Below are 53,455 nucleotides of genomic sequence, written 5' to 3' on the forward strand. Positions count from 1 at the left end.
GCCGGTCATCCACCCGCGCGACACCGCGAGGCTTGTTCGGAAGAAGCGGCTGGATCAGTCCCCACTCGAAATCGGTCAGATCAAAGCGTGCCATCATTGCCTCCATCGCTGGTGGCAGTGAATCAGCAAGCAAGAAACGCGTGAACCCCCTTTATGGGTACGCATCCTAGCGGCTCAGGCGATGATGTCGGGGTTCAGCTCGTCCTCGATCTGGCGGATCCGGTCCTTCAGCGCCAGCTTCTGCTTCTTCAGGCGGCGGATCGTGAAGATGTCGCCCGTGCCCCGATCCTCGAGGGCGCGGATCGCCTCGTCGAGGTCGCGGTGCTCGCGCTCGAGCACCTGCAGCCGCACGCGCAGCACCTCGACATGGTCCATCTCGTGGGGGGCGTTCACCTGTCTACCTCCTCGCGGGCGTCCCCAGGCTGACGGGGCCCGCCGTCAGCTCCCCGTATAGCGGCGCATCTCTCCGCCGGCAAAGGCACATCTTGCGGACAGGCGAACCGCGCCCCATATCGCCATCAAGGGTCGCCGAACGGGGCCCGCACGATGCATGGTCGCTTGCCTCAGAGGACGTGCTGACGATGACGAAACTGACCCTCGGGTCCCACCCTTTCCTGCTCGGGTTCGACCAACTCGAACGCCTCGTGGAGCGGACGGCGAAGTCCGGCAACGACGGCTATCCTCCCTACAATATCGAGCAGGCCGCGGAGAACCGCTATCGCATCACGCTGGCCGTCGCCGGTTTTTCCGAGGCGGACCTGTCGATCACCGTGGAAGAGCGGCAGCTCGTGATCCGCGGGCGGCAGCGCGACGACGGGGGCGAGCGGGTGTTTCTGCACAGGGGCATCGCCGCGCGCCAGTTTCAGCGCAGCTTCGTGCTGGCCGACGGGGTCGAGGTGTCGGGGGCGCTGCTCGAGAACGGGCTGCTCCATGTCGACCTTGAACGGGCCACGCCCGACCGCATCGTGCAAACCATCAGGATCGATCGCGCCTGAAAGGAGGGCGATGAAATGGAAACGAAAGTCGACACCCCCGAGACCCGGGCGCCCGAGGAGCGCGCCATCGTCTATGTCCGCCCCGTGCCGGTGGCGGAGCTGCCCGAGGAGGTGCGCGCGCAGGTGAGCGGCATCGACAACCTCTATGCCGTGCATGCCGAGACCGGCGAGCGGCTGGCGCTGGTGAAGAACCGCGAACTGGCCTTCGTGCTGGCCCGGCAGAACGACATGGCCCCCGTCAACGTGCACTGACGCGCCCAGGGGGGAAAATCCCTCGACCTCGGCTGGAAGGACGCGCACGGGGTGCAAGAGCCTTCGAAGGCTCTTGCACGCTTGCGCTCCGAGCGTTCGATCGTGGTGCGCATGATCGGCGGACGATCGCGGCGGCCGGCGCAGCCGGCGGCGAAGGGCCTTCGAAGGCCCTTCCCGTACCCCGCTCAGCCGGCGGCGACGAGGCCCATCTGTTCGAGCTTCAGCAGAACCTGATGCGCACAATGATCGACATCGACCGTCTCGGTATCGAGACGCAACTCGGGTGTCTCCGGCACGTCGTAGGGGTCTGAAATGCCGGTGAACTCCTTGATCTTGCCCTCGCGCGCCAGCTTGTAGAGGCCCTTGCGGTCGCGCCGCTCGCATTCTTCGAGGCTGGTGGCGAGGTGAACCTCGACGAAGGCGCCATGCTCCTCGATCAACGCGCGCACCTGCCGCCGGGTCGCCGCGTAGGGGGCGATCGGGGCGCAGATGGCGATGCCGCCGTTCTTGGTGATCTCGGAGGCGACGAAGCCGATGCGCTGGATGTTCAGGTCGCGGTGCTCCTTGGAGAAGCCCAGCTCCGACGACAGGTTCTTTCGCACGATGTCGCCGTCGAGCAGCGTTACCGGGCGGCCGCCCATCTCCATCAGCTTGACCAGCAGTGCGTTGGCGATGGTCGACTTTCCCGAGCCCGAGAGCCCGGTAAAGAACACGGTAAAGCCCTGCCTGGCGCGCGGCGGCTTCGATCGACGAAGCTCGGCCACGACCGCGGGAAACGAGAACCAGTCGGGGATCTCGAGCCCCTCCTGCAGGCGGCGGCGCAGTTCGGTGCCCGAGATATTGAGAACGGTCGCGCCTTCTTCGACCTCGTCGGCCGGCTGATACTCGGCGCGCTCCTGCACGTAGACCATGTGCTTGAACGGCACCATCTCGACGCCGATCTCGTCCTGGTGCTCGCGGAAGAGTTCCTGCGCGGCATAGGGCCCGTAGAAATCCTCGCCCTCGCTGTTCTTGCCCGGGCCGGCATGGTCGCGCCCGACGATGAAGTGCGTGACCCCGTGGTTGCGGCGGATCAGGCCGTGCCAGACCGCCTCGCGCGGACCCGCCATGCGCATGGCGAGGTGCAGAAGGCTCATCGTGGTGGTCGACGAGGGGTATTGGTCGAGCACCGCCTCGTAGCAGCGCACCCGTGTGAAATGGTCGATATCGCCCGGCTTCGTCATGCCGACCACGGGATGGATCAGCAGGTTCGCCTGGCTCTCCTTCGCGGCGCGGAACGTCAGCTCCTGGTGCGCGCGGTGGAGGGGGTTGCGCGTCTGGAACGCAACGATCCGTCGCCAGCCGAGCTTGCGGAAGAGCGCGCGCAACTCGTTCGGCGTGTCGCGGCGGGCGCGGAAATCGTAATGCACGGGCGGCTGGAGACCCGTGATCGCGCCGCCCAGATAAACCGGCCCGGCGATGTTGTGCAGGTAGTTGACCGCCGGATGCGCCTGGTCGTCGGCGCCGAATACCTTCTGCGCCTCGCGCTTCTTGTCGGGCGCCCACTTGTCGGTGACCGAGAGGATGGCGAGGATCACCCCCTCGGCGTCGCGCAGGGCGATGTCCTGCCCCGGTTCGACCTGCGCGGCGAACCTCTCCGAGACGTCCAGCGTGATCGGCATGGGCCATAGCGTGCCGTCGGCCAGACGCATCCGCTCGACCACGCTGTCGTAGTCGTCGCGACCGAGAAAGCCCTTGAGCGGCGCGAAGCCACCGTTCATCAGCAGCTCGAGATCGCAGATCTGGCGCGGCGTCAGATCCCAGCTCGCGAGGTCACCGGCCTCGAGGCGGAGTTTCTGCGCGCTGTCCGGCGAGACGAAGAGCTCCGGGATCGGAGCGAGATTGGCAATCGACATGGGCGTGTCTCGGCTTTCTGCTGACGGCATTCTGCGTCGTCGGTGCGGTCACATCTGCCGCCCCCTCCCCTCGACGGGCTGACGCGCGCCTCTAATCCTCACATGCGGGCGGCTTCAAGGCGCGAACCCCGATCTGCCGCCCCGGATGCGGCATTGCCACACCCGGGGCGCGCCTAGCACGCGAAAGGTGAATGCTCCGTTAGGGCGGGCGCACCCAGACGGCAGAGAGAGCGGTGCGCGGCCCTCACTCCGCCGCCGGCGCTTCCGCGCCGTGGCCGAGCGGCGGTGTGGTGTCGCGGGGCTCGACTTCTTCCATCTCGGCGAGAAACTTCTCGGCCTCGAGCGCCGCCATGCAGCCCATGCCGGCCGACGTCACCGCCTGCCGGTAGATGTGGTCGGTCAGGTCACCGGCGGCAAAGACGCCGGGGATGGACGTGGCCGTCGAGTCCGGCTTCGTCACGACGTAACCGCCGTGATGCGTGTCGAGCTGGTCGGCCACCAGTTCCGAGGCGGGCGCATGACCGATGGCCACGAAGAAGCCGGCACAGGGTATCTCGGTAATCTCGCCGCTGGTCACGTGCTTCGCGCGCACCCCCTCGACGCCGAGCGGGCTCTCGGTGCCGACGACCGCATCGATCTCGTGATCCCACAGCACCTCGACCTTGGGATTCCTGAAGAGCCGGTGCTGCAGGATCTTTTCCGCGCGCAGGCTGTCGCGGCGATGCACCAGCGTTACCTTGCTGGCGAAGTTGGTGAGGAACAGCGCCTCCTCCACGGCAGTGTTCCCGCCGCCGACGACGACCACTTCCTTGCCGCGGTAGAAGAAGCCGTCGCAGGTGGCGCAGGCCGACACGCCGAAGCCCTTGAACTTCTCCTCCGAGGGGAGGCCCAGCCACTTGGCCTGCGCGCCGGTGGCGAGGATCACCGCGTCGGCGGTGTAGGTCGTGCCGCTGTCGCCCTTCGCGGTGAACGGCCGCCGCGACAGGTCGATCGACAGGATGTGGTCCTGCACGATCTCGGTGCCGACCTCGCGGGCATGCGCCTCCATCCGCACCATCAGGTCGGGCCCCTGCACCATCGTGTCGCCCGGCCAGTTCTCGACCTCGGTGGTGATCGTGAGCTGGCCGCCGGGCTGGATGCCCTGCACCAGAACGGGCTCGAGCATCGCGCGGGCGGCGTAGACCGCGGCGGTGTAGCCCGCCGGCCCGGAGCCGACGATCAGAACCTTGGAGTGGCGGGTCTCGCTCATGGGAACCTCCCGGTCAGACGGTAGACGGTGCTGCACCGCCCGCATATAGGCGCGGCAGAGACGGCGCGAAAGGCGGCAAAGCGCACTGAGCGAGGCCCTTCAAATCTTGCGCACGCGCGAAAGAAAGTTGCGCCCCCGCGCACGACGGCATACATAACCGCAAATACGAGGCCTTTCCGAAGGAGACGGGACGCATGCCGGCATCGAGGCTCGACGCGATCGACCGCCAGATCCTGGCGGAGCTTCAGGCCGACGGCCGGATGACCAATGTCGAACTCGCCCGGCGCGTCGGCATCTCGGCCCCGCCCTGCCTGCGGCGCGTCCGCACGCTAGAGGAGGCCGGCTTCATCCGCGGCTACCACGCCGACATCGACCCCCGCGCGCTGGGGTTCGAGGTGCAGGTCTTCGCCATGGTGGGGCTCGACAACCAGTCCGAGGCGGCGCTGTCGGGCTTCGAGGCGCGCTGCCGCGAGTGGCCGCTCGTGCGCGAATGCCACATGCTGAATGGCGAGATCGACTTCATCCTCAAGTGCGTGGCGCCAGACCTGTCGACCTTCCAGAGTTTCCTGACCGAGCAGTTGACGGCGGCCGAGCATGTGGCGAGCGTCAAGACATCGCTCGTGATCCGCGGCGCGAAGGACGACCCCTCGGTCCCCTTCGAGGTGCTGGAAGAGCGGCTGAGTCGCTCGGCCTGACCCGCATCGGTGCGAATCACGCACGCCTCCTTCGCCGCGTCCGTCGCGGTCTCCCGGTGCCGCGCCGCTCGACGGTGAAGGGCCGTGCCGACCGCGGGAGCGTGCATCCCGTACCTTGCGCCACTCGGGGGGGCGCATGTCGGTGCGAAGATCCGGGGCCGGCCAGCTGCCCAAACGATCGCCGCGCGCACCTGCACCCGCTCCGAGAGGTGCCCGCGCGCCGGGGGCCGGAACCATCGTGCATCGCTCGGTCACCTGCTCGCGTGATGGCTGGCCTCGGGGCTGACGATGGCCGAGACGACCGAGCGCCCGTTCGATGACCCGGTGCCGCGCGACGGGGCTGCGCACGGCCACGTGCGGCCCGGATGCTGCCGAGGGGGCGGGGCTGCCCTGCCGCTGCTCGCTGCCGCGATGCTGCGTCGCGGGCGGCTGATCCCTCAGCCGCGCACCCAGCGGAACAGGGCCGAGGCCCCCCACCCGGCCGCGATGGCGATGGCGAGCGAAACCAGCCCGTAGACCAGGGGGCGCTGGTGGGCCAGCGTGTAGATCCACCGCTCCAGCCCCACCTTGCGCACGTCGATCGTGCGGGTGAAGTCGGCCACGACTTCGCCTTCGCGTGTCAGGTAGACATTTGCAGTGTACTGTCCCTCCACGAGGTTTGCCGGCAGCGCGATATCGACCGAGAAAAGCGCCTGATCGGTCAGCCGCACCGCCCCCTCCTGCACGGCATAGAGGCCCTGCGCCTCGCGGATGCGGATCAGACCGTCGATGAAATCGTCGGTTGCCTCGCTGCCCGCCTCGCGCGCGTCGACCGCCCGGATCCTGCGCTCCGGCGTGATGGAGCGACGCAGATCCTCCACCGCCGTCAGCGCTTGCGAGAGCGGTGCCGACGTGGCCACCTTGTAGAGCGTGGGCGCCGCGTCGATTGCCACGCCTTCCGTGTTCACCCAGATTCCCGCCAAACGTGACTTGCGCCGCACCGTCACCGGGCGCAGGGGGCCCGAGACGGTGACGATCACCTCGACCGGCGCATGCGTGCGCCCCGGCTCGGGCTTGATCGCGCCGAAGACGACGATCTCCGATCCCTCGAAACGCGCGTCGATCGCCACCCGCTCCTGGCTGAGATCCGCGACGATGCGCTGCGCGGCCGCGTCCGTCGCCGGCAGCAGGAGCGCGAGTGAAAGCGCGAGGAGAACCGCGCGCATCAATGACCCCCCGGATCGGCGATGGAATAGAGTTCGGCCGGCTCCACCAGCAGGTCGAAGGCGAGCTTGCCGCAGACCGCCAGAACGATGAGCGCGAGCAGGATGCGCAGCTGCTCGGCCTTCAGCTTCGTGCCGAGCTGGGTGCCGATCTGCGCGCCGACCACCCCCCCGATCAGCAACAGCACGGCCAGCATCATGTCGACGGTGTAGTTCGTCGTGGCGTGCAGGAGCGTGGTGAACGCCGTGACGAAGATGATCTGGAAGAGCGAAGTGCCCACGACGACCTTGGTCGGCATGCCCAGCAGGTAGATCATCGCCGGCACCATGATGAAACCGCCGCCCACCCCCATGATCGCCGCCAGCACGCCGACCGAGACGCCCACCAGCAGCGGCGGGATCACCGAGATGTAGAGGCCGGAGGTGCGGAACCGCATCTTGAAGGGCAAGGCCGCCACCCAGCCCCGGCTGCGGCGCGGCCTGCGCGGCGGCGGCGGCGCGCCCCCCGCCGTGGCGGCGCGCGCCCGCCGGATCGCGCCCAGCGATTCGACGAACATCAGCGAGCCGATGACCCCCAGGAAGACCACGTAGCAGAGCCGCACCAGCAGATCGACCTGGCCCTGCGCCTTGAGGAAGTTGAACAGCAGGATGCCGAGGCCCGCGCCGATCAGCCCCCCCACCAGGAGCACCGTCCCCATCTTGAGGTCGACCGTCTTGCGCCGCAGGTGGGCGAGAACGCCGGAAAAGGACGAGGCCACGATCTGGTTCGCCTCGGTCGCCACGGCGACGGCCGGCGGGATGCCGATGAAGAACAGCAACGGCGTCATCAGGAAGCCGCCGCCCACCCCGAACATCCCCGACAACACGCCCACGGCCCCCCCGAGTCCGAGCAGCAGGAACGCGTTGACCGAGACCTCGGCGATGGGAAGATAGACGAGCATACCCCACATAATCGCGCACCCGCCCCGCGGGCAACGCGGTATCTGTCACGCTGCCGGGCGCTCTGCGGCTGTGGCCCCGCCGCTGCGCGCGTCGCCGCTTCTCCTTGACCGAAATAGCCCGGGGGCAGGTCGCCCCGGGCGGCCGGGGGCAGAGCCCCCACCGCCCGGAGGGCTCGAAACGAATGCGCCGGAGGCGCGCCGCTTCGTCGCTGGCAGGGCCTTCAGCGCTCCTTCACGTAGGGGGCGCCGCCGGCCTTGGGCGGGATCGCCCGCCCGACGAAGCCTGCGAGGATGATGACGGTCAGCACGTAGGGCAGCGAATCCATCACCTGCACCGGGATCGTGACCTCGCCCAGGCGCAGGCCCTGGTAGCGCAGGGCGACCGCCTGCAGCAGGCCGAAGAGCAAGCAGGCCCCCAGCGCGTACCACGGCCGCCACTTGGAAAAGATCAGCGCGGCGAGCGCGATGTAGCCGCGCCCCGCCGTCATGTCCTTGACGAAGCCCGCCTGCAGCGCCGTGGCGAGATAGGCGCCCGCGAGCCCGCACAGCACCCCGCAGATGACCACCGCCGCATAGCGCAGCCCGATCACGCTGATGCCGGCGGTGTCGACCGCCTCGGGGTTCTCGCCCACCGCCCGCAGGCGCAGGCCGAAGCGGGTGCGGTAGAGCACCCACCACGTCGCCGGCACCGCGAGCAGCGCCACGTAGACGAGGATCGAGTGCCCCGAGACCAGTTCCGACCAGACCTGCTGCACCGGCCCCGCCTGCGCGATCAGCTCCGACAGCGGCCGCCCCGCCGCCGCCGCGTCGGACGGGCCGATGGCGAAGGGCAGCTCCCACCCCGAAAAGCGCGCGTCGCCGGCCAGCGAGGGCGTGCGCCCGCCCTGCGCGAACCAGCTCTGCGCGATCACCACCGTCAGCCCCGCGGCGAGAAAGTTGATTGCCACCCCAGAGATCAGCTGGTTGCCGCGGAAGGTGATCGAGGCCAGGCCGTGCACCGCCGACAGCAGCATCGACGCGACGATCCCCGCCAGCAGCCCCACCCAGACCGAGCCCGAGACGAAGGCGAAGGCGGCCGAAGCGAAGGCCGCGATCAGCATCTTGCCCTCGAGCCCGATGTCGAAGATCCCCGACCGCTCGGAAAACAGCCCGGCGAGGCAGGCGAGCAGAAGCGGCGTGGCGAGGCGCAGCGTCGAGTCGAGGATCTGGACGAGCGTCAGGAAATCCATCTCACTCCCCCGGGCTCGGCTGGCGGGCCTGCATGGCCTCGCGCCGCTTGCGCCGCCGCCGCGCGGCCATGAAGGCGCTCTCGATCGGCATCCGCACCATGTTGTCGAGCGCCCCGGTGAACAGGATGACCAGCGCCTGGATCACCACCACCAGTTCCCGCGGGATCGACATCCACAGCGCGATCTCGGCGCCTCCCTGGTAGAGAAAGCCGAACAGGATCGCCGCGAGCGCCACGCCGAACGGGTGGTTGCGCCCCATCAGCGCCACCGCGATGCCGATGAAGCCCGCGCCCTCGACCGAGTTCAGCACCAGCCGCTCGGCCTCGCCCATCACGTTGTTGATCGCCATCAGGCCCGACAGGCCACCCGAGATGAGCATCGCCACCACGACGATCTTCACCGGCGAGATCCCGGCATAGAGGGCCGCCGATTCCGAATGCCCGAGCGCGCGGATCTCGTATCCGAGCCGCGTGCGCCACATCAGCACCCAGACGGCGACGCAGGCGAGAAGCGCGATGAACAGGGTGATGTTCACCGGCGCCGCGCTGGAAAACTCGATGCCGAACGGCGCCAGGATCTGGTGCAGCGTCGGCAGGTGCGCGCCCTCGGGGAAGGAGGCCGAGGCCGGCTCCATCTCGCCCACGGGCTTCAGCACGTTGACGAGCATGTAGTTGAGCAGCGCCGCGGCGATGAAGTTGAACATGATCGTGGTGATCACGATGTGGCTGCCGCGTTTCGCCTGCAGATACGCCGGGATCAGCGCCCAGAGCGCCCCGAAGAGCGCGCCGCCCAGCATCGCCACCGGCAGCGCCAGCGTCCAGTGCGGCCAGGGCAGCGACAGGCACACCAGCGCCACGCCCAGCCCCCCTACCGTCGCCTGCCCCTCGGCCCCGATGTTGAACAGCCGCGCGTGGAACGCCACGGCGAAGGCGAGGCCGGTGAACATGAAGTTGGTGGCATAGTAGAGCGTGTAGCCCCAGCCATAGGTCGAGCCGAACGCGCCCGACACCATGAGGCGCACGGCCTCCACCGGGTCCTGCCCGATCGCCCAGATGACGCCCGCCGAGATGGCGAATGCGATCATCACGCTGATCAGCGGCACGAGGAAGACGTCGGCCCAGCGCGGCATCCGCTCCATCTCAGCGCACCTCCCCGGCCTGCGCGGCGAGCCGCTCCTCGACCGCCTCGTGCAGCGGCTTGCCATCGTCGGGCGCGCTCTCGAGCCCCGCCATCAGCAGGCCCAGCTCCGCCTCCGTCGTCTCCGCCGGCAGGCGCTCGCCCATGATGCGGCCGTCGAACATCACGGCGATCCGGTCGCTGAGCCCCATGATCTCGTCGAGCTCCACCGACACGAGCAGGATCGCCTTGCCGCTGTCCCGCAGCTCGATGATGCGCTGGTGGATGAACTCGATCGCGCCGATATCCACCCCGCGCGTCGGCTGTCCCACCAGCAGCAGCTCCGGGTCCTGCTCGATCTCGCGGGCCAGCACGATCTTCTGCTGATTGCCCCCGGAAAAGCTCTTGGCGGTCAGCCGCGGGTTGGGCGGGCGCACGTCGAACCGCTCCATCCTGGCGGCCGTCTCGGCGATCAGGCCCGCATTGTCCATCAAGAGGCCCTCGCCCCCCGCGCCGCCCCGCTCGTAGCCGAGGGCCATGTTCTCCCACGCCATGAAGTCCATGATCAGGCCGAGGCGCTGCCGGTCCTCCGGCACGTGGGCGACGCCGCGCTCGCGCCGCGACCGCCCGTCGGACTGCCTGCCCGCGAGGGCGATCTCCTGCCCGTTCAGCCGGATCGTGCCGGTCGCCGTGCGGATGCCCCCCAGCACGTCGAGCAGTTCCGACTGGCCGTTCCCGGCCACGCCCGCCAGGCCGAGGATCTCGCCCGCCCGCACCTCGAACGACACGCCGCGCAGCCGCTCCACCCCCTGCTCGTCGACCACCCGCAGGTTCTCGACCTCGAGCACCGTGCGCCCGGGCCGTGCCGGCGTCTTGTTCACGCGCAGCAGAACCTTGCGCCCCACCATCAGTTCGGCCAGCTGCTCGGGGCCGGTGTCGGCGGTCGGGACGGTCGCCACCATCTCGCCGCGGCGCATCACCGACACCTCGTCGGTGATCTCAATGATCTCGCGCAGCTTGTGGGTGATCAGGATGATCGTCTTGCCCTCGTCGCGCAGCCCCTTGAGGATGCGGAACAGATGGTCGGCCTCGGCCGGCGTCAGCACGCCGGTGGGTTCGTCGAGGATCAGGATGTCGGCCTGCCGGTAGAGCGCCTTGAGGATCTCCACGCGCTGCTGCATCCCCACCCCGATCTCGCCGATCAGCGCGTCGGGGTCCACCTGCAGCTCGTAGTCGCGCGCGAGTTCGGTCAGGATCTTCCGCGCCTTGGCGAGCGAGGGCCTGAGCAGCCCCCCTTCCTCGGCGCCCAGCACCACGTTCTCCAGAACGGTAAAGGTCTCGACCAGCTTGAAATGCTGGAAGACCATGCCGATTCCCGCCGTGATCGCCGCCTGGCTGTCGGGGATCTCGGTCCGTTTCCCGCCGATGAAGATCTCGCCCGCATCCGCCTTGTAGAACCCGTAGAGGATCGACATCAGCGTCGACTTGCCGGCGCCGTTCTCGCCCACGATCCCGTGGATCGTGCCGCGCTGCACGCGGATCGAGATGTCCTTGTTGGCCTGCACCGGGCCGAAGGCCTTAGAGATGCCCTTCAGCTCGATCGCGGGTGGCGTCGTGGCGGCGTGGTCGGGCATCGCGTCCTTCCGGCCGAAGGACCGGAACCGCACCCCGCCCCTTCTTCTTGCTGGAAATATCCTCGGGGGGTCCGGGGGGCGGAAAGCCCCCCGGCCTCTCCGCTCGTGCCGGCCTCAGAAGGTCAGCGCCGGGCAGCTGTCATCCGTCGAGTAGTCGTGCACCGTGATCTCGCCGTCGATGATCGCCTGTTTCGCGTCCTCGACCGCGCCGGTCATCTGCTCCGAGATCAGCTCCGCGTTGTGCTCGTCCACGGCATAGCCCACGCCGTCCTCTGCGAGGCCGAGCACCTGCACGCCGGTCTCGAGGTCGGCCCCCGCCTCCATCGCGTTGTAGACGGCGACATCGACACGCTTGAGCATCGAGGTCAGCACCGAACCCGGGTGAAGGTAGTTCTGGTTGCTGTCGACGCCGATCGAGAACACGCCCTGGTCCGCCGCCGTCTGAAGCACGCCGAGGCCGGTGCCGCCCGCGGCGGCGAAGATCACGTCGGCGCCCTGGCTGATCTGCGCCTGGGCGAGTTCCGAGCCCTTGACGGGGTCGTTCCAGGCCGCCGGCGTCGTGCCGGTCATGTTGGCGATGATCTCGGCATCGGGGTTCACGGCCTTCACCCCTTGCGCGTAGCCGCAGGCGAACTTGCGGATCAGCGGGATGTCCATGCCACCCACGAAGCCGACCGTGTCGCTCTCGGTGGCCATCGCCGCGAGCATGCCCACGAGGTAGCTGCCCTCGTGCTCGGAGAACAGCACCGACAGCACGTTGGGGTGCTCCTCGGGGTCGACGAAGCCGTCGATGGTGACGAACTTGGTGTCGGGATAGTCGGGCGCGACCTCGGCGATCGGCGTGGCCATCGAGAAGCCGGTGGTCACGACCGGGTTGAAGCCGGCCTCGGCGAAGCGGCGCAGCGCCTGCTCGCGCTGGGCCTCGGACTGCAGCTCGATGTCGCGGAACTCGCCGCCCGTCTCCTCGGCCCAGCGCACCGCGCCGTTGTAGGCCGCCTCGTTGAACGACTTGTCGAACTTGCCGCCGAGGTCGTAGATCAGGGCCGGATCGGCCAGCGCGGCACCGGCGCTCAGGGCCGTGGCCGCGGCGGCGCCGAGAAGGGTCCGCATCAATGTCATTTCCAGTCTCCCCGTTGGTGGCGAGGCGCCGCGCTCGGCGCCTGCCGGAATAGGTAAGGATCTCTTTAAGGATCGCGAGGGGATAAGGCCGCACCGGCCCAACCCGGTCAACCGCTTTTTACCGCGCACGGCCCCTCCCCGCGGCGTCTGCCCGCTTCTGGGGCGACGCCCGCCTACCGCCCGCCCCCGGGCTCACGCCAGTGCCCGCCCCATCAGCAGAGCGTCGACCGCGCCGCCGGCCCGCGGATAGTAGCCGGGTCGCCGCCCGCGCTCGCCATAGCCCGCGCCCGCGTAGAGCGCGACGGCCGGCGCGTTGTCGGCGGCCACCTCGAGGAACGCCTCGCGCGCGCCGCGCTCGCGCGCGCCCTCCTCGAACGCGGCGAGCAGCGCCCGCCCGCAGCCCTGGCGCCGCGCGGGGGGCGCGACGGCGAGCGTCAGCAGCTCGGCCTCGCCCGCCACCGCCCGGCCGAGAGCGAAGCCGGCGCCCCCCTCGGGTGCATCGACGGCGAACACATGCGGGTCGTCCAGCAGCGCGGCGAACTCGCGCGCCGACCATGGCCGCTCCCGCTCGAAGCTGGCGGCATGGATGGCGGCGCGCGCCTCGGGGGTCACGGCAACAGCAGGGGCGGCGGGTCGGCCGGCGGCGCGGCGTCGGGCGGGCGGACATAGAGCGGCGCGGGGCGGCGCTCCGTGTCGATCCGGTTGCGCCATTTCCACTCCGTCACCTTGCCCAGGCGGCGCGGCAGATCGTCCAGCGCGGCCTCGCGGTGGCCTGCCTCGAAGGCGCGGGCAATCTCGGCGGCACGGTGGCCGGTGACGCGCATGTTGGCGGGCAGGCGCAGATCGTCCGGCGGATGGGCCGGGTCGATCAGCCGTGGCGCGGCACGCGGGGTGCCGTAGCGATAGTGGCAGACATAGGCCATGTCGCGCGGGGCGGGGACGCTGACGATCTCGGCCGGCTCGGCGCCGAGGCCGGCGGGGTCGCGCACGAGATCGAAGGTGGAGATGCCGATGGCGGGGCGGCCGAGCGAGAGGGCGAGCCCCCGCGCCGTGGCCACCGCGATGCGCGTTCCGGTGAAATTGCCCGGCCCGATGCCGACGCCGAGCGCGGTCAGCTCCGACAGGTCGTGCCCGGCCCCTGCCATCAGGCGCTGGAGCAGCGGCACCAGCGCCTCGGCCTGGCCGCGCGCCATGGGCTCCAGCGCCTCGGCCAGGATCGCATCGTCCCGAACGACAGCGGCCGCGCAGTGCGCGGCCGACGTGTCGAAGACAAGGAAGAGCGCGTCAGAGCCCAACCGGCCGCACCTCGGTCACCTCGGGAATGTAATGCCGCAGCAGGTTCTCGATGCCCATCTTCAGCGTCAGCGTCGACGAGGGACAGCCCGCGCAGGCCCCCTGCATGTGCAGGTAGACGACGCCGCGGTCGAAGCCGTGGAACGTGATGTCACCGCCGTCCTGCGCGACGGCCGGACGCACGCGGCTGTCGAGCAGCACCTTGATCTGCTCGACGATCTCGCCGTCCTCGCCCTCGTGGACGGCGTGGCCATCGCCCGCGGGCGCGCCGCCTTCGTCGAGCACCGGAGCGCCCGACTGGTAGTGCTCCATGATTGCACCGAGGATGGCGGGCTTGACGTGCTCCCACTCCACCCCCTCGGCCTTGGTCACGGTCACGAAGTCGGTGCCGAAGAAGACGCCCGTCACACCCTCGACGCCGAAGATGCGCTGCGCGAGCGGCGACTTGCCGGCGGCGTCGGGCGTGGGAAAGTCGGCGGTGCCGGCCTCGAGCACGGTCTGGCCGGGCAGGAACTTCAGCGTCGCCGGGTTGGGCGTGGATTCGGTCTGGATGAACATGGGCATCCCTTTCCTGAGTGTTCCAGTCATATGCCCGGTCGGGCGGCCCGGGTCAAGCTTTCTGGAATCGTTCTAAATCCAGATCGCGGTCAGGTGATCGCTTCCAGCCGCTCCTTCGACATCTCGCCCGGCACGATGGTGATGGGCACCGGCAGCGTGCCCGACGCCTTGGTGAGCTGGGTCACCAGGGGCCCCGGCCCGCTCTTGCCCGAGCCTGCACCGAGCACCAGAATGCCGATCTCGGGGTCTTCGCGGATGAGGTCGAGGATCTCGGGCACCGGCTCTCCCTCGCGGATCACGAGGTTGGGGTCGACGCCCTGCCGGTCGCGCATCCACTTGGCGAAGACCTCGAAATGCGCCTCGATCCGCTCGCGCGCCTCGGCGCGCATCACGTCGCCCACCCCGATCCAGTGCTGGAACTCGTCGGGCGGGATGACGGCGAGGATCTCGACCCCGCCGCCGGTGCGCGACGCCCGCATCGCCGCGAAGCGCATCGCGTTGAGGCATTCGCGGCTGTCGTCAAGAACGACGAGAAACTTGCGCATCGGCGACCCTCCCTGACGCGCGAGTATGCCCTGCCAGGCGCGCGCGCGGCAATCCTCTCCGAAGGCCGCAGCTCAGGCCGCCGCGGCGGTGCTGTGCGCCCAGTCCCAGTAGAGGTCGCGCGCACGCTTCGCCACGGGGCCGAGCGGGTAGGTCGTGCCGTCGAACTCCGTCACCGGCGTCACCTTCGAGAGGTTCCCTGTGAGGAACACCTCGTCGGCCCGTCGGAAATCGTCGAAGGCGAGCACGCCCTCGACCACCTCCACCCCGTCGGCGCGCAAATTGGCGATGTGGCGGGCGCGGGTGATCCCTGCGAGGAAGGTGCCGTTGGGAATCGGGGTGAACACCACCCCGTCGCGCGCCATGAAGACGTTGGCGGTAGCGGTCTCGGCCACGTTGCCCATCGCGTCGGCCACCAGCGCGTTGCCGTAGCCCCGGGCGCGCGCCTCGGCCAGCATGCGCGCGTTGTTGGGGTAGAGGCAACCGGCCTTGGCGTTGCACACGTTGTCGGCCAGCACGGGGCGGCGGAACAGCGTGGTGGTCAGCGTGGTGGCCGCGTCGGGCGCGGGCATCGGCACCGCCTCGAGGCAGATGGCAAAGCCGGTCGGCCCAGTCCTGGGCAGGACGCCGAGATACTCCGAATCGAGCGCCCAGTACATCGGGCGGATGTAGATGGCGGCATCCTTCGGGTAGAGGTTCAGGCCCTCCCAGACGATGTTCACCATCTCGTCGGTGCCCACGTTCGGCGCGATCATCAGCGCCTCGGCCGAGCGGTTGACGCGGGCGCAATGCAGGTCGAGGTCGGGGGCGATGCCGTCGACGTAGCGGGCGCCGTCGAAGACGGTGGTGCCCAGCCACGCGCCGTGGTCACCCGCGCGCATGACGGGCACGTCGCCCTCGTGCCAGCGGCCCTCGAAATAGGTTCGGATGTCGGTTCCCGCGGCCATAGGCGCCTCCCTGGTGCGAGGCACCAGCCTAGGCCCGCTCGCGGGAAGGGTCCAGCCCCGTCAGGCGGCCTCGGCCAGCAGCGCCGCGACGTCGAGAGGCTCGTTGCTGATGGCGAGGCGGCCCTGCGCGTCGCGCGGCCAGTCCTCGGGCGCCCGGTCGCGGTAGAGCTCCACGCCGTTGCCGTCCGGGTCGTCGAAATACACCGCCTCCGACACGCCGTGATCGGCCGCGCCGGTCAAAGCGACGCCGGCATCGAGCACCCGTCGGGTCGCTGCGCCGAGGCTCGGCCGGTCGGGATAGAGAAAGGCGGTGTGGAAAAGCCCCGGGTGCCCCTTCGGCCCGGGAGCGGCGCCGCGCGATGCCCAGGTGTTGAGGCCGAGATGGTGGTGGTAGCCGCCCGAGGCCAGAAACGCCGCCTCGGCGCCGTAGAGTTGCGTCACCTCCAGCCCGATCACGTCGCGATAGAAGGCGATGGAACATTCGAGATCCGAGACACGCAGATGGACGTGGCCGAGGACGGGCGGAGCGGCGTGGGGCATGATGGGCCTCCGGTGCAATCGGGCCGCAGCATGGCCAAACTGCCGGCGCGACGCGATTGGGCGCGATGGCGGGGCGCCTGCGCGCCCACGCACGGTTCCCGGCCCTGACCATGGCGCGTCATGCATGGCAGGCGGCGGGCCTCTCCTCGCCCCGGCCGCATCGGCCGCCGGGGGGCGGGGCGGGGCCGGACCCGCTGCGGCCAGTCACCCTTGTCGCGCGGCAGATATCGGGCGGGACCCTGAAACCGCCGGCGGCCTACACCCACTCGGGCTTGTCCGCGCCCACCATCCTGTCGGCGCCCACCATGCCAACGATCTCGTAGGTCCGGCGCAGGATCGGGGCGGCGAGCTCGCGGGCGCGGGCGGCGCCGCCGGCGAGGAGTCGGTCGATCTCGGCGGGGTCCTGCATCAGCCGCGACATCTCGCCGGAGATGGGAGAGAGGTGCGCCACGGCGAGGTCGGCCAGCGCGGGCTTGAACTCGGAGAACGGCTTTCCCCCGTGCTCGGCAATCACGTCGGCGACGCTCACGTCGGCCAGGGCCGCGTAGATGTTGACGAGGTTCCTCGCCTCGGCCCGCTCCTCCAGCCCTTCCGGCGTCCCGGGCAGCGGCTCGGGGTCGGTCCGGGCCTTGCGGATCTTCTGGGCGATGGCGTCAGCATCGTCGGTCAGGTTGATGCGGGTCATGTCAGACGGGTCGGACTTCGACATCTTCTTCGCGCCGTCGCGCAGGCTCATCACCCGCGTCGCGGCCCCCTCGATCACCGGCTCGGTGAGCGGGAAGAAGTCGACCCCGTAATCGTGGTTGAACTTCGCCGCGATGTCGCGCGTCAGTTCCAGGTGCTGCTTCTGGTCCTCGCCCACCGGCACGTGGGTGGCATGGTAGGCGAGGATGTCGGCCGCCATCAGCGCCGGGTAGGCGAAGAGGCCGAGCGAGGCCTGCTCGGCGTGCTTGCCCGCCTTGTCCTTGAACTGCGTCATCCGCTTCATCCAGCCCATGCGGGCGACGCAGTTGAAGATCCACGCCAGCTGCGCGTGCTCGGGCACCTGGCTCTGGTTGAACAGGATCGAGCGGGCGGGGTCGATGCCGGAGGCGATGAAGCCGGCCGCAAGCTCGCGCGTGGCGCGGCGCAACTCTTCGGGCTGCTGCCAGACCGTGATCGCGTGCAGGTCGACCATGCAGTAGACGGTCTCGAACCCGCCCGCGTTCTGCATGTCGACGAAGCGCTTCATCGCGCCGAGGTAGTTGCCGAGATGCAGGTGCCCGGTGGGCTGGATGCCGGAAAACACCCGCCGCGTGAAGCGCGAGAGGTCGGGCTGGATCGGGTCGTCCTGCAGCGATGTGGTGTCGGGCATCCTGGCCTCCGGTTCTGGCCATCGGGGCCGCGCTCGCTTATCCCCGCCCCCGCAGCCCGTCAACCGGAGGCCCCATGTCCGACGCGCCCCACGCCTCGCCCTTCAACGCCCTGCCGCCCGTCGTCACGGCGCTGGCGGCGGCGATCTTCGGCGTCGAGGTGCTGTTCATGCTCGCCAAGTCGGGCCTGATCGGCGGCACGCGCGGCGGGGAGGACTGGCGCATCTTCGCCCTCCAGCGCTTCGCCTTCTCGGGCGAACTGTTCGGCTGGATGGTCGAGACAGGGCGCTGGCCGCCGGAACACGCGATGCGCTTCGTCACCTATCCGTTCGTGCATGTCAGCTTCACGCAGATGATCTTCGTCGTCGTCTTCGTGCTGGCGCTCGGCAAGATGGTGGGCGAGGTGATTTCCAATGCCGCCGTCGCGGCGATCTTCTTCGCGGCATCCATCGTGGGGGCGCTCGTCTACGCGATCCTGCTGAATGATCCGCGCCCGCTCGCGGGGGGCTTTCCCGGCGCGTTCGGTCTGATCGGCGGCTATACCTTCATCCTGTGGGTGGGCTATGGCGCGGTGGGCGCCAACCAGTTCCGCGCCTTCACGCTGATCGGCTTCCTCATGGGGATCCAGCTGATCTTCGGCCTGTTGTTCACGGTGGGCAATTTCTGGGTGGCCGAGGTGGCGGGCTTTCTGACCGGCCTCGCCCTGTCGCCGCTGCTGGTGCCGGGGGGCTTCGGGCGGCTGCTCGCACGTATCAGGCAGCGCTGAGGGTTCGCCGCAGGGGCGCGCCCGTGCTAGATCCACCGCAAGCTCAAGGAAAGGGAGAGAGCGATGACCCTCAAGGTCTACCTGTCCGGCGAGATCCACACCGACTGGCGCGAGCGCATCACGGAAGGGGCCAGAGGCCTCGACGTGACGTTCGACGCGCCGGTGACCGACCACGCGGCGAGCGACGATTGCGGCGTGGCCATCCTCGGCGCGGAAGACAGCAAGTACTGGCACGACCACAAGGGCGCCATGGTCAACGCCATCCGCACCCGGCGCGGGATCGAGCAGGCCGACGTCGTCGTGGTGCGCTTCGGCGACAAGTACAAGCAATGGAACGCGGCGTTCGACGCAGGCTACGCCGCGGCGCTCGGCAAGTCGCTGATCGTGCTGCACCCGCCAGAGCACCAGCACGCGCTCAAGGAGGTCGACGCCGCCGCGCTCGCCGTTGCGGAAGAGCCCGAGCAGGTGGTCGACATCCTGCGCTACGTGCTGACGGGGAGCTTGCCCGAGCGCACGGCGCAGGCGGCAGAGTAGGCGCGGCCCGGCCGGGTCGCGCAAGGGCGCCTGACGTTCCTCCGCTTGATCCGGCACGACCGGCCGAGCCCGCCCCTCTCACAGGTCGGGTTCAGGGCGACATGACGCGAGCCGATCGCAATGGCGCCGGCGGCCCCTTGCGGCGCTCGGCCGGCGCGCCGCACCGGGTGCCTTCCCGTGTCGGGCGCGCCCGGTCGCGTCACGTCGGGGCGGGTGTCTAGGCCATGCCCCGCTCGCCATACTTGAGCAGGACCGGCACGACGAGATCCTCCTCGTCGGTCAGGTGCCGTTCGAGCAGCGGCGCGAAGCCCTCGAGCCCCTCGAGGAACCGCCCCGTCGCGTCGTGCCGCGCCACCGCGTCGGCCTGAAGCACGGCATTGGCGCGCTCCACGAAGGCGTGCAGATGACCTTCGAGGGCATGGTGATCGGCGTCGAGCAGGCCGAACCCCGTCTCCAGCCGTGCGTCGTGCCGCGAGAGAACGGGGAAGTAGTGCGCGTCCTCGACGTGGTGATGGCCGTGCAATTCGCCCACGAACATGCCGCCGAAGCGCGACAGCGCCGCGGCATGGGCCTTGGGGTCGGCCCGGCCGTCGATCGCGGCGCGGGCGTCGGCCGCCAGCCGCTCGGTCAGCTTGCGGAACATCATGTGCCGATCGAGCCAGAAGCGGATCAGCGGAGACAGGCCCGCATCCTCCCATCGCTCGCGAGGGAACTCGGCCAAGAGCACGCGCAGCGCGTCGGGCAGGCCGTCGCGCCTGTCGAGGGCGAGCTCCGCGGCTGCGTCACGCATCGGGCGCCTCGCGCGGCGGAACGGCCAGCCCGGCCTGCACGGCGGGCCGGGCGAGGAAGCGGTCGAGATAGGCGACGACGTTGGGGTGATCGGCCCAGCACACCAACTCGCGCGCGCCGTAGAAGTCGAGTCCGCGCAACCAGGGCGCGATGGCGATGTCGGCGATCGAGTAGTCGCCCACGATCCATTCCCGGCCCTCGAGCTCGGCCTCGAGGATGCCGAGGATGCGCTTCGCCTCGCCGATGTAACGCTCTCGCGGGATCGGATCCTGCACCTCGGCGCCCTTGAACTTCACGAAAAAGCCGAGCTGGCCGAACATCGGGCCGACATGGCCCATCTGGAACATCACCCACTGCGTGATGCGGTGGCGGTCGGCGGCACCCTCGCCGATCAGCCGCCCCGTCTTCTCGGCAAGATAGAGCAGGATCGCGCCCGACTCGGCGAGGCCGAGCGGCTGCCCACCGGGCCCGTCGGGGTCGACGATGGCGGGGATCTTGCCATTGGGGTTGAGCGAGACGAACGCGTCGCTTTTCACGTCGGCGTCGTCCAGCGTCACACGGTGCGCCTCGTAGGGCAGGCCGAGTTCTTCGAGCGCGATCGACACCTTCACGCCGTTGGGCGTGGGAAAGGAATAGAGCTGGATCACGCTGGGGTCGGTCGCCGGCCAGCGGTGGGCGACGGGAAAGTCGGCGAGAGGCGAGGCGGGCATGGGCGGTCTCCTTTTCCCTCGACATGGGAGACGGCGCGCACGACGTCCATGCGGCTGCACTGCACAAGAAATGCGGAGCCACGCACACCCGCTATCCCTCGGACACGAAAAAAGGGGCGGACATCGCCCCCCCCAGCCATCAGATTGGCGCCGCGCCGGATCAGGCGGACGGCGGCGCCTTTCGCGCCCCTCGGGCGCGCCACACGAGCAGGGCGATGGCGCCCCCCAGCAGCGGCAGGGCCGGCGGCACCGGGACGACGGTCGCCTCGGCCCCGGTCAGCCAGTAGCCGGCGAATAGGTCAGACCCGCTTACCGACGGACGGAGGTAGAAGGTGCTTCCGTACAGCGGCGTGTCGAAGGTGATCGTGTGGAAGTTCGGCTTGCCATTGCCGGTGCCGTCGTTCTTGAACGACCGTTCCAGAGTGATCGGGTCCAGAGTGATCGGGCGCCGGTTGGCGCCTAGGATCTGGATCGACTGCATCGCGGTCGAGCCGGGCGACGAGCGTATCGTGAGTTGCGTGAGCGACACCGGCATGTCCCACTCGAGGCTGATGGCCTCCCAGACAGGGAGCATCATAGGCATCGGGGGCTCACTTTCGGCGACCCGAGAATCCCCCGGCGTGTTGAATTGCGAGGCCGAAGGCATATCCGGCCCGACCCCGATACCGTTGGCGTCGATGTTCAGCGACGGCCTCAACCCCATATTAAACTCGTTGTAGGTGTACGAATACGCAGACACGCGAAGGGCGGGCGCGACTCCCGCCGGGCTCGGGTATACCTCTTCGTCATCGCAGAGTCTCGGCGTCGTGTCTTTCGAGCCCGCGGCGCGGCACCCGCTTCCGGCCGGCGCGGTGAAGTCGTAGGCCAAGGTCTTGCCCACGGTGCCGGCGAAAGCGGCCGGCGCGGCGAGACATGCGGCCACGAGAGCGGACATGAAAAGAGAACGCGTCATAATGAGATCACCCTTGCTAACAGGTCGTCGTTAACACGCTGCCGCAGGGTCCAGCAAGCGCCATGCGGCGGATCGGGCCGGAGAAACCGCGCTCGGCCCGGATCGTGGGCAATGTGAGGCGTGACGAGCACGCCCGACACCCGGAGCGACGACACGTGCGGCGGCCAAACTAGCGGGCGCCCTGCGCCAGTGGCGGAGCGCCTGACGAAAGACACCCCGGCCAGCGCGTGGCTCGGGGTGTCGATTCGCATTGCCATGTCGCATCGCCGCCCCCCGTTCACTCGGGGCGGGGGCCGCGGGCGTGGCGCCTCAGAGGAGGCCTTCGCGCTGCGCCTTCTTCCGCGCGAGCTTGCGGGCCCGGCGAATCGCCTCGGCCTTCTCGCGGGCACGCTTCTCCGAGGGCTTTTCGAAGTGCTGGCGCAGCTTCATCTCGCGAAACACACCTTCGCGCTGCAGCTTCTTCTTGAGCGCGCGAAGCGCCTGATCGACGTTGTTGTCGCGGACCGAAACCTGCATGTGGAGGTCACCACCTTTCGTGTTCGAGTTGCATCAATCTGCAGGAGGTGGCCCTATATCAACGGCATCCTAGCTTGTCCAGCGGCGGCGGGGTGCCCGCGCCTCGACGCGGCGATACGCCCACACGACAGCGAGAGGGACCAAAGATGACCGACATTTCCGCCGGCATGCCCGCCGACGACCCGGGCGCCACCCTGTCGATCGACGAGGCGCGGCGCCGCCTCGTGGACGCCGCGATGATGCACGTGCCCTTCGACGGCTGGTCGGACGCCACGCTGCGCGCCGCCCGCCGCGATGCCGGCATTCCCCGTGCGCTGGCCGAGGCCGCCTGCCCGCGCGGGCCGGTCGACCTCGCGCTCGCCTTCCACGAGCAGGGCGACCGCGAGATGCTGCGCCGCCTGCGCACCGAGAACCTCGCGAGCCTGCGCTTCCGCGACAAGATCGCCGCCGCCGTCCGCTTCCGCATCGAGGCGGCCGAGGATCGCGAGGTGGTGCGCCGCGCCTCCTCGCTCTTCGCGCTGCCGCAATACACCGCCGACGGCGCCCGCGCGCTCTGGACGACGGCCGACCGGATCTGGACGGCGCTCGGCGACAGCTCCGACGACATCAACTGGTACACCAAGCGCACCACGCTCTCGGGGGTCTACGCCTCGACCGTGCTCTACTGGCTGGGCGACGAGAGCGAGGACAGCACCGCGACGTGGGAGTTCCTCGACCGCCGCATCGAGGACGTGATGCAGGTCGAGAAGGTGAAAGGCCGGATCGAGGGCAACCCGGTGCTGCGCCGCGTCTTCGCCGGGCCGATCTGGCTCGCCGGGCGGGTGCGCGCGCCGGCGCGGGGCCACGAGATCGACCTGCCGGGCCGCCTCTCGGCCGGGCCGGGCTCGACCGGCGCCTGATTGCGCTCGGAGGGCGCGCGGGCGAGAACTGGCCTGACAAGGAGGCCGCCCCGATGACAGACACCGCCCGTTCGCCCGCCCTGCCCGACCGCATGCGCTGCGTCGAGATCGCCGAGCCCGGCGGGCCCCGGGTGCTGCGGCCGGCGGAGCGCGCCCTGCCCCGGCCGGCCGCCGGCGAGATCCTGATCCACGTGGCCTGGGCCGGGGTGAACCGGCCCGACGCCCTGCAGCGGGCCGGCTCCTACGCGCCGCCGCCGGGCGCCTCCGACCTGCCGGGGCTCGAGGCGTCGGGCCATGTCGCGGCCGTAGGGCCCGAGGTGCACGACTGGCAGGTGGGCGATGCGGTCTGCGCGCTGCTGCCCGGCGGCGGCTATGCCGAATACGCCGTGACGCCTGCCGCCCACGCCCTGCCGGTTCCCGAAGGGTTGGGGCTGCGCGAGGCGGCGTGCCTGCCCGAAACCTTCTTCACGGTCTGGTCGAACGTGTTCGAGCGCGCGGGGCTGCAGGCGGGAGAGCGGTTCCTGGTGCATGGCGGCTCGTCGGGCATCGGGACCACGGCGATCCAGCTCGCCGCGGCGCGGGGGGCGCGCGTCTTCGCCACCGCGGGCTCGGCCGAGAAATGCGCCGTGTGCGAGCGGCTGGGCGCCGAGCGCGCGATCAACTACCGCGAGGCGGATTTCGTCGACGTGGTGCGCGCCGAAGGCGGCGCGAACGTGATCCTCGACATGGTGGGCGCAGACTACATCCCGCGCAACGTCCGAGCGCTGGCCGACGAGGGGCGGCTGGTGCAGATCGCCTTCCTGCAGGGGCCGAAGGTGGAGCTCGACTTCGCACAGGTCATGGTGCGGCGACTGACCATCACCGGCTCCACGCTGCGCCCGCAATCCGACCTCTCCAAGGCGCGCATCGCCGCGGCGCTGCGGGCAGAGGTCTGGCCGCTGCTGGCGGCGGGCCGCGTCGCCCCGGTAATGGACAGCGCGTTTCCGCTCGACGAGGCCGCCGAGGCCCATGCCCGAATGGAGAGCTCGGCTCATATCGGCAAGATCGTGCTGTCGGTCGGCTGATCGCGCCAAACCGCGCCCGTTTGCGACGCCGTGCGTCGCGTTTGAGCACTCCTTTCTTACGCAACGTCACTAGACGTCTGGTGCCGGTCGAGGTGCCGGCGAGGGAGGATCGGACAATGCACAGGCCCCTTCTGGCCGAGTTTCTCGGCACTTTCGTGCTCGTGCTGGGTGGCTGCGGCAGCGCCGTCCTGGCCGCGGGCGTGCCCGACGTGGGTATCGGCTGGCTGGGGGTCAGCCTCGCCTTCGGCCTGACGGTCATGTGCATGGCCTATGCCGTGGGCGGCATCTCGGGCGGTCACTTCAACCCCGCCGTGACGCTGGGCCTCAGGATCGCGGGGCGCTTCGACGGCTCGCTGCCGCTCTACTGGGGGGCTCAGGTCGCGGGCGCCGTCGCCGCTGGCGCGGTGCTGTTCGTGATCGTCTCGGGGCAGGCGGGCTTCGACGGGGTGGGCAGCTTCGCCTCGAACGGCTACGGCGCGGCCTCGCCGGGCGGCTATTCGATGATGTCGGGCCTGGTGACCGAGGTGGTGCTGACGGCCGTCTTCCTCGTCATCATCCTCGGCGCCACGGCGCCGGGCGTGCCGGCCGGCTTCGCCCCCATCGCCATCGGGCTGGGGCTGACGCTGATCCACCTCGTCTCGATCCCGGTGACGAACACCTCGGTCAACCCGGCCCGCTCGACCGGCGTCGCGCTGTTCGCAGGGCCCACCGCCCTGTCGCAACTATGGCTTTTCTGGGTGGCGCCGCTCGCCGGCGGCGTCCTCGGCGCCGTGGTCTGGGGCCTGATGAAGCCCGCCGCCGCACCCGCTCCGGGCGGAGCGACGCCGGCAGAGTGAGCCGTCACTCGATCGCGGGCAGAAGGGCGTCGTCGAGCGCGCAGTCGCGCACCACGTCGGCCCCGCAATAGCGCGGCACGAGGCCCTTCGTCAGACAGATGCGCACCTCCTGCACGTGCCCGTCGCGGCAGGTGACCGTCAGCATGTCGGGGCGGAGCGCGGGGTTCGCCTCGAGCCATGCCTCCTCGACCACGCGGGCGGGCAGCCGGACGTCGCGGCCGAGCCGGCGGAACACCTCCGGCCGCGTGACCGAGCCGTATGCCTCGCGCGACAGGCCGAAGTAGTCGCGCGGGTGCAGGCCGGCGCAGCGGCCGTGCTTCTGCCACTGGTACCAGGCGAGCCCCCCCGAGCCCATCACGTCGGCCATGGCCGCCGTCATGCGCCGCGAGGGGTCGGGCTCGATCGTCGGGCAGTCCGACGGCCAGCCGCGCTCGTATTGCGGCCAGAGCCCGTGCAGCACCCAGCCGAGATCGCGGCCCGCGTCGCACTGGTCGGCGCCCTCGGCCCGCCCCTCGAGGTCGCACCATGTGGGCGACCACGACAGCGCCATCACGTAGTAGTCGAAGTCGCCCGCGCGGTCGCCCTCGGCCCGCAGGGCACAAGCCGCGCAGAGCCACGCGAGCACAGCCAACCTGATCATTCGCCCTTCCCTTTCGTCCCTTGCGCCTTTATATCCAGCGCGATCCCCGAAAACGAGGATGTGCGGCGCCCGCCGCAGGCCCGCCCCGGCCGCCGGGTGATTCTTGCCGCGAGACGCGAAGGAGACGACCCATGAACAAGCCGCTGATGGCCAAGGCGACCGCCGTCTGGCTCGTGGACAACACCACCCTGACCTTCAGCCAGATCGCCGAGTTCTGCGGGCTGCACGAGCTCGAGGTGCAGGGCATCGCCGACGGCGACGTGGCCGCGGGCGTCAAGGGATTCGACCCGATCGCCAACAACCAGCTCGACCAGTCCGAGATCGACAAGGCCGAGAAAGACCCCAAACATCGCCTCAAGCTCAAGCACAACCCCGCCGCCACGGGCGAGGAAAAGCGCCGCGGCCCCCGCTACACGCCCCTGTCGAAGCGGCAGGACCGGCCGGCGGCGATCCTCTGGCTTGTCAAGTTCCACCCCGAGCTTTCGGATAGCCAGATCTCCAAGCTCGTGGGCACGACCAAGCCGACGATCCAGACGATCCGCGAACGCACGCACTGGAACATCCAGAACATCCAGCCGATCGACCCGGTGGCGCTGGGCCTGTGCAAGCAGTCGGAACTCGACCAGGCGGTGCAGAAGGCCAACGCCCGCCGCGCCGCCGAGGGGACCGCGATGTCCGACGACGAGCGGCGCAAGCTGGTGTCGACCGAAACGTCGCTCACGTCCGATCCCGAGCCGCGCATCCCCACCGCCATCTCGGGGCTCGAGACCTTCACCCTCGGCGGCTCGTCCTCGCGTTCCGACGACGACGAGGAAGAGGATCGGCACGGCAAGCTGGTCGATGCCGACAGCTTGTTCAACCTGCCCGACAGCAACGACGACGACGAGGACGACGATGAGGACGACCGTCGCTGACGCGCCCGCGCGGAGGCTCGAGCGTGGGCGGCCAACGGAGCCCCGCACAGGCTGACCCAGAGGCCGGCCGCGCCGTCCGCTCGCCGCTCGGTAGCGTGGATGGGGGCGGGCCCCCACCGCGGTGATTGGGGCGGTGGCCATCCTTCTTCTTCGTGCCTCGCCCCGCTTCCTGCCTCGCCCCGCACGCCGACACGCGACCATTCCAACAAGAACACCAGGCTCCTGCCGGGTCTTGCCGAGGCCTGGCCCGAGCGCCTCGGCGGCGACCGGACGGCGGGCACGGTCGACGGCCTGCCGGTGGTCTTGGCGCTGGTGGCGGCGGTGGCCCGCCTCGCGCCCCCCGCCGCCTTCTCCCCCGTCGAAGCGGCGCTGCTGGCGGTCTTCGCGGTCGCCGCTTGCCAAAGCGAGTGCCCTTGCCTCACTCGCGCCGGCCTGCGCGGGCGACCGGGGGACCGTCTTCGTCGTCGCGGCCGGCCCCTAGAGCGCCTTGCGCGCCTTCAGGGCAGCGGTGATCGTGCCGTCGTCGAGGTAGTCCAGCTCGCCCCCCACCGGCACCCCCTGCGCCAGCGACGTGACCGACGCGCCCGACCCCTCGAGCGCGTCGGCGATGTAGTGGGCGGTGGTCTGGCCGTCGACGGTGGCGGCGAGCGCGAGGATCACCTCGGTGATCCCCTCGGCCCGCACCCGCTCGGCCAGCCGGGGGATGCCCAGCTCTTCAGGGCCGATCGAGTCGAGCGCCGAGAGGGTGCCGCCCAGCACGTGGTAGCGCCCCGAGAAGGCGCGGCCGCGCTCCATCGCCCAGAGGTCGGCCACGTCCTCGACCACGCAGAGCTGACCGGTGGCGCGCTTCTCGCTCTGGCAGATCGGGCACAGCGTGGCGGTGGCGATGTTTCCGCACTGCACGCACTCGCGCGCCTCGCGAGCCACCGCGGCCATCGCCTCGGCCAGCGGCACCATCAGCTTGCCGCGCTTCTGGATCAGCGTCAGCACGACACGCCGGGCCGAGCGCGGCCCGAGGCCGGGCAGCCGCGCCATCAGGTCGATCAGCGTCTCTACCTGCGGCGGGATCTGGCTCATGTCGGCCCCGCCACCCGCATGCCCCGTCGCACCCGGCCGGGCCTCACATCCCCGGCAGGTTGAGACCGGCGGGCAGGCCCAGCTCGGAGGAGATCTTCTCCATCTCTTCCTGCGAGCGGCGCTGCGCCTTCTGCTGCGCCTCCTTGATCGCGGCGAGGATCAGATCTTCGACCACCTCCTTCTCGGAGGGCTGGAAGATCGACGGGTCGATGTCGAGGCCGCGCAGCTCGCCCCTGGCCGAGCAGGTGGCCTTGACGAGGCCCGCACCGCTCTCGCCCACGACCTCGATGCGCTCGAGCTCTTCCTGCATCTCCGCCATGCGGGTCTGCATCTCCTGCGCCTTCTTCATCATCCCGGCCATGTCGCCGAGGCCGCCCAATCCCTTCAGCATCGCATCCGCTCCCTTGCTGGCGTCCCTCAGGGTGTAGGCGCGGGGCGGCCCGCGAACAAGCGCGGCCGTGACAATGTGGCCCCGCGCCTTCCGTTGGCACGCACACGATCGTGACCAGATATGATCCGGCGGGCGCGCGCCGGCGTATCCAGACGGGATTGCAGGAACAGGATCACGATGCCCACCGACGCACGAACGCCCTACGCCCGCCTCCTCCTCGGCCTGACCCTCGGCCTCGCTCTCGCCGCGCCGATGGCCGCCGGGATGGAAGGGGTGCAGACCGAGTCGCTGCGCGCCCTCGCCGAGCGCGTTTTCACCCCCGGCGCGCTGGTCGAGGATCGGGCCGACTGACGTCGCGCTCTCGCCCCGAGGCGTGCGTCACTCCGACTCGAACGGGTCCCATTCCTCGTCGACCTCGGGAAGCGCCTCGGCACCGGCGTCGGCAGCGATCTGCTCGGCCGTGCGGATCGCGGCGATCCGCGCCTCGGGGAAGGCGTCGAACACCGCCTGCACCATCGGATGAGCACGCGCCTGCTCTTCAAGCGCGGCCCTCTCGGCGTCGCGCGCCTCGGCGATGGTGGGCGCCCCTCCCTCCGAGACCAGCGTGACGGCCCAGCGCGCCCCCGTCCACCGCGACAGCCGCTCGCCGAGGCGCTGCGCGAGGTCGGGCGCGGCCCCGGGCGCCGGCTCGAAGGCGATGCGGCCGGGGCGATAGGAGACGAGGCGCACGCCCTGCTCGACCTCGAGCAAGAGGGCCACGTCGCGGTTGGCGCGGATCAGCTCCTGCACCGCCTCGAAGCTGGGGTAGCGCGCCAGTGCCACCTCGGGCTCCGCGCGCGCGACGGCGAGCGCGCTGCCGACCGGTGCGGCGCCCGGTGCGGTGCCGCGCGGCGTCGAGGGCGGCGGCGCGGCCCCGACCGGCGCAGTTCCCCGCGCCGGCGCGGGGGCGGGGGCGGCTGGCCCGGCCCCCTCGGCGCCCTGCGCCTGCAGCTGTCGGATCAGGTCCTCCGGCGGGGGCAGGTCGGCGACGTGGGTGAGGCGGATGAGCGCCATCTCGGCGGCCATCATCGCGTTCGGCGCCTGGGCCACCTCGTCGAGCGCCTTGAGCAGCATCTGCCACATCCGGCTGAGCACCCGCATCGGTAGCGCCTCGGCCATCGCGCGCCCCCTCTGCCGCTCGTCGGGCGAGACGGTAGGGTCGTCGGCCGCCTCGGGCGTGATCTTGGTCACGCTCACCCAGTGGCAGACCTCGGCCAGATCGTGCAGCACCACCAGCGGGTCGGCCCCGTCGGCGTACTGCGCGGCGAGCTCGGCCAGCGCGCCCGCGGCATCGCCCCTCAGAACCAGGTCGAACAGGTCGAGCACCCGGCCGCGGTCTGCAAGTCCCAGCATCGCGCGCACGTCCTCGGCCGTCACCGCCGCGCCGCCCGCGGGCCCCTGCGCCAGCGCCTGGTCGAGCAGCGATGTCGCGTCGCGCGCAGACCCTTCCGAGGCGCGCGTGATCAGCGCCAGCGCCCCGTCCTCGATGGCGCCGCCCTCGGCCTCGGCGATCCGGCGCAGAAGGGCGATCATGTCTTCCGGCTCGATCCGCCGCAGGTCGAACCGCTGGCAGCGCGAGAGCACCGTCACAGGCACCTTGCGGATCTCGGTGGTGGCGAAGATGAACTTCACGTGCCGCGGCGGCTCTTCCAGCGTCTTGAGGAGCGCGTTGAACGCAGAGCGCGACAGCATGTGGACCTCGTCCACGATGTAGACCTTGTAGCGCGCCGAGGCGGGCGCGTAGGCGACCGAGTCGATCACCTGCGCCCGGATGTCGTCGATCCCGGTGTTCGAGGCCGCGTCCATCTCGAGCACGTCCATGTGCGCGCCCTCGGCGATGGCCACGCAATGCTCGCACATCCCGCACGGGTCGGTCGTCGGGCCGCCCCGCCCGTCGGGCCCGATGCAGTTCATCCCCTTGGCGACAATGCGGGCGGTCGTGGTCTTGCCGGTGCCGCGGATGCCGGTGAGGACAAAGGCCTGAGCGATCTTGTCGGCGGCGAAGGCGTTGCGCAGGGTGCGCACCATCGCGTCCTGCCCGACGAGGTCGGCAAAGGTCTGCGGGCGGTATTTCCGCGCCAGAACCTGGTAGCCGCTTTCGCTCATCCCGTCCCCCTGGCGATGCTCCCGGAAGCCTAGGCTCTCGGCGAGCCGGCGGCAACGCCCGGGCGGCCGCGGGCCGCCCGCCGACCGAATCGAAACCGCCCGCCCCCTGGCAGGGACGGGCGGTGTCGGGTGAGAGGCTGGACAGCGACCCGAGCGGGGCTCGTTACGGCTGCTCCCTTCCGGGCCTGACCGGGTTGGCGAGGCGCTCGCCCGCGCCAACCTCTCTCCACTAATTTACGGGTCGGCGGCCCGGCCTTCAAGGGGGCCGCGGCGTGCGTCGCCGTTTCGCCATGCCCGGGCGGGCAGGGGCGCTCGGGAGCGCCTCAATGCGGCGTCCGCTCGGCCCAGCCGGCGAAGACCTTCTCCAGCGCGACGACGATGTAGTAGAGCAGGATCCCCAGCACCGCGAGCGCGATCAGGACGGCGAACATCAGCGGGTAGTCGCTGTTGGTCTTTCCCGAATCGAACAGCGCGCCGAGTCCGCGGCCGTGGGGGCTGACGATTTCCATCAGGTTGGTGCCGATGAAGGCCAGCGTCACGGCCACCTTCAGCGCCCCGAAGAACTCCGGGAGCGTCTTGGGCAGCGCGATCTTCCAGAAGATGGTCGTCTGGCTCGCGCCCAGCGAGCGCAGGATGTCGCGGTATTCGGGCTCCAGCGTCGACAGGCCGATCGAGACCGAGACGGCGATCGGGAAGAACGAGATCATGAAGGCGATCAGGATCGTGTTGAAATCGTGCGCGCCGACGAAGAGCAGCGCGACGATCGGCACCACCGTCGCCTTGGGAATGGCGTTGAAGCCCACGAGCAGCGGGTAGAGCGCATCGCGCATGGTGCGGGAAAAGCCCATCATCATGCCGAGGGCCACGCCCACGATCACCGCCACGATCAGGCCGACGACGGTGCGCCACAGCGTCTGCCAGCCCATGACGAGGAACAGCTCCCAGTACTGGGCGAAGGCGGGTGGCAGGTCGGACGGCGACGCCATGACATAGTCGGGCCAGCCGTTGGCCCAGACGAGCGCCTCCCAGACGAGGCAGAAGACGATCACCGCCGCGATGGGCGCGACGACCGCACGGCTGGTGAGCCGGTCGAGGACACGGCGCCCGGCGCCGCTCGCGGCGTCCCCGGGGCGGGTGATCGGGGCGGGAACATAAGCCATCGTGTCTCTCTCCTCAGGCGACGCCCTGCGCAGCCGAGCCGGGGGGCGGCGCGGGCACGTCTTCGCCCCTCTCGCCGCCGTCCGGGCCGGTGGCCTCGGCGGGCGCGCGGCCCTGCGCGATCTCGATCTGGTGGCGCAGCACGTTGAGCATCTCGGCCGCCTCGGCGGTGTAGAGGTGGTCGAGGTCGCGCGGCCCCGTCTCGCCCACCTCCAGCGTGAACTGCGCATGCGCGGGCCGACCCGACATCACCACCACCTGGTCGGCAAGAAAGATCGACTCGCGCAGGTCATGGGTGATCAGCACGCCGGTGAAGGGCTCGCGCTCCTTCACCTGGTGCATTGTCTGCCACAGGTCCTCGCGGGTGAAGGCGTCGAGCGCGCCGAAGGGTTCGTCGAGAATCAGCACCTCGGGCTGGTGGATCAGCGCCCGGCAGAGCGAGGCGCGCTGGCGCATGCCGCCCGAGAGCTCCGAGGGCTTCTTGTCCTCGAAGCCCTCCAGCCCGACGAGCGACAGGAGGAAACGCGCGCGGTCCTCGGCCTCCTTCCGCGACAGCTTCGAGGGCACGATCTCGAGCGGCAGCAGAACGTTCTTGAGGATCGTGCGCCACTCGAGCAGCACCGGGTTCTGGAACGCCATGCCCACGGTCGAGCGCGGCCCCCGCACGCGCTCGCCATGCAGCCACACCTCGCCCGCGTCGGGGATCATCAGCCCGGCGATCAGCCGCGTCAGCGTCGATTTCCCGCAGCCGGACGGGCCGACGACGGCGCAGAAGCCGCCCTCGGAGACGGTGATGTCGAGGCGATCGAGCACCTTCAGCGGGCCGCCCTTCGTCTGGAAGGTGTGGCTGACGTCGCGGATCTCGATGAGGGCGTCGCTCATTCTTCCCTCCCGGGGATGTGCCTTCGGCGAGGATACCTGGAGCAAGAAGAAGGAACGGCGCGCGCCCGGCTTCTTCTTGCTCCAGGTATCCCCGCCGGAGGCATGAAATACTGGGCCCCACCGGGGCCGCGCGCGCGCCGCCGCGAGACGGCGCGCAGTCGGGTCACATCGCCGCGTCGAGCGGGAACAGCCCCTCGGGCAGGAACGACCCGTCGAAGTAGAGCTCGGGCGTCGGCGCGTTCTCGAACTCGTAGGTCTGCCCGATCTGCTCGATGGCTTCCGCCATTCGCGCCTCGTCGATCCCGCCCATGCCGTGGGCCTGGACGTGATCGGTCAGCACGTTGGCGTCGATCGCGAGCTGAAGGCGCCGCGTCTCGAGCTCGACGTCGAGCGCGGGGTTGCGGCTGGCGATCATCTGCACCGCCGCCTCGGGATCGGCGATCGCGTCCTGCCAGCCCGCGGCCACGGCGGCGAGGAAGCCGCGCACCACGTCGGGATTCTCGGCCGCGAACTCCGTGTTGACGATGATCGCGTTGCCGTAGAGCTGCAGGCCGTGATCTGCCATCAGGATGGTCGAGATGTCGTCCTCGGGCACGCCGAGGCGCACGAGATTGAGAAACGACGAGAACGAGAAGCCGGTCACGGCGTCGACCTCGCCCTCGGCCAGCATCGGCTCGCGCGTGGGGAAGCCCACGGGCTCGACCGTGATCGCGTCCATGTCGATGCCGGCGGCGGTGGCGAAGGCCGGGAACTGCGCCCAGGCGCCGTCGGGGGGCGGCGCGCCCAGCACCTTGCCCTCGAGGTCGGCGGGCGTCTCGATGCCGAGCGACTTGCGCCCCACCACGGCGAAGGGCGGCTTGTCGTAGACCATCATCACCGCGATCACGGGCGCGCCGGGGTTCTGGTCGAGAAACTTGACGAGCGAGTTGATGTCGGCAAAGCCGAGGGGGAAGGCGCCGGTCGCCACCTTGGGGATCGCGTCGAGCGAGCCCTGGCCCGCCGTCACCTCGACCTCGAGGCCGGCCTCGGCGAAGTGGCCGTTGTCGATGGCGGCGAAGTAGGCGGCCGAGGGGCCCTCGAACTTCCAGTCGAGCGCGAAGGGGATCTGGGTCTGCGCCGAGACCGCACCGGCGACGAGCGTCGCGGCGGCGGCGAGGGCGGCGAGGGATCGATTGAACACCGGGTGCACCTCCTTGTCGGGTCCATGTCGGCTTCGGGCCGGGCGGGCGTCAGCCTGACTGCCGCCGCACATTGCGGGGCGAGCCGGCGGAGGGAAGCGTCGCGCCCCCTGCCGACCGCCAGCCTTCCGCCGCCGCGCGATGGCGATGCACGGACAATGCGGGATGCCCGTTTTACAGGCAATCCCCGGATCGCGTGTCTCCGTCATGTCGCGCGCGGCGGGGCGACCCATCCGTCTCTGCCGCGTGTGGCCGCGCTTCCGGCCGGACGGCGTCGCGGGCCGCGACCCGCGACTCCCCTACCCTGCGTCGCCCGCCCCGCCGCGCCGTGTGCCGTTCCGGCCCGCGGCCGGTGGCCCGGCTTGCCTGTCGGGCTGCGCAGCGCGCCGTGCCGTGCGGTCCGCGTCCTGCCGCCGCGGGGGGGCGCCCGTGGCGGGCGGAGATGCGGGAGACCGCGGCGCTGGCGCGGCAGCGTCGCCGTCGAGCAGGTCGGCGCGCGACATGTCGACCTCGTAGAGAACGAAGCCGCGGGCATCGCGCCCCGCCGCGTGCAGGATACCCGCCCCTGCCGGCTCGGGCAGCGGGTAGAAGCGTGCGCCCGGTCCGGTCGGATAGATCGCCCGGGCCGCGGCTATCGGGCAGAGCGCCCAGCCCGCCGCGGGCAGCCGCTGCTCCGCGCCCCCGCGGGCCACGAAGGCCTCGAGCGCCTCGCGCACCGTCAGCTCTCCCACCGGTTCGGCACGCGCGCGCAGCCCCTTGTAAACCTCGTGGCTGCCGAGGCGGTAGCTGTTGGTCGCGAGGCGGAACCGGTCGCCGGCCCGCACCGGCCTGCCGTCGCAGGAGAGGTCGCGCACGCGGCCGTCGGCGGCACCGGGCACGCCCCGGCCTGTCCACGCCGCGACGAGAGGCGGCGCCGAGGGGTCGATCCGATAGGTCAGCCCGGCGATGGTGTCGAACCCGTAGCCCGCCACCGCAGCGTCGAGAAGGGGCGCGCCCGACGCGCCCTGCTCCACCGTGGCGAAGACGCTCGCCGCGCGCTCCAGCCAGAGGCGAAGCTCGGCGCCCGTCACTTCGATCACCGTCAGGCGGTTGGGGTAGACCTGCAGGTCGATCAGGTGGCGGCACAGCATCTCTCCGGCCGGCACGTCGGTGTAATTGTCAGGGCCGTGCAGCCCACCTGTCTTGTGCGGCGCGGCGGCCGACAGCAGCGGGATCTCGCCCTCCTGCGCCGCGATGCCGGGCAGGGTGGCGCGGACCGCCGCGCGCTGTGCCTCGTTGACCAGCCGCACCGCCGGGCTGTCGGCCAGCAAGGCGAAATAGGTGTGCAGCGGCCGTGCGGTGCGGGCGACCGGCCGGCGAATCGCGGCGAGGGCACGCTCGTGGCAGGCGCGCGCGGCCGCCGCCACAGCCGCGTCCGGCCGGTCTGTCTCGACAGGGCACACCGCCGTCTCGCTCGCCGCCACGCGCCAGCCGCCGGACCCGTCCTCGACCTCGAGCAGCAGGTCGACAACGCCGAGCGCCTCGCCCCGGCAGCCCGGCATCACCGCCGGCGTTCCGTGGAGCCGCCCGCGCCTGGCGTCGATCGCCGCCGGGGCCGGCGGCCAGTCGGGGTCGGGAAAGCGCCGGTGCGCATGCCCCGCCAGCACCACGTCGACACCGTCGAGCGCCGCGAGCGGCCCGGCCGAGTTCTCCATGCCGGCCACATGCTCTGCGCGGCCGATGCCCGTGTGGGCGAGCACCACCACCAGATGCGCCCCTGCCGCCCGCATCGCCGGCAACCATGCCGCGACGGCCTCGACCGCATCGCGCGCGAAGAGCCGGCCGCCGAGCGTGTCGGCATTCCAGTCGAGCGTCTGAGGCGGCAACACCCCCGTCACGCCGAGGCGGACCGGTCGACGGGCCCCGTCGCCACAAAGCAGCTCGCGCTCCAGGATAAGGTAGGGCGCGACGAACGGCGCGTCGTCCACGGGGCGCGCGCCGAGCCTGCGCACGAGATTGCACAGGGTCAGGGGCACCGGGCTGTGCCGGGCGATGCGCTCGGCGGTCGCCAGCCCGTGGTCGAAATCGTGGTTGCCCAGCGTGGCGGCATCGACTCCCGCCGCCGCGAGCGCGGCGCTCATCGGGTGCGGGCCGTCGCGCTCGGCCGCCAGCACGGCATCGAGCGGGCTGCCTTCGCAGGCGTCGCCCACGTCGAAGAGCGCGGCGTTGCCCGCTTCGGCCACGGCGCGCCGCGCCTCCGAGGCGACAAGCGCGAGGCTCCGCCCAGCGACGGGCCGGTCTGCCGCGTAATCGTGCGGCATAAGCTGCATGTGCAGGTCCGAAAGGGCGAGCAGCCGCAGATGCGCCTGCCCCGGCCCGGTGGATGCCGCGAATCTGTGGCTTTCCGCCTCCAGCGTCCCCGTCCCCCGTTGTTGCGCCTCTTCGATGCACGGCATCCCCCGCCGCGACCGAAGGGTGGCCCGACACGCCCCCTCGCACGCGCCCGGCAACTCTCCCCAAGGTTGCATCATGACATGGAGGGTCGCGCCAGCCAAAGCCGCTTTCTTCCCGCGCGGAAGGTTTGCACGGCAGCCGCAGGCGTGGCATCGCTGCCACGGGTCGCGCCGGCGGCGACCGGGATCGCAGGCGACGGCAGGCGCCCTGCCCCCGCGCCGACGGTCAAGGGGACGACACGGGGACAACGCTCATGAAGGACGCCGAGCAGGTCACGTTCGGGGGCTCGGCTCTCGACCGCGCGGCAGAGACACGGGGCGCGGCCGACGCGCTGCGCCAGGCGCCGGGTAGCCGCATCCTGCCACTGTGGCGGGGCAAGCCCCTCGTGCGAGACGCGCCTGGCGACGGTCTCACCCTCGCACCCCTGCCCGGCGAGGCGCCGCTTCTCGCCCACGGCCCCGGCACGTCCGTCTTCCTCGGCCGCTCCGACGGCGCCTCCTGGTACGCCACCGATATCTCCGGCTGGGATCCCGCGGGGCAGCAGACGGAAACCGTCGGCGCCTTTCACGACCCGAGCGAACAGCACCCTCCCGGCCTGCCCGAAGACCACCGCTTCATCGATCTGCGGGCGGCCATGGTGCGCCTGACCGCACGTGACGCCGAGCTGGCCGCGACCGCCCGCGGCGTGCTCGGCTGGCACCGCACGCACGGCTTCTGCGCCCGCTGCGGCGCACCCAGCGATGTCGCCGAGGGCGGCTGGCAGCGCGTCTGTCCGGATTGCGGCGCGCGCCACTTTCCGCGCACCGACCCGGTGGCGATCATGCTGGTGACCGACGGCAATTCGGCCCTGCTCGGCCGTTCTCCGCACTGGCCGGACGGAATGTACTCGCTGCTCGCGGGCTTCGTCGAGCCCGGCGAGACGCTCGAGGGCGCCGTGCGCCGAGAGGTCTTCGAGGAGTCCGGCGTGCGCGTGGGCGAGGTGACCTATCTCGCCTCGCAGCCCTGGCCGTTTCCCTCGTCTCTGATGCTCGGCTGCCACGGCCGGGCGCTTTCTCGCGAGATCACCCTCGACCCGGCCGAACTGGACGACGCGATATGGGTGACGAGGGAAGAGCTGCTTGCGGTCCATGCCGGCGAGAGCGGCAGGCTGCGGCCGGCGCGGCCGGGAGCGATCGCGCATTTCCTGCTCGAGCGCTGGCTGGCAGACCGGCTGGACTGAGCTGCAGATCGCGGCGCAGAGTCCGGGGCTTGGGTCCGGCGAGACGGGCAGGCATGGATATGTGGACGGGGACTGGGACGGGTATGAGACTGCACGCCACGGAGGAGCTGAAGCTGCCGCAAAAGCGCGCCTGGGCCGAAGCGACCAATTTCGGCGGGTTCGAGAAGCTGCTGCGCGACCGCGGCGCCCACCTGGAACGCTCGGCCGAGCCCCAGCCCCCCGGCCTCGGCACGCGGTGGCAGGGCAGCTTCGAGTACAGCGGCAAGCGGCGCGAGGTCACCGCCGAGGTCACCCGCTTCGAGCCGCCCCACGCCCTGCACCTCGCACTGACGAGCGCGGGCCTCGAGGGCGACCTCGCCGTCACCCTGACCGAGGGCAAGGGCGGGCGCACCCATCTCGATGTCGGGCTCGACCTCGCCGCCCGCACCATGCGCGCCCGCATCTTCCTGCAACCGCTCAAGCTCGCCCACGCGACGCTTCAGGCCCGCTTCGCCGCCCGCCTCGGCAAGCTCGCCCGCGCCATGGAAAAACGCCGACCGAGGGCCTGATCGCCCCGGGCACCCCGCCGCGCCCGGCCGAATGCGACCGACCCGCAGCGCCCGGCGCGTCACCGGCGGCCATGCTGCATTCTGCTTCCCGCCGCCCCTTCTTCTTGCGCCAAATATCCCCGCCGGAGGCACGGCCCCGCTTGCGGGGCCCACGAAAGGGAACGCGCCGCAGGCGCTCCGCATGGCGCCGGCGCCGCCTCAGCGGCGCCTGGGATCGGCCGGGTAGACGCCCAGCAGTTCAAGCTTCGTGCAGAAGTAGTCCAGCTCGTCGAGGGCGAGGCGCACGTTGCGATCGTCGGGGTGTCCCTCGATATCGGCGTAGAACTGCGTCGCCGTGAACGAGCCGTCGACCATGTAGCTCTCGAGCTTGGTCATGTTCACTCCGTTCGTGGCGAAGCCGCCCATCGCCTTGTAGAGCGCGGCGGGGATGTTGCGCACGCGGAAGACGAAGGTCGTCATCATGCCCGCCTCGCCCCGGCGCGCGTAATCGGGCTTGGGCGCCATGATCAGGAACCGCGTCGTGTTGGTCGACTGGTCCTCGATGTGGCGGGCGAGCGGCGCGAGCCCGTAGATCTCGCCGGCGAGATCGGAGGCGAGCGCGGCGAGCGCGGGGTCGCCCGCCTCCGCCACGTGGCGGGCCGAGCCCGCGGTATCGGCGGCGATCTCGGCGCGGATGCCGTGCTCGCGCAGGAAGGCGCGGCACTGGCCGAGGAGAACGGTGTGGCTCTGGGCCACGCGCACGTCCTCGAGCAGCGCGCCGGGCACGCCGAGCAGGTTGATGTGCACCCGCACGAAGGCCTCCGACACGATGTGCAGCCCGCTCTCGGGCAGCAGCCGGTGGATGTCGGCCACCCGCCCGTAGGTGGTGTTCTCGACCGGCAGCATCGCCAGCGCCGCGCGGCCCGAGCGCACCGCCTCGATCGTATCCTCGAAGGTGGCGCAGGGCAGCGCCACATGATCGGGCATCGCCTCGTGGCAGGCCTGGTGCGAATAGGCCCCGGGCTCGCCCTGGAAGGCGATGGCGGGGCGGGTGTCGGTCGGGCTCATGGGCGCTCCGGGTTGTGTGCGGCGGCGGCCGCCGCGGCGGGCGGCGAAACCGCCGCGGCGACCGGTCGTTTGGTCGCGCCGGTCGCAGCTTGCGCGGCCGCGCGGCCCCGGCATACATCCGCATCCGAACGGGTGACAAGGCGGGACAGGACCTGACATGTTCGACACGATGACCCTCACCAAGGCGGCCACGGGCTTTCTGGGCGCGTGGCTGATCTTTCTGCTGGGCGCATGGGTGTCCGACAGCCTCTATGACATCGGCCACCACGGAAAGGGCGAGCAGGCCTATTCGATCGCGGTCGAGAGCGACGCGCCGGCCGAGCCCGTGGAGGAGCTGACCATGGAGGAAAAGTTCGCCCAGGCCGATGCCGGCCGCGGCGAGCGCGTCTGGTCCAAGTGCCGCGCGTGCCACCAGCTCGAGGTCGGCGCCAACGCGACCGGCCCCTACCTGCACGGCGTGGTGGGCCGCGAGATCGGCGCGGTCGACGGCTTCAACTACTCCGGCGCACTCTCGGAGCAGGCCGACGTGTGGTCTCCGGAAAACCTCTACGCCTTCCTCGAAGACCCGCAGGATTGGGCGCCCGGCACGTCGATGTCCTATGCCGGCCTCGACGCCTGGGAGGACCGGGTGAACCTGATCGCCTATCTCGAGACGTTCAACTGAGGGTCCCCGCGCGCACCACGCGCCGCGTGATCGACGTCGTCAGGCCCCGCGGTGCCCAGGCCCGCGGGGCCTTGTCGTGGCGAGCCCGGCCCAATCGGGGCAGGGAAAATCCCTGCGCACCCGAGGACGAGCTCACGCATTCGCAAGTTGTCCCTTTTCATGCGGCATCCTAGCCTATGTGGTAGGGGTGACCATCGCCGCCACAGGAGACATCGATGCGCCAGAGCCCAGAGCACGCCGCGACCCCTGACCGAAAGGCCCGCCGCGCGGCCTGGCCCGCGCTGGCGCTCGCCGCGACGCTCTCCGGCGCTCTTCTCGCCCCCGCACCGGCGCTTTCGCTCGAGGAGGGGTGGGTCAGATCGCACGGGATCACGACATTTCCCGGTGGCGAGCTGAAATACGGCCCGGACTTCGCCCATCTCGACTACGTCAACCCGGACGCGCCGAAGGGCGGCGAGATGTCGATCTGGGCGTTCGGCGGCTATGACAGCATGAACCCCTACACCATCAAGGGCCGCGCCGACCGGCTGGTGACGATCCAGTACGAGAGCCTCCTGACCTCGACGGCCGACGAGATCGGATCCTCCTACTGCCTGCTGTGCGAGACGCTGGAATACCCCGAGGATCGCTCGGAGGTGATCTTCACCCTGCGCGAGGGCGCCGCCTTTTCCGACGGCTCGCCCCTCACGGCGGAGGACGTGCACTTTTCCTACGAGCTCTTCCGCGACAAGGGCCTGCCCTCGTTCCGCGCGGTGATGCGCAGGCAGGTCGAGGGGGCCGAGGTCCTCGACGAGCGCCGGATCCGGTTCACCTTCGTCGAGGGGGTGCCGAAGCGCGACGTGATCCAGTCGGTGGGCGGGCTGCCGATCTTCTCCAAGGCGCAGTACGAAGCCGAGGGCCTCGACCTCGAAGAGACGTCGCTGACGCCAATGCTCGGCTCGGGGCCCTACATCCCCTCCGAGATCGACGTGGGGCAGACCACCGTCTACGCGCGCAACCCCGATTACTGGGGCGCCGAGCTGCCGATCAACGTGGGCCGACACAACTTCGACGCGATCCGCGTCGAATACTACGCCGACTACAACGTGGCCTTCGAGGGCTTCAAGGCGGGCAACTACCTGTTCCGCAACGAGGCCTCGTCGAAAAGCTGGGCCGAGGGCTACAACTTCCCCGCAATCGAGCAGGGTCACGTCGTCAGGGAGGAACTGGCCGACGGCACCATCGCGCCGGGGCAGGCCTTTTCGCTCAACATGCGCCGAGAGCAGCTGCAGGACCCGCGGGTGCGCGAGGCGATTCAGCTGATGTTCAACTTCGAATGGTCGAACACGCAGCTCTTCTACGGCCTCTACGAGCGTATCCACTCGTTCTGGGAGAATTCCGACCTCGCCGCGACGGGGCTGCCGTCGGAGGCGGAACTCGCGCTGCTCGAGCCGCTCGCCGCCGATCTGCCCCCCGGCGTGCTCGACAGCGAGCCGGTGATGGCGCCGCAGAGCGGGCCGCGCCAGCTCGACCGGGGCAACGCGCGCCGGGCAAACGCGCTGCTGGAAGAGGCGGGCTGGGTCGTCGACCCTGCAGACGGTCTGCGCCGCAAGGACGGGAAGACGCTGCGGATCGAGTTCCTCAACGACAGCCAGACCTTCGATCGCGTGATAAATCCCTATGTCGAGAACCTGCGCGCGGTCGGCATCGACGCGGTGCACCAGCGGGTGGACAACGCCGAGGCGACGAACCGCGAGCGCAGCTTCGACTTCGACATCATGACCGACAACTTCCCGATGGGCTACGTCCCCGGGCGGGGGCTTGAGCAGTATTTCGGCTCGGAGACGGCGAACGAGAGCGTTTTCAACTCGATGGGCCTGCAATCGGAGGCCGTGGATGCGCTCATCGAGCATGTCATCGCCGCCGAGAGCCAGGAGGAGCTGACGACCGCCGTCCGCGCCCTCGACCGGGTTTTGCGCGCCTACCGGTTCTGGGTGCCGCAATGGTACAAGGATGTGCATACGGTCGCCTATTTCGACGTCTACGACCACCCCGACCCGTTGCCGCCCTACGCGCTCGGCAATCTCGACTTCTGGTGGTGGGACGAGGCCCGCGCCGAAGAGCTCCGCGCCGCCGGCGCGATAGACTGAAGCCGGGGCCGACGACGCCATGGGCGCCTATATCCTTCGCAGGCTGCTGCTGATCGTCCCGACACTGTTCGGGATCATGCTGATCAACTTCACGCTGACGCAGTTCGTGCCCGGCGGGCCGATCGAGCAGATCATCGCGCAGGTCGAGGGCGGCGGCGACGTGTTCGAGGGGATCGCCGGCGGCTCCGACGCCGGCGCCCCGCAGGAGGGGGGCGGCGACGACCGCTATCTCGGCGCCCGCGGCCTGCCGCAGGACTTCCTCGACGAACTGGAAGTCGATCTCGGCTTCGCCCGGATCGTCTGCGCCGAAGGCTATCAGGGCGAGCCGACGCTCGAGGCCGAAGAGTGCACCAAGGAGCAGATCGGCATCGCCGAACGCTTCTTCATCATGATGGGCAACTACCTGACGCTCGACTTCGGCGAGAGCTATTTCCGCTCGATCACGGTGACCGAGCTGGTGATCGAGAAGATGCCGGTGTCGATCACGCTCGGCCTGTGGTCGACCGTGATCGCCTATCTCGTGTCGATCCCGCTGGGCATCCGCAAGGCGGTGCGCGACGGCACGAGCTTCGACACGTGGACGTCGGCGATCATCATCGTGGCCTATGCCATCCCCGGCTTTCTCTTCGCCATCCTGCTGCTCGTGCTGTTCGCGGGGGGCTCCTACTTCCAGATCTTTCCGCTCAGGGGGCTGGTGTCGGACAACTGGGAGGATCTGAGCCTGATCGGCAAGATCGGCGACTATTTCTGGCACATCGCCCTGCCGGTGACGGCGACGACCATCTCGGCCTTCGCCACCCTGACGCTGCTCACGAAGAACAGCTTTCTCGACGAGATCAAGAAGCAATACGTCATCACCGCCAAGGCCAAGGGCCTGAACGAGTCGAGCGTTCTCTACGGCCACGTCTTCCGCAACGCGATGCTGATCGTGATCGCGGGCTTCCCGGCCGCCTTCCTCGGCGTGTTCTTCGGCGCCTCGATCATCATCGAGACGATCTTCTCGCTCGACGGCCTGGGGCGGCTCGGCTTCGAGGCGGCGGTGGCGCGCGACTACCCGGTCGTGTTCGGCACGCTGTTCATGTTCGGGCTGATCGGCCTGATCGTGGGCATCATCTCGGACCTGATGTATGTGCTCGTCGACCCGCGGATCGACTTCGAAAGCCGGGAGACCTGACATGGCCGCCCCCGACAGCTCCATGCCCGACTCGTCCCTGCCCGACCGCTCCCTGCCCCATGCCGATATCGAAACGCGGCTGCCCGACCTCGAGTCCGGCCGCCCGCAGGTGACCGCGCCGCCGCGCAAGCGCGGCCTGTTCGCGCTGTCGCCGCTGAACCAGCGACGCTGGCGCAACTTCAAGCGCAACCGCCGCGCCTACTGGTCGCTGATCATCTTCGGCGTGCTGTTCGGCCTCAGCCTGTTCGCGGAGTACATCGCCAACGACAAGCCGATCGTGGTGAACTACCGCGGCGAGCTCTACTTTCCGATCCACAACTTCTATTCCGAGCAGGAATTCGGCGGCGACTTTCCCACCGAGGCCGTCTACCGCGACGTGGAGGTGGAGTGCCTGATCGTCTCGGGCGGGCTGGAGGACTGCTTCTACGAGCCAGAGGCGGTGATGCAGGCCGTCGACGAGGGCGCGGCCGAGTTCAACGGGCAGGAGATCGTGGCGGGGTGGACGCTCTGGCCCCCCATTCCCTACAGCTACAACACGCCCAACACGCTGGGCCAGCCCGCCCCTTCGCCGCCCGATGCGCAGCACTGGCTGGGCACCGACGACGCGACGCGCGACGTGCTGGCGCGGGTGATCTACGGCTTCCGCCTGTCGATCCTGTTCACCATCATCGTCACCGCCTGTGCCAGCGTCATCGGCATCGTCGCCGGCGCGGTGCAGGGCTATTTCGGCGGCTGGCTCGACCTGACGTTCCAGCGGGTGATCGAGATCTGGGTCTCGACGCCCTCGCTCTACATCATCATCATCATGTTCGCGATCCTGGGGCGAAGTTTCTGGCTGCTGGTCTTTCTCACGGTCCTCTTCGGCTGGCCGGCCCTGGTGGGCGTGGTGCGCGCCGAATTCCTGCGCGCGCGCAACTTCGAATACGTCCGCGCGGCCCGCGCGCTCGGCGTGTCGAACTGGACGATCATGTTCCGCCACATGCTGCCCAACGCCATGGTGGCCACGCTGACGATGATGCCGTTCCTGATCACCGCCACCATCGGCGGGCTGGCCTCGCTCGACTTCCTCGGCTTCGGCCTGCCCTCGTCGGCGCCCTCGCTGGGGGAACTGACGCTGCAGGCCAAGCAGAACCTGCAGGCGCCGTGGCTGGGCTTCACCGCCTTCTTCACCTTCGCGATCATGCTGTCGCTGCTGGTGTTCATCTTCGAGGGCGTGCGCGACGCCTTCGACCCGCGGAAGACCTTCCGGTGAGGGGGTGCGGGCGGCTGCCGTCGGAGCGGGGGCTTCGCGCCCCCGCACCCCCGCGGAGTATTTGGGCCAGGATGATGGGAGCCGACGTGGCAGGAGATCGGGGGGGCGCGGCATGAGCCTCTTGCAGGTGCGCGACCTGTCGGTCTCGTTCCGGCAGGACGGGGTGGAGATCCCGGCCGTCAAGGGAGTGTCGTTCGAGGTGGGCGACGGCGAGACCGTGGCGCTGGTGGGCGAGTCGGGCTCGGGCAAGTCCGTGACGGCGCTGTCGACCGTGTCGCTTTTGGGCGACAACGCCACCGTGGGCGGCTCGGTGCTCTACCGCGGGCAGGAGATGCGCGGGCGCCCCGAGGGCGAGTTGATGAAGATCCGGGGCAACAAGATCAGCTTCATCTTCCAGGAGCCGATGACCTCGCTCAACCCGCTGCATACGCTCGACAAGCAGATCATGGAGAGCCTCGCGCTGCACCAGGGGCTGGTCGGCGAACCGGCGCGCGCCCGCGTTCTGGAACTCCTGGAGAAGGTCGGCATCGCGGATGCCGAGCGGCGCCTCAAGGCCTATCCGCACCAGTTGTCGGGGGGGCAGCGGCAGCGCGTGATGATCGCGATGGCGCTGGCCAACGGGCCCGATCTGCTGATCGCCGACGAGCCGACCACCGCGCTCGACGTGACGATCCAGGCGCAGATCCTCGACCTGCTCTTCGATCTGAAGCAGGAGGAGAATCTGAGCCTGCTGTTCATCACCCACGACCTCGGCATCGTGCGCAGGATCGCCGACAGGGTCTGCGTGATGAAGGACGGCGAGATCGTCGAGACCGGCGAGACCGGCCGCCTGTTCGACGCCCCTGCGCACCCCTACACGCAGAAGCTGCTGGCCGCCGAGCCCACGGGCACCGTGCCGCCCGTGGCCGAGGAGGCCGAGGAGATCGTTCGCACGGAGGGCTTGCGCATCTGGTTCCCGATCCAGCGCGGCTTCCTGCGCAGGACGGTGGGCCACGTGAAGGCGGTGAACGACGCGACCCTGACCGTGCGCAAGGGCGAGACCCTGGGGATCGTGGGCGAGTCGGGCTCCGGCAAGACGACGCTGGCGCTCGCCATGATGCGGCTGATCTCGTCGGAGGGGCCGATCGTCTTCCAGGGGCGGGACGTGCAGGGGTGGAAGTCGCGGCAGCTGCGGCCGCTCAGGCGCGACCTGCAGATCGTCTTCCAGGACCCCTACGGATCGCTCTCGCCGCGGATGACGGTCGAGCAGATCGTGGCCGAGGGTCTCGGCGTGCATGGCGTCGAGAAGGGGCAGGACAAGCGGCAGATGGTGGCCGAGATGCTGGCCGAGGTGGGCCTCGACCCGGCGGCGATGGATCGCTACCCGCACGAGTTCTCGGGGGGTCAGCGGCAGCGCGTCGCCATCGCCCGCGCGATGATCCTGCGGCCCAAGCTCGTGGTGCTCGACGAGCCGACCTCGGCGCTCGACATGACGGTGCAGGTGCAGATCGTCGACCTGCTGCGCGACCTGCAGGCGCGCTACGGCCTCGCCTACCTGTTCATCAGTCACGACCTGCGGGTGGTGCGGGCGCTGTCGCACCGGGTGACCGTGATGAAGGACGGCGACATCATGGAGACGGGCACCGCGCGCGAAGTCTTCGAGGCCCCCAAGTCGGACTACACGCGCAGGCTGATCGGGGCGTCGTTCAACCTGACGCCGGGCGCCTCCGTGGCCTGACACCCGTGACCTGAGCGTGCGTATCCTTCTTGTCCACCGCAACTTCCCGGGGCAGTTCCGCCACCTCGCGCCGGCGCTGAAGCGCGCGGGTCACCATGTGGCGGCCCTGACATGGGAAAAGAACCCCAACCCGCAGCCCTTCCCGCATGTGAAATACGCCTACGACATGGGGCCGACGCGCGATCTGGGCGCCTCCTACGTCGAGCATGCGCGCAACGGGGCAGCGGCGGCGCGGGCCGCCAAGGCGCTCCGTGACCGGACAGGCGAGGTGCCCGACGTGGTGTTCGGCATCATCAACTGGGGCGAGACGCTCTTTCTGCGCGAGGTCTGGCCCGAGGCGCGGCACTTGGGCTACGCCGAGTTCCTCTATGCCGCGAGGGGCCTCGACACCGGGTTCGACCCGGAGTTCCGGCGCGAGGATTTCGCCTCGCGCGTGCGGGTGACGTCCCGGAAGGCGCACCTTGTGCAGGCCGCGCTCGACGCCGACGCGCTGATGGCTCCGACGGAATGGCAGGCGAGCACCTTTCCGCCCGAGATCAGGGCGAAGATGCGGGTGATCCACGACGGGGTCGACACCGAGCGGCTGACGCCCGACCCGGCCGCCACCTTCCAGGTGCCGGGCGGACCGCTCCTGCGGGCGGGCGACGAGGTGATCACCTTCGTCAACCGCAACCTCGAACCCTATCGCGGCTTCCATACCTTCATGCGGGCGCTGCCGCGGGTGCTCGCCGCGCGGCCCGAGGCGCAGGTGGTGCTGGTGGGCGGCGAGACGGGGGGGTACGGTCCGCGCCCCGCCGAGGGGTCGTGGAAGGACGTGATGCTGCGCGAGCTCGAGGGGCGGCTCGACCTGTCGCGCCTGCACTTCACGGGTCGCATCCCCTATCCCGATCTCGTCGGCCTGCTCCGGGTCGGGCGGGTGCATGCCTACCTGAGCTATCCGTTCGTGCTGTCGTGGTCGATGCTCGAGGCGATGAGCCTCGGCGCCTGCGTGATCGGCTCGGCCACGCCCCCGGTGCAGGAGGTGATCGAGGACGGGGTGAACGGGCGGCTCGTCGATTTCTTCGACATCGACGGATGGGCCGAGGCCCTGATCGCCGCGCTGGCCGATCCCGAGGGCCACGCCCCCCTGCGCGAGGCCGCCCGCGCCCATATCGTGGAGCGCTACGACCTGAGGAAGGTCTGCCTGCCCCGGCTGATCGACTTCGTCGAGACCGCGGGCGCGTGAGCAGCCCTTTAACGATCCCGGCGCGGCTGCTACATGCACGCCCAACCTTCAGGAGACAGACATGGGCTACCGCATCGCCGTCGTCGGGGCCACGGGCAACGTGGGCCGCGAAATGCTCAACATCCTTGCCGAGCGCCAGTTCCCGGCCGACGAGGTCGTGGCGCTCGCCTCGCGGCGGTCGCTCGGCACCGAGGTGAGCTATGGCGACGAGACGCTGAAGACGAAGGATCTCGACACGTTCGACTTCGAAGGGTTCGACATGGCGCTCTTCGCCATCGGCTCGGACGCCACGAAGACCTATGCGCCCCGTGCCGCGCGCGCCGGCTGCACCGTGATCGACAACTCGTCGCTCTACCGCTACGACCCGCAGGTGCCGCTGATCGTGCCCGAGGTGAACGCGCAGGCGATCGAGGGCTACCGCGAGAAGAACATCATCGCCAATCCCAACTGCTCGACCGCGCAGATGGTGGTGGCGCTCAAGCCCCTGCACGACCGGGCGCGCATCAGGCGCGTCGTCGTCTCCACGTACCAGTCGGTTTCCGGCGCGGGGAAGGAGGGGATGGACGAGCTGTGGGACCAGACCAAGGCGATCTACAACCCCACCGACGAGATCTCGCCCTCGAAGTTCCAGAAGCAGATCGCCTTCAACGTGATTCCGCATATCGACGTCTTCCTTGAGGACGGCTCGACCAAGGAAGAGTGGAAGATGGTCGCCGAGACGAAGAAGATCATCGACCCCGCGATCAAGGTCACGGCGACCTGCGTGCGGGTGCCGGTCTTCGTCGGCCATTCCGAGGCGGTGAACATCGAGTTCGAGGATTTCCTCGACGAGGACGAGGCGCGCGACATCCTGCGCGAGAGCCCCGGCCTGATGGTCGTCGACAAGCGCGAGGACGGCGGCTACGTCACGCCGGTCGAGTGCGTGGGCGACTTCGCCACCTATGTCAGCCGCATCCGTCAGGACTCGACCATCGAGAACGGGCTGAACATCTGGGTGGTGTCGGACAACCTGCGCAAGGGCGCGGCGCTGAACGCCGTGCAGATCGCCGAGCTCCTCGGCAACCGGATGCTGCAGAAGGCCTGAGGCGGCGGCAGCCAGCCCGGCCAGGGCGCCCCGAGGTGGGGCGATGCCCGTCTGGCGGGCTGCCGCGGTTGCGGGGTGCGCGGGCGAGAGGCCGTCCCCCCTCAGGAGGCCTGCCCCCTCAGACCGCCGAGAACCCGGCGCCGGGTGCGTAGGCCTCGAGCCGCCCCTCGCCGATGTCGAACCACAGGCCGTGCAACGCCAGCCTCTCGCCCTCGACCGCCTCGCGCACGAAGGGGAAGGACCAGAGGTTCTCGAGCGAGATCACCACCGCCTCCTTCTCGAGCGCGCGCAGCCGGGTGGGGCGATCGTTGATGGCGGTCACCCGCTCGTAGCCCGGTCGCAGGATCTCGAGCCACCGACCGATGAAACTGGTGGGCTGGCCGAGATCGTCGGAGTCGCCGCAGCACATGTCGTCGCAGCCCCGCACACCGCCGCAATCGGAGTGCCCGACCACCAGCAGATGCGCGACACGCAGCATCCGCACCGCGTATTCCACCGCCGCGGAGGTGCCATGGGGGTCGCCGTCGGGCGCATAGGGCGGCACGAGGCTTGCGATGTTGCGGTGCAGGAAGATGTCGCCGGTCTCGGCCGAGAACACCTGGTTCACGTTCACGCGGCTGTCGCAGCAGGCGATCGCCATGATCCGCGGGCGCTGTCCCTCCTCGGCGAGGCGGCGATACCAGCCCTTGCTGTCGGCATGGGCGGTCGCACGCCAGCCACGGTAGCGGTCGGCGAGAAAGCGCGGAAGCGGCCGCGCCCGGAGCGCGGTGGCGTTGTCGCCGCCCGTCAGGCGGGAGGGCGGAGCGTCTGTCATGGGCCGCGACGGTTAGACGACAATCGAGGCGAATGCGAGGGATCGGGTGTCGCGCGGGCAACCCTTTGTTCAGCCGCCCTGCCCCAGTCTGCGCACGTCGTGGGGGCGACATGTGCGAGGTGCCGAGGTGGGCGAGGTGGCCACTCTGAATCATGACGATGCCGTGCGGCTCGATGCCGGGGCGCTGGCGGCGCTCTACCGCGATCTCGGGCCGCAGGGTGCCGACGCGGTGCTGGCCCGCGCGATGGAGGAAGTGGCGCTGCGCCTCGACGGCCTGTCGGGGCCGCACCGCTCGGGGCAATGGGCCGAACTCGCCCGCCGCGCGCGCGCCCTGCGCGCCATCGCCGAGCAGGTGGGGCTGACCACGCTTGCCCGCGTCGCGGGCGACGTGGCGGCCTGCGCGGGCCGCTGCGAGGCCCCGGCCCTCGGCGCCACCCTCGCCCGGCTCGACCGCATCGCCTGCCGCTCGCTCGCCGAGCTGTGGGACGTGCAGGGCACCGGCGGCTGACCGCCGGGCACCGCGCGGAGCGCCTGCGGCGCATTGTTTCGGGTATGGCCCGCTTGCGCGGGGCCATGCCTCCGGCGGGGATATTTTTCTGCAAGAAGAAGGGCAAGGCGCGCGCACGGGGCCAGGGCGTATGGCCGTCCTGCCGGCGCGGGCGCCTTGCACCCGGCGCGTCGGCCGCTAGGGTCCGGCCTCGCGGGGGCCGTCCCCGCGCCGACCGAACGGGACCGCCATGCCAGACGCCGACGCCCTTGCCTTCGCCGCGCCCGAGCCGGGGGCGACACCGCTCCATGTCGTCTCGGAGGACGCGCTGGAGGACTGGCTGGCGGCGCAGGACGAGCCCGTGGCGGGCTGGGCGCGGCGCGTCGGCTTCACCGGAGCGCTGGGGCAGGCGCATCTGATCCCGGCCGGGGACGGTGCGCTGGCCGTCGCGGGCTACGGCACGGCCGCGAAGCGCGCGCGGGGGCGGTTCCACCTCGCCCAGGCGGCGGCCGGTTTGCCCGGGGGCACCTATGCGCTCGCCACCGACCTGCCCGCGCGCGAGGCGGCGGAGGGGGCGCTGGGATGGCTGCTCGCCGGCTATCGCTTCGACCGATACAAGGCGGCGCCGGCGCCGGGGGCCCGGCTGGTCGCACCGGAAGGGATCGACGCGGCCCGGATCGAGGCGCTGGCGCGGGCCGAGGCCCTGACGCGCGATCTGATCAACACGCCCGCCTCCGACATGGGGCCGACCGAGCTGGCCGAGGCTGCCCGCGCGCTCGCCGAGGCGCACGGCGCGGGCTGCACCGTGATCGAGGGGGCGGCGCTCGAGGAGGGGTTTCCGCTGATCCACGCGGTCGGGCGCGCCTCGCCCCGATCTCCGCGGCTGATCGACCTGCGCCATGGCGAGAGCGGACCGCGGGTGACGCTGGTGGGCAAGGGCGTGTGTTTCGACACCGGTGGGTTGAACATCAAGCCCGGCAGCTCGATGGGCCTGATGAAGAAGGATATGGGCGGGTCAGCCACGGTGCTCGGCCTCGCTCAGGCGATGCTCGAGACGGGCCTCGAGGTGAGACTGCGGGTGCTGATCCCGGCGGTGGAGAACTCGGTCTCGGGCGACGCCTTCCGCCCGCAGGACGTGCTGCGCTCGCGCAAGGGCCTGACGGTCGAGGTGAACAACACAGACGCCGAGGGGCGCCTCGTGCTGGCCGATGCGCTGGCGCTCGCCTGCGAGGAGGAGTGTGACCTGCTCGTCAGCATGGCGACGCTGACCGGGGCGGCGCGGGTGGCCGTCGGCCCCGACATCGCGCCGTTCTACACCGACGACGACGCGCTGGCGGGGGCGCTCATGGCGGCGGCGGGCGAGGTGGCCGATCCGGTCTGGCGGATGCCGTTCCACGCGCCCTACGAGGCGCTGATCGAACCGGCCATCGCCGATCTCGACAACGCACCGTCGGGAGGCTTCGCCGGCTCGATCACCGCCGCGCTGTTCCTGCGCCGCTTCGCCGAAGGCGCGCCGCGCTACGCCCATTTCGACATCTACGGCTGGCAGCCGCAGCCTGCGCCGGGCCGGCCCAAGGGTGGCGCGGGCCAAGGCGCGCGGGCGCTGCTCGAGGCGATCCCGGCGGTGCTGGGCGGATGACCGACCGGCGGAGCCTGCTTGCCAACGACCGCGTCGCGGCGTCGGAGCTGGAGGGCTCGATCGCCGCGCCCGCCTACGTCGAGGGAGAGTGGCGGCGGGTGGTCGTGCCCGTGGCCGATCTGCTGGCCGCGCCGGAAGGGGCGCGCGACCGTCAGCTTCTCTACGGCCAGCGCATGCGGGTCCTCGAGGTGCGCGAGGGCTGGGCCTTCGGCGCTGCGGCGCGCGACGGCTATGTGGGCTACGTCGCGGCCGGGTCGCTGGGCGACGACGTGGCGGCGACCCATCGCGTCGCGGTTCCCGCCACCCATCTCTACCCCGTGCCCGATCTCAGGCGGCGCGAGCGGGCGTGGCTGTCGTTCGGCTCGGAGCTGCGGGTCGTCTCGGCCTCGGGCGAGTTCTTCGAGACCGCCGAGGGGCTTTTCGTGCCGAAGCCGCACCTGCGCCCGCTGAACGCGCAGTTCGCCGACCCGGTGACGGTGGCGCAGCTCTTCTTCGGGGTGCCGTATCTCTGGGGCGGCAACTCGGCTGCGGGGATCGACTGTTCGGGCCTGGTGCAGGCAGCCTGCCTCGCGGCCGGAATCGACTGCCCCGGCGACACCGACCTGCAGGAGGCGGCCTTGGGCGAGACGCTCGCCCCCGGCGTGCCGCCGGCCCGGGGTGACGTGTATTTCTGGAACGGGCACGTGGCGCTCGCGGTCGACGGCGAGACGCTGATCCATGCCAATGCCCGCACGATGGCCGTGACGTACGAGCCGATCGCGGGGGCCATCGCGCGAATCGAGGCTCAGGGCGAGGGGCCGGTCACGCGGCGGGCGCGACTGGCTGCCGGCTAACACCGACAGCCCGCGAACGGGCACGCTGCCGGCCGGAGAGGGCATCGAGGCCCGGCGGAGACCAGCGTCGGGCGGCTACTCCACCGCGCGGATCAGCTTGCGCTCGAGCACGCGGAGCACGGTCTTGAGGTCGTGGCCGCGCTTGAGCACCTGCCCGTCCATGCCGATCACCGCGTACATGCCCTGGCGGGCGCGCAGCTTCGGGCGTTTCTCGATGCGGTAGAGAGGGTGCTCCGCCGTGCGACGGAAGACGGAGAACACGGCAACCTCGCGCAGCGCGGAGATACCGTAATCGCGCCACTCGCCTGCGGCGACCATGCGGCCGTAGACCGAGAGGATGAGACCGAGTTCGCGTCGGTCGAAGGAGACCTGCTCGGGCGCGCGGGCCGAGGGGCCGGGAGGCGGCGTGAACATGTTCATCGCCCGAGTGTGGGTCGCACTTCACCTCAAATCAAGCTGTGCGTGCGCCGGGGCCGCCCTGCCCTGCTTTCGCCGCGGTTTTTCCCCCCCGGCACCGCGGGCCGGCCCCGCGCACGCCGCGACGCGACGACAGGGTGGCCGGTGTAGACGAGCTTCGGCTCAGCCCGGTGCCACGGAGTAACAGCCCCCACCCAGTCCGTGGCACCGGGTCTACATCTGCCGAGTTGACCGGCCGGCGCGCCGACGCTACTCCCCCGCCCTCATCGGACAGACAGGGGCGTGGCATGGCACGCAGGCGCAAGGGGCGCGACATCTCGGGCTGGGTGATCCTCGACAAGCCGGCCGGCCCGACATCGACCGCAATGGTGAACAAGGTGCGCTGGGCCTTCGACGCGAAGAAGGCGGGCCATGCCGGCACGCTCGACCCGGCGGCGACCGGCGTTCTGGCGGTGGCGCTCGGCGAGGCGACCAAGGTCGTGCCCCTGGTCACCGACGCGCTGAAGGCCTACCGGTTTACGGTGCGCCTCGGGCAATCGACGACCACCGACGACGCCGAGGGCGACGTGCTGGAGACCTCGGGCGCGCGGCCCTCCGACGACGCGATCCGGGCCGCGCTCGCTCCCTTCACCGGCTGGATCGAGCAGGTGCCGCCGAAATATTCCGCCGTCAAGGTGGCCGGCGAACGCGCCTACGACCTCGCGCGCGACGACGCCGCGTTCGACCTCGCGCCGCGGCCCCTCTTCGTGGACTCGCTCGAGCTCGTGGAGCGGCCCGACCCGGATCACGCGGTGCTCGAGATGGTCTGCGGCAAGGGCGGCTACGTGCGCGCCATCGCGCGCGATCTCGGCGCGGCGCTCGGCTGCCTCGGCCACGTCGTCACGCTGCGGCGGCCCTGGTCGGGCCCGTTCGATGCCGAGGACGCGCTGAGCCTGGAGGAGCTGGAGCGGCTGGCGCGCACGCCGGAGCTCGACGCCCATCTGCGACCCATCGAGGAGGGCCTGGCCGAGGTGCCCGAGGCGCGGATGAGCCCGGCAGGAGCCGCGCGGCTGCGCAACGGCAATCCCGGCGAGGTGACTTATACCGATGCCGCCTACGGCGACACGGCCTGGGCGTCGGAGCGCGGGCGCGCGATCGGCCTCGGCACCTACCGCGGGGGCCTGCTGCACCCCACGCGCGTGTTCAACCTCGGGCCGGCATGATCACCCGGCAGGCGCTGAAGGGCGACGCGCCCTCGACGGCCACCTATTCCGACTGCGAGCGCTACCGCTACACTCTGACCCGCGAATGGGCGTCAGAGCGGGGGCGGCTCTTGTGCGTGATGCTCAACCCCTCGACCGCGACGGAGGCGCAGAACGACCCCACGGTCGAGCGCTGCGAGCGGCGGGCGCGGGCGCTCGGCTACGGCGCGTTCCGTGTCTGCAACATCTTCGCCTGGCGCGCGACCGACCCCAGGGTGCTGCGCACCCTCCGCGACCCGGTCGGCCCAGAGAATGACGCCGCCATCCTCGACGGTGCGACCTGGGCCGACGCGGTGCTCTGCGCCTGGGGCAGCCACGGCGCCCACCTGGGGCGGGGGCCAGAGGTGGAGCGGCTGCTGCGCGCGACGGGGGCACCGCTCTGCCATCTCGGGCTGACGAAACAGGGCCATCCCCGCCACCCCCTCTACGTGGCTTACGCGAGGCAGCCGATCGACTGGCGCTGAGCCGTCGCGACGACGCGACAGGCCCGGGGCAGGCAGCATGCAGGCAGGACAGGGTGA

The 53,455-nt window shown here is 70.4% G+C and carries 55 protein-coding genes, 1 other RNA gene and 1 pseudogene; 24 read left to right on the forward strand and 33 right to left on the reverse strand.

The genetic code is table 11. The annotated features are described in order from the left end of the window. Positions 1–94: pseudogene (locus tag DLJ49_RS13875) on the reverse strand (IS5/IS1182 family transposase); the annotation flags it as partial. Between the two features lie 80 nt (positions 95–174). Further along, the gene (locus DLJ49_RS13880) at positions 175–393 is read right to left on the reverse strand and encodes a YdcH family protein (RefSeq protein ID WP_115394157.1); all 219 of its coding nucleotides are present in this window, start codon (positions 391–393) and stop codon (positions 175–177) included. Between the two features lie 188 nt (positions 394–581). On the opposite strand from DLJ49_RS13880, the gene DLJ49_RS13885 reads away from it, so the two are divergent. After that, positions 582–995, forward strand: a complete 414-nt coding sequence (locus tag DLJ49_RS13885; RefSeq protein WP_115394158.1) for an Hsp20 family protein — start codon at positions 582–584, stop codon at positions 993–995. Between the two features lie 15 nt (positions 996–1,010). Beyond that, positions 1,011–1,247, forward strand: a complete 237-nt coding sequence (locus DLJ49_RS13890) for a DUF1150 family protein (protein WP_115394159.1) — start codon at positions 1,011–1,013, stop codon at positions 1,245–1,247. A 185-nt stretch (positions 1,248–1,432) separates the two neighbouring features. Here DLJ49_RS13890 and DLJ49_RS13895 read toward each other — a convergent pair whose 3' ends face one another. Further along, positions 1,433–3,142, reverse strand: coding sequence for a bifunctional sulfate adenylyltransferase/adenylylsulfate kinase (locus tag DLJ49_RS13895; RefSeq protein ID WP_115394160.1), 1,710 nt, complete (start codon positions 3,140–3,142; stop codon positions 1,433–1,435). A gap of 244 nt (positions 3,143–3,386) precedes the next feature. Further along, positions 3,387–4,391: a thioredoxin-disulfide reductase gene (gene trxB, locus DLJ49_RS13900; RefSeq protein WP_115394161.1), complete on the reverse strand. Its 1,005-nt coding sequence runs from the start codon at positions 4,389–4,391 to the stop codon at positions 3,387–3,389. Positions 4,392–4,585: 194 nt separating this feature from the next. Between trxB and DLJ49_RS13905 the strand changes: the two genes are divergently transcribed. Beyond that, the gene (locus DLJ49_RS13905; RefSeq protein ID WP_115394162.1) at positions 4,586–5,086 is read left to right on the forward strand and encodes an Lrp/AsnC family transcriptional regulator; all 501 of its coding nucleotides are present in this window, start codon (positions 4,586–4,588) and stop codon (positions 5,084–5,086) included. 437 nt (positions 5,087–5,523) lie between these two features. Here the strand turns inward: DLJ49_RS13905 and DLJ49_RS13910 are convergent, their stop codons facing one another. The 13 genes from DLJ49_RS13910 to trpS form a co-directional block, all read right to left on the reverse strand. Beyond that, positions 5,524–6,291: a TIGR02186 family protein gene (locus DLJ49_RS13910; protein ID WP_115394163.1), complete on the reverse strand. Its 768-nt coding sequence runs from the start codon at positions 6,289–6,291 to the stop codon at positions 5,524–5,526. Then, entirely contained in the window at positions 6,291–7,229 is a 939-nt protein-coding gene (locus DLJ49_RS13915) for a sulfite exporter TauE/SafE family protein (protein WP_115394164.1), read from the reverse strand. The genes DLJ49_RS13910 and DLJ49_RS13915 overlap by 1 nt, the downstream gene beginning before the upstream one ends. A gap of 221 nt (positions 7,230–7,450) precedes the next feature. Further along, entirely contained in the window at positions 7,451–8,458 is a 1,008-nt protein-coding gene (locus DLJ49_RS13920; RefSeq protein WP_115394165.1) for an ABC transporter permease, read from the reverse strand. 1 nt (position 8,459) lies between these two features. Continuing rightward, positions 8,460–9,596, reverse strand: coding sequence for an ABC transporter permease (locus DLJ49_RS13925; protein WP_115394166.1), 1,137 nt, complete (start codon positions 9,594–9,596; stop codon positions 8,460–8,462). A gap of 1 nt (position 9,597) precedes the next feature. After that, positions 9,598–11,208 carry an ABC transporter ATP-binding protein gene (locus tag DLJ49_RS13930; RefSeq protein WP_115394247.1) on the reverse strand — a complete coding sequence of 537 codons (1,611 nt, stop codon included), beginning with the start codon at positions 11,206–11,208 and terminating at the stop codon, positions 9,598–9,600. A 114-nt stretch (positions 11,209–11,322) separates the two neighbouring features. Then, the gene (locus DLJ49_RS13935; protein ID WP_115394167.1) at positions 11,323–12,327 is read right to left on the reverse strand and encodes a BMP family lipoprotein; all 1,005 of its coding nucleotides are present in this window, start codon (positions 12,325–12,327) and stop codon (positions 11,323–11,325) included. Between the two features lie 192 nt (positions 12,328–12,519). After that, complete coding sequence (locus tag DLJ49_RS13940; RefSeq protein ID WP_233489025.1) at positions 12,520–12,939, reverse strand: GNAT family N-acetyltransferase; 420 nt, start codon at positions 12,937–12,939, stop codon at positions 12,520–12,522. Next, on the reverse strand, positions 12,936–13,622 hold the full coding sequence (gene tsaB, locus DLJ49_RS13945) for a tRNA (adenosine(37)-N6)-threonylcarbamoyltransferase complex dimerization subunit type 1 TsaB (RefSeq protein WP_115394169.1): 687 nt from the start codon (positions 13,620–13,622) through the stop codon (positions 12,936–12,938). The genes DLJ49_RS13940 and tsaB overlap by 4 nt, the downstream gene beginning before the upstream one ends. After that, positions 13,612–14,178, reverse strand: coding sequence for a NifU family protein (locus DLJ49_RS13950; RefSeq protein WP_115394170.1), 567 nt, complete (start codon positions 14,176–14,178; stop codon positions 13,612–13,614). Before DLJ49_RS13950 ends, tsaB begins: the two co-directional genes overlap by 11 nt. An 89-nt stretch (positions 14,179–14,267) precedes the next feature. Then, positions 14,268–14,723 (reverse strand): universal stress protein, encoded by a 456-nt coding sequence (locus tag DLJ49_RS13955; protein ID WP_115394171.1) that lies wholly within the window; start codon positions 14,721–14,723, stop codon positions 14,268–14,270. Between the two features lie 72 nt (positions 14,724–14,795). After that, positions 14,796–15,668 (reverse strand): branched-chain amino acid aminotransferase, encoded by an 873-nt coding sequence (locus DLJ49_RS13960; protein ID WP_115394172.1) that lies wholly within the window; start codon positions 15,666–15,668, stop codon positions 14,796–14,798. A gap of 60 nt (positions 15,669–15,728) precedes the next feature. Continuing rightward, complete coding sequence (locus tag DLJ49_RS13965) at positions 15,729–16,208, reverse strand: VOC family protein (RefSeq protein WP_115394173.1); 480 nt, start codon at positions 16,206–16,208, stop codon at positions 15,729–15,731. A gap of 256 nt (positions 16,209–16,464) precedes the next feature. Further along, positions 16,465–17,562 (reverse strand): tryptophan--tRNA ligase, encoded by a 1,098-nt coding sequence (gene trpS / locus DLJ49_RS13970; protein ID WP_115394174.1) that lies wholly within the window; start codon positions 17,560–17,562, stop codon positions 16,465–16,467. A 74-nt stretch (positions 17,563–17,636) separates the two neighbouring features. Between trpS and DLJ49_RS13975 the strand changes: the two genes are divergently transcribed. After that, entirely contained in the window at positions 17,637–18,326 is a 690-nt protein-coding gene (locus tag DLJ49_RS13975) for a rhomboid family intramembrane serine protease (RefSeq protein ID WP_115394175.1), read from the forward strand. A gap of 63 nt (positions 18,327–18,389) precedes the next feature. After that, complete coding sequence (locus DLJ49_RS13980; RefSeq protein WP_115394176.1) at positions 18,390–18,860, forward strand: YtoQ family protein; 471 nt, start codon at positions 18,390–18,392, stop codon at positions 18,858–18,860. Between the two features lie 217 nt (positions 18,861–19,077). On the opposite strand, the gene DLJ49_RS13985 is transcribed toward DLJ49_RS13980, so the two are convergent. The 4 genes from DLJ49_RS13985 to rpsU all read right to left on the reverse strand — a co-directional run bounded on the left by DLJ49_RS13985 (position 19,078) and on the right by rpsU (position 21,827). Continuing rightward, on the reverse strand, positions 19,078–19,650 hold the full coding sequence (locus DLJ49_RS13985; protein ID WP_115394177.1) for a hemerythrin domain-containing protein: 573 nt from the start codon (positions 19,648–19,650) through the stop codon (positions 19,078–19,080). Next, the gene (locus DLJ49_RS13990) at positions 19,643–20,359 is read right to left on the reverse strand and encodes a glutathione S-transferase family protein (RefSeq protein WP_115394178.1); all 717 of its coding nucleotides are present in this window, start codon (positions 20,357–20,359) and stop codon (positions 19,643–19,645) included. Before DLJ49_RS13990 ends, DLJ49_RS13985 begins: the two co-directional genes overlap by 8 nt. Positions 20,360–20,519: 160 nt before the next feature. Then, a complete protein-coding gene (locus tag DLJ49_RS13995) occupies positions 20,520–21,311 on the reverse strand; it encodes a hypothetical protein (RefSeq protein WP_115394179.1) in 792 nt (263 codons plus the stop codon). Positions 21,312–21,620: 309 nt separating this feature from the next. Next, positions 21,621–21,827 carry a 30S ribosomal protein S21 gene (gene rpsU, locus DLJ49_RS14000; protein ID WP_057812606.1) on the reverse strand — a complete coding sequence of 69 codons (207 nt, stop codon included), beginning with the start codon at positions 21,825–21,827 and terminating at the stop codon, positions 21,621–21,623. 146 nt (positions 21,828–21,973) lie between these two features. On the opposite strand from rpsU, the gene DLJ49_RS14005 reads away from it, so the two are divergent. The 3 genes from DLJ49_RS14005 to aqpZ all read left to right on the forward strand — a co-directional run bounded on the left by DLJ49_RS14005 (position 21,974) and on the right by aqpZ (position 24,626). After that, the gene (locus DLJ49_RS14005) at positions 21,974–22,726 is read left to right on the forward strand and encodes a COQ9 family protein (protein ID WP_233489027.1); all 753 of its coding nucleotides are present in this window, start codon (positions 21,974–21,976) and stop codon (positions 22,724–22,726) included. Positions 22,727–22,779: 53 nt separating this feature from the next. Beyond that, the gene (locus DLJ49_RS14010) at positions 22,780–23,790 is read left to right on the forward strand and encodes an NAD(P)H-quinone oxidoreductase (protein WP_115394180.1); all 1,011 of its coding nucleotides are present in this window, start codon (positions 22,780–22,782) and stop codon (positions 23,788–23,790) included. A gap of 116 nt (positions 23,791–23,906) precedes the next feature. Next, positions 23,907–24,626, forward strand: a complete 720-nt coding sequence (gene aqpZ / locus DLJ49_RS14015; protein ID WP_115394181.1) for an aquaporin Z — start codon at positions 23,907–23,909, stop codon at positions 24,624–24,626. Positions 24,627–24,630: 4 nt separating this feature from the next. Here the strand turns inward: aqpZ and DLJ49_RS14020 are convergent, their stop codons facing one another. Further along, positions 24,631–25,266, reverse strand: coding sequence for a ribonuclease T2 family protein (locus tag DLJ49_RS14020; protein ID WP_115394182.1), 636 nt, complete (start codon positions 25,264–25,266; stop codon positions 24,631–24,633). A gap of 131 nt (positions 25,267–25,397) precedes the next feature. Here DLJ49_RS14020 and DLJ49_RS14025 point away from each other — a divergent pair, with 131 nt between their 5' ends. Further along, on the forward strand, positions 25,398–26,180 hold the full coding sequence (locus tag DLJ49_RS14025) for a DUF1013 domain-containing protein (RefSeq protein ID WP_115394183.1): 783 nt from the start codon (positions 25,398–25,400) through the stop codon (positions 26,178–26,180). A gap of 477 nt (positions 26,181–26,657) precedes the next feature. On the opposite strand, the gene recR is transcribed toward DLJ49_RS14025, so the two are convergent. Both recR and DLJ49_RS14035 read right to left on the reverse strand, forming a co-directional pair. After that, a complete protein-coding gene (gene recR, locus DLJ49_RS14030; RefSeq protein WP_115394184.1) occupies positions 26,658–27,257 on the reverse strand; it encodes a recombination mediator RecR in 600 nt (199 codons plus the stop codon). Positions 27,258–27,300: 43 nt separating this feature from the next. After that, positions 27,301–27,648: a YbaB/EbfC family nucleoid-associated protein gene (locus DLJ49_RS14035; protein WP_115394185.1), complete on the reverse strand. Its 348-nt coding sequence runs from the start codon at positions 27,646–27,648 to the stop codon at positions 27,301–27,303. Between the two features lie 177 nt (positions 27,649–27,825). Between DLJ49_RS14035 and DLJ49_RS21805 the strand changes: the two genes are divergently transcribed. After that, complete coding sequence (locus DLJ49_RS21805) at positions 27,826–27,999, forward strand: hypothetical protein (protein ID WP_158547471.1); 174 nt, start codon at positions 27,826–27,828, stop codon at positions 27,997–27,999. A gap of 27 nt (positions 28,000–28,026) precedes the next feature. Here DLJ49_RS21805 and DLJ49_RS14040 read toward each other — a convergent pair whose 3' ends face one another. From DLJ49_RS14040 to DLJ49_RS14065, 6 genes are all read right to left on the reverse strand, one after another. Further along, positions 28,027–29,793 (reverse strand): DNA polymerase III subunit gamma/tau, encoded by a 1,767-nt coding sequence (locus DLJ49_RS14040; protein WP_115394186.1) that lies wholly within the window; start codon positions 29,791–29,793, stop codon positions 28,027–28,029. A 128-nt stretch (positions 29,794–29,921) separates the two neighbouring features. Next, an RNA gene (ffs, locus tag DLJ49_RS14045) (signal recognition particle sRNA small type) lies at positions 29,922–30,018 on the reverse strand. A gap of 98 nt (positions 30,019–30,116) precedes the next feature. Further along, positions 30,117–30,953: an ABC transporter permease gene (locus DLJ49_RS14050; protein WP_233489029.1), complete on the reverse strand. Its 837-nt coding sequence runs from the start codon at positions 30,951–30,953 to the stop codon at positions 30,117–30,119. Between the two features lie 13 nt (positions 30,954–30,966). Then, positions 30,967–31,833, reverse strand: coding sequence for an ABC transporter ATP-binding protein (locus DLJ49_RS14055; protein ID WP_115394187.1), 867 nt, complete (start codon positions 31,831–31,833; stop codon positions 30,967–30,969). Between the two features lie 163 nt (positions 31,834–31,996). Then, positions 31,997–33,013, reverse strand: coding sequence for an ABC transporter substrate-binding protein (locus DLJ49_RS14060; RefSeq protein ID WP_115394188.1), 1,017 nt, complete (start codon positions 33,011–33,013; stop codon positions 31,997–31,999). Positions 33,014–33,310: 297 nt separating this feature from the next. Then, entirely contained in the window at positions 33,311–35,446 is a 2,136-nt protein-coding gene (locus DLJ49_RS14065; RefSeq protein WP_158547472.1) for a 5'-nucleotidase C-terminal domain-containing protein, read from the reverse strand. 251 nt (positions 35,447–35,697) lie between these two features. On the opposite strand from DLJ49_RS14065, the gene nudC reads away from it, so the two are divergent. Continuing rightward, positions 35,698–36,663: an NAD(+) diphosphatase gene (gene nudC / locus DLJ49_RS14070; protein ID WP_115394190.1), complete on the forward strand. Its 966-nt coding sequence runs from the start codon at positions 35,698–35,700 to the stop codon at positions 36,661–36,663. 83 nt (positions 36,664–36,746) lie between these two features. After that, on the forward strand, positions 36,747–37,211 hold the full coding sequence (locus tag DLJ49_RS14075) for an SRPBCC family protein (protein WP_115394191.1): 465 nt from the start codon (positions 36,747–36,749) through the stop codon (positions 37,209–37,211). A 198-nt stretch (positions 37,212–37,409) separates the two neighbouring features. On the opposite strand, the gene DLJ49_RS14080 is transcribed toward DLJ49_RS14075, so the two are convergent. Then, complete coding sequence (locus DLJ49_RS14080; protein WP_115394192.1) at positions 37,410–38,258, reverse strand: prephenate dehydratase; 849 nt, start codon at positions 38,256–38,258, stop codon at positions 37,410–37,412. Positions 38,259–38,415: 157 nt separating this feature from the next. On the opposite strand from DLJ49_RS14080, the gene DLJ49_RS14085 reads away from it, so the two are divergent. From DLJ49_RS14085 to DLJ49_RS14115, 7 genes are all read left to right on the forward strand, one after another. Continuing rightward, on the forward strand, positions 38,416–38,922 hold the full coding sequence (locus DLJ49_RS14085; protein ID WP_115394193.1) for a c-type cytochrome: 507 nt from the start codon (positions 38,416–38,418) through the stop codon (positions 38,920–38,922). A gap of 215 nt (positions 38,923–39,137) precedes the next feature. Beyond that, positions 39,138–41,051, forward strand: a complete 1,914-nt coding sequence (locus DLJ49_RS14090; protein ID WP_115394194.1) for an extracellular solute-binding protein — start codon at positions 39,138–39,140, stop codon at positions 41,049–41,051. 19 nt (positions 41,052–41,070) lie between these two features. Next, positions 41,071–42,225: a microcin C ABC transporter permease YejB gene (locus DLJ49_RS14095; protein WP_115394195.1), complete on the forward strand. Its 1,155-nt coding sequence runs from the start codon at positions 41,071–41,073 to the stop codon at positions 42,223–42,225. Position 42,226: 1 nt separating this feature from the next. Further along, positions 42,227–43,477, forward strand: coding sequence for an ABC transporter permease (locus tag DLJ49_RS14100; protein ID WP_233489030.1), 1,251 nt, complete (start codon positions 42,227–42,229; stop codon positions 43,475–43,477). 112 nt (positions 43,478–43,589) lie between these two features. Next, positions 43,590–45,194 carry an ABC transporter ATP-binding protein gene (locus tag DLJ49_RS14105; protein WP_115394196.1) on the forward strand — a complete coding sequence of 535 codons (1,605 nt, stop codon included), beginning with the start codon at positions 43,590–43,592 and terminating at the stop codon, positions 45,192–45,194. A gap of 16 nt (positions 45,195–45,210) precedes the next feature. Further along, positions 45,211–46,419: a glycosyltransferase gene (locus DLJ49_RS14110; protein WP_115394197.1), complete on the forward strand. Its 1,209-nt coding sequence runs from the start codon at positions 45,211–45,213 to the stop codon at positions 46,417–46,419. 61 nt (positions 46,420–46,480) lie between these two features. Beyond that, positions 46,481–47,503, forward strand: coding sequence for an aspartate-semialdehyde dehydrogenase (locus tag DLJ49_RS14115; protein WP_115394198.1), 1,023 nt, complete (start codon positions 46,481–46,483; stop codon positions 47,501–47,503). Between the two features lie 118 nt (positions 47,504–47,621). On the opposite strand, the gene DLJ49_RS14120 is transcribed toward DLJ49_RS14115, so the two are convergent. After that, positions 47,622–48,317 carry a carbonic anhydrase gene (locus DLJ49_RS14120; protein WP_115394199.1) on the reverse strand — a complete coding sequence of 232 codons (696 nt, stop codon included), beginning with the start codon at positions 48,315–48,317 and terminating at the stop codon, positions 47,622–47,624. Positions 48,318–48,453: 136 nt separating this feature from the next. Between DLJ49_RS14120 and DLJ49_RS14125 the strand changes: the two genes are divergently transcribed. From DLJ49_RS14125 to DLJ49_RS14135, 3 genes are all read left to right on the forward strand, one after another. Then, positions 48,454–48,825, forward strand: coding sequence for a hypothetical protein (locus DLJ49_RS14125; RefSeq protein WP_233489032.1), 372 nt, complete (start codon positions 48,454–48,456; stop codon positions 48,823–48,825). A gap of 229 nt (positions 48,826–49,054) precedes the next feature. Continuing rightward, positions 49,055–50,443 (forward strand): leucyl aminopeptidase family protein, encoded by a 1,389-nt coding sequence (locus tag DLJ49_RS14130; protein ID WP_115394201.1) that lies wholly within the window; start codon positions 49,055–49,057, stop codon positions 50,441–50,443. Beyond that, entirely contained in the window at positions 50,440–51,276 is an 837-nt protein-coding gene (locus tag DLJ49_RS14135) for a C40 family peptidase (protein ID WP_115394202.1), read from the forward strand. The genes DLJ49_RS14130 and DLJ49_RS14135 overlap by 4 nt, the downstream gene beginning before the upstream one ends. Positions 51,277–51,351: 75 nt before the next feature. Here the strand turns inward: DLJ49_RS14135 and DLJ49_RS14140 are convergent, their stop codons facing one another. Then, the gene (locus tag DLJ49_RS14140; protein ID WP_115394203.1) at positions 51,352–51,696 is read right to left on the reverse strand and encodes a DUF2794 domain-containing protein; all 345 of its coding nucleotides are present in this window, start codon (positions 51,694–51,696) and stop codon (positions 51,352–51,354) included. 284 nt (positions 51,697–51,980) lie between these two features. Here DLJ49_RS14140 and truB point away from each other — a divergent pair, with 284 nt between their 5' ends. Together truB and DLJ49_RS14150 are read left to right on the forward strand one after the other, a co-directional pair. Next, positions 51,981–52,895: a tRNA pseudouridine(55) synthase TruB gene (gene truB, locus DLJ49_RS14145; protein WP_115394204.1), complete on the forward strand. Its 915-nt coding sequence runs from the start codon at positions 51,981–51,983 to the stop codon at positions 52,893–52,895. Beyond that, positions 52,892–53,398: a DUF1643 domain-containing protein gene (locus tag DLJ49_RS14150; protein ID WP_115394205.1), complete on the forward strand. Its 507-nt coding sequence runs from the start codon at positions 52,892–52,894 to the stop codon at positions 53,396–53,398. The genes truB and DLJ49_RS14150 overlap by 4 nt, the downstream gene beginning before the upstream one ends. The last annotated feature ends 57 nt before the right edge of the window (positions 53,399–53,455 follow it).

Origin of the sequence: Rhodovulum sp. 12E13, assembly GCF_003340565.1 — a bacterium.
Classification (GTDB): domain Bacteria; phylum Pseudomonadota; class Alphaproteobacteria; order Rhodobacterales; family Rhodobacteraceae; genus HLUCCA09.

What these genes read in the sequence shown, in the direction of transcription:
- DLJ49_RS14075 (WP_115394191.1), top strand. Translation starts at nt 36,747, where the DNA reads ATGAGACTGCACGCCACGGAGGAGCTGAAGCTGCCGCAAAAGCGCGCC.
- DLJ49_RS14115 (WP_115394198.1), top strand. Translation starts at nt 46,481, where the DNA reads ATGGGCTACCGCATCGCCGTCGTCGGGGCCACGGGCAACGTGGGCCGC.
- DLJ49_RS13935 (WP_115394167.1), bottom strand. Translation starts at nt 12,327, where the DNA reads ATGACATTGATGCGGACCCTTCTCGGCGCCGCCGCGGCCACGGCCCTG.
- DLJ49_RS13985 (WP_115394177.1), bottom strand. Translation starts at nt 19,650, where the DNA reads ATGCGTGACGCAGCCGCGGAGCTCGCCCTCGACAGGCGCGACGGCCTG.
- DLJ49_RS13890 (WP_115394159.1), top strand. Translation starts at nt 1,011, where the DNA reads ATGGAAACGAAAGTCGACACCCCCGAGACCCGGGCGCCCGAGGAGCGC.
- DLJ49_RS14100 (WP_233489030.1), top strand. Translation starts at nt 42,227, where the DNA reads ATGGCCGCCCCCGACAGCTCCATGCCCGACTCGTCCCTGCCCGACCGC.
- DLJ49_RS13905 (WP_115394162.1), top strand. Translation starts at nt 4,586, where the DNA reads ATGCCGGCATCGAGGCTCGACGCGATCGACCGCCAGATCCTGGCGGAG.
- trpS (WP_115394174.1), bottom strand. Translation starts at nt 17,562, where the DNA reads ATGCCCGACACCACATCGCTGCAGGACGACCCGATCCAGCCCGACCTC.
- DLJ49_RS13965 (WP_115394173.1), bottom strand. Translation starts at nt 16,208, where the DNA reads ATGCCCCACGCCGCTCCGCCCGTCCTCGGCCACGTCCATCTGCGTGTC.
- DLJ49_RS14035 (WP_115394185.1), bottom strand. Translation starts at nt 27,648, where the DNA reads ATGCTGAAGGGATTGGGCGGCCTCGGCGACATGGCCGGGATGATGAAG.
- DLJ49_RS14090 (WP_115394194.1), top strand. Translation starts at nt 39,138, where the DNA reads ATGCGCCAGAGCCCAGAGCACGCCGCGACCCCTGACCGAAAGGCCCGC.
- DLJ49_RS14055 (WP_115394187.1), bottom strand. Translation starts at nt 31,833, where the DNA reads ATGAGCGACGCCCTCATCGAGATCCGCGACGTCAGCCACACCTTCCAG.
- DLJ49_RS14050 (WP_233489029.1), bottom strand. Translation starts at nt 30,953, where the DNA reads ATGGCTTATGTTCCCGCCCCGATCACCCGCCCCGGGGACGCCGCGAGC.
- DLJ49_RS13950 (WP_115394170.1), bottom strand. Translation starts at nt 14,178, where the DNA reads ATGTTCATCCAGACCGAATCCACGCCCAACCCGGCGACGCTGAAGTTC.
- DLJ49_RS13955 (WP_115394171.1), bottom strand. Translation starts at nt 14,723, where the DNA reads ATGCGCAAGTTTCTCGTCGTTCTTGACGACAGCCGCGAATGCCTCAAC.
- DLJ49_RS13910 (WP_115394163.1), bottom strand. Translation starts at nt 6,291, where the DNA reads ATGCGCGCGGTTCTCCTCGCGCTTTCACTCGCGCTCCTGCTGCCGGCG.
- DLJ49_RS14130 (WP_115394201.1), top strand. Translation starts at nt 49,055, where the DNA reads ATGCCAGACGCCGACGCCCTTGCCTTCGCCGCGCCCGAGCCGGGGGCG.
- DLJ49_RS14105 (WP_115394196.1), top strand. Translation starts at nt 43,590, where the DNA reads ATGAGCCTCTTGCAGGTGCGCGACCTGTCGGTCTCGTTCCGGCAGGAC.
- DLJ49_RS14010 (WP_115394180.1), top strand. Translation starts at nt 22,780, where the DNA reads ATGACAGACACCGCCCGTTCGCCCGCCCTGCCCGACCGCATGCGCTGC.
- DLJ49_RS13930 (WP_115394247.1), bottom strand. Translation starts at nt 11,208, where the DNA reads ATGCCCGACCACGCCGCCACGACGCCACCCGCGATCGAGCTGAAGGGC.
- DLJ49_RS13960 (WP_115394172.1), bottom strand. Translation starts at nt 15,668, where the DNA reads ATGGCCGCGGGAACCGACATCCGAACCTATTTCGAGGGCCGCTGGCAC.
- aqpZ (WP_115394181.1), top strand. Translation starts at nt 23,907, where the DNA reads ATGCACAGGCCCCTTCTGGCCGAGTTTCTCGGCACTTTCGTGCTCGTG.
- DLJ49_RS13920 (WP_115394165.1), bottom strand. Translation starts at nt 8,458, where the DNA reads ATGGATTTCCTGACGCTCGTCCAGATCCTCGACTCGACGCTGCGCCTC.
- nudC (WP_115394190.1), top strand. Translation starts at nt 35,698, where the DNA reads ATGAAGGACGCCGAGCAGGTCACGTTCGGGGGCTCGGCTCTCGACCGC.
- DLJ49_RS13885 (WP_115394158.1), top strand. Translation starts at nt 582, where the DNA reads ATGACGAAACTGACCCTCGGGTCCCACCCTTTCCTGCTCGGGTTCGAC.
- DLJ49_RS14085 (WP_115394193.1), top strand. Translation starts at nt 38,416, where the DNA reads ATGTTCGACACGATGACCCTCACCAAGGCGGCCACGGGCTTTCTGGGC.
- DLJ49_RS14150 (WP_115394205.1), top strand. Translation starts at nt 52,892, where the DNA reads ATGATCACCCGGCAGGCGCTGAAGGGCGACGCGCCCTCGACGGCCACC.
- DLJ49_RS14065 (WP_158547472.1), bottom strand. Translation starts at nt 35,446, where the DNA reads ATGCCGTGCATCGAAGAGGCGCAACAACGGGGGACGGGGACGCTGGAG.
- DLJ49_RS13975 (WP_115394175.1), top strand. Translation starts at nt 17,637, where the DNA reads ATGTCCGACGCGCCCCACGCCTCGCCCTTCAACGCCCTGCCGCCCGTC.
- DLJ49_RS13915 (WP_115394164.1), bottom strand. Translation starts at nt 7,229, where the DNA reads ATGCTCGTCTATCTTCCCATCGCCGAGGTCTCGGTCAACGCGTTCCTG.
- trxB (WP_115394161.1), bottom strand. Translation starts at nt 4,391, where the DNA reads ATGAGCGAGACCCGCCACTCCAAGGTTCTGATCGTCGGCTCCGGGCCG.
- DLJ49_RS14120 (WP_115394199.1), bottom strand. Translation starts at nt 48,317, where the DNA reads ATGACAGACGCTCCGCCCTCCCGCCTGACGGGCGGCGACAACGCCACC.
- DLJ49_RS13995 (WP_115394179.1), bottom strand. Translation starts at nt 21,311, where the DNA reads ATGACGCGTTCTCTTTTCATGTCCGCTCTCGTGGCCGCATGTCTCGCC.
- DLJ49_RS13895 (WP_115394160.1), bottom strand. Translation starts at nt 3,142, where the DNA reads ATGTCGATTGCCAATCTCGCTCCGATCCCGGAGCTCTTCGTCTCGCCG.
- DLJ49_RS14095 (WP_115394195.1), top strand. Translation starts at nt 41,071, where the DNA reads ATGGGCGCCTATATCCTTCGCAGGCTGCTGCTGATCGTCCCGACACTG.
- DLJ49_RS14005 (WP_233489027.1), top strand. Translation starts at nt 21,974, where the DNA reads ATGACCGACATTTCCGCCGGCATGCCCGCCGACGACCCGGGCGCCACC.
- DLJ49_RS13990 (WP_115394178.1), bottom strand. Translation starts at nt 20,359, where the DNA reads ATGCCCGCCTCGCCTCTCGCCGACTTTCCCGTCGCCCACCGCTGGCCG.
- rpsU (WP_057812606.1), bottom strand. Translation starts at nt 21,827, where the DNA reads ATGCAGGTTTCGGTCCGCGACAACAACGTCGATCAGGCGCTTCGCGCG.
- DLJ49_RS21805 (WP_158547471.1), top strand. Translation starts at nt 27,826, where the DNA reads ATGCCCACCGACGCACGAACGCCCTACGCCCGCCTCCTCCTCGGCCTG.
- DLJ49_RS14140 (WP_115394203.1), bottom strand. Translation starts at nt 51,696, where the DNA reads ATGAACATGTTCACGCCGCCTCCCGGCCCCTCGGCCCGCGCGCCCGAG.
- DLJ49_RS14135 (WP_115394202.1), top strand. Translation starts at nt 50,440, where the DNA reads ATGACCGACCGGCGGAGCCTGCTTGCCAACGACCGCGTCGCGGCGTCG.
- recR (WP_115394184.1), bottom strand. Translation starts at nt 27,257, where the DNA reads ATGAGCCAGATCCCGCCGCAGGTAGAGACGCTGATCGACCTGATGGCG.
- DLJ49_RS14020 (WP_115394182.1), bottom strand. Translation starts at nt 25,266, where the DNA reads ATGATCAGGTTGGCTGTGCTCGCGTGGCTCTGCGCGGCTTGTGCCCTG.
- truB (WP_115394204.1), top strand. Translation starts at nt 51,981, where the DNA reads ATGGCACGCAGGCGCAAGGGGCGCGACATCTCGGGCTGGGTGATCCTC.
- DLJ49_RS14025 (WP_115394183.1), top strand. Translation starts at nt 25,398, where the DNA reads ATGAACAAGCCGCTGATGGCCAAGGCGACCGCCGTCTGGCTCGTGGAC.
- DLJ49_RS14080 (WP_115394192.1), bottom strand. Translation starts at nt 38,258, where the DNA reads ATGAGCCCGACCGACACCCGCCCCGCCATCGCCTTCCAGGGCGAGCCC.
- DLJ49_RS13980 (WP_115394176.1), top strand. Translation starts at nt 18,390, where the DNA reads ATGACCCTCAAGGTCTACCTGTCCGGCGAGATCCACACCGACTGGCGC.
- DLJ49_RS14040 (WP_115394186.1), bottom strand. Translation starts at nt 29,793, where the DNA reads ATGAGCGAAAGCGGCTACCAGGTTCTGGCGCGGAAATACCGCCCGCAG.
- DLJ49_RS13925 (WP_115394166.1), bottom strand. Translation starts at nt 9,596, where the DNA reads ATGGAGCGGATGCCGCGCTGGGCCGACGTCTTCCTCGTGCCGCTGATC.